This is a genomic window from Salipiger sp. ABF4_146, assembly GCF_056161345.1.
Genome location: NZ_JBSWYX010000001.1, coordinates 389,849 through 446,348 on the forward strand (window position 1 = coordinate 389,849; position 56,500 = coordinate 446,348).

Genomic DNA, 56,500 nt, shown 5'->3' on the forward strand with positions numbered 1-56,500 from the left:
AGCACCCGGCCATCGGCCGCCTTGATGGTTTCGACGCTGGTGCCGTCGTCATAGGCGACCACGGTGCGGGTCGAGCCGTCGTCATAGCGGTAGGTCTTCACATCGGAGCCCGGCTGGCGCAGCAGCACGTCGTCGTTGCGCAGCACCCGGTACTGGCCGTTCTCCTCGACCACAACACGGTCACCGGTGTTCTGCACCACCTGCGCGTCATCGCCGATCATCTGGCTCAGCGCGAAGGTGCCCAGCCCCAGCAGCGCCGCCTTTTCGAAGTTGCTGAGGCCGTCTTCATCGTCGTCCTCGCGATCGGCGCGCTCGTCGCGGCTTTGCTGCGCTGCGTCTTCGCGGGCCTGAAGGTCGGTGGCGAAGTCCTCATCCGAACTGCGCACGTCGGCATCGGTAAGGGTCTCCTCGGACATCTCGGCCTCGCTGCTGGCCGCGTCAGAGGCGGCGGCTGCTGCGGCGGCAGGCTGCTGCGTGTCCTGACGGGCCACCGCTTCGGCCTGTGCCTCGGCGCTCGGCTGTGTGGGCTCCTGCGGGGCGGACTGGGTGTCCTCGGCAGACTGGCGCGGCTGCGCATCGTCGCCCTGGGTCTGAGTGCTGCGCTCCTCCTGTTGCGCCGGTTCGGCGCCGCGGTCTTCTGCGCGGTCCTGCGACGCGATCTCGCCAGCCGTCTCGGCATCTGCGTTGGCTTCGGCTTGCGCTGCCGTGGCTGGCGCGTCGCTGCCCTGAGCGGGCTCGGACGCCGCCTGTCCTTCAGGCGCGGTCTCTACGGCACCATCCTGCTGAGCTTGCAGGTCTTTGGCCAGATCGTCCGCGGCAACGTCCTGCTGCTCTGCATTCGGTTGCGCGGTCGGTGCCGCTTCGGGCGCGGTTTGATCGGCGCGCGGCGCTTCCGGGCCTGCGTCCGCGTCCTGCTGAGCCGTAGGAGCTTCGGCGGTCTCGCCGCTTGCCGGCTGCTCGGGGGCCGTACCACCTGCCTCTGCGCGCTCCGGCGCCTGCTCTTCGGACGCGACCTTCGGTTCGGCGGCTTCAGCTGTGCTGGCCTCGCCATCGGAGACTCCGGGCTCCTGCGCTTGCTGGGTGTCGGCATCGGCTTTGGGCGCCACCTGCGCTTCGCCCGACGTGTTCGCCGGCGCCTGAGCATTTTCCTCCGGTTGCAGCTCCGCGCCCTCGGCCTTCTGGTCGCGGGCGTCCTTGCCCTTGGGTGTCTGCGCGTCCGCGGTCTCGCTGGTGTCCTCCGAATGCGCGCCCTCGGGCGCGGCGGCCTGCGTCTCGGCTCCAGCGTCGCGGGGTCCTTTGCCTTCGGCCTTCTGCGCCTTCACGTTCTCAGCGGCTTCCTCCTGTGCCGCCTCCCGCTTTTGCGGCCCGGCAGCTTTGCCAGCAGCTTTGCCCTCTGCCGCCGCCTGCGGCGCGCAGTTCGGTGCGTCGGGCGTCTCGGCACAATCGGCAGCGTTGCCTTGGCTCTGCGCGGCAACCGGCATCGCGAGGCTTGCCGCCAGCGCCAGCATGGTTGTCGATTTCAGAAGACCCTTGGTCATTTCCTCGTCCTTTCTCCTCTCCGCTTGCGCGGCATGAGGGGGCAACGTGGAGAAGGCCAAAAGGTTCGCGCAAAACGTCTAAATAATAATCACCTTTTGTGCGGAACACCTGGCCTAAGCGCGCAGCAGCGCCATCAACCGCGCCTTCTCGCCACTGTCGCCAGCGCTGGAAATCACCGCGCCAAGAGCTTCGAGGGAGGCGATGGAATGGCCCGCGCGAAAGCTGTCCACATGCGGCAGCATGGCCCGGATGCCGGCGGCTTTTGGCGCGAACCCATCCCAGCGCAGCAAGGGGTTGAGCCAGATCAGCCGCCGCGCCGAGAGATGCAGCCGCTGCATTTCCTTGGCCAAGACGCCGCTGTCATCACGGTCGAGCCCGTCGGTGATCAGCAGCACCACAGCCCCCTGCCCCAGAACGCGGCGGCTCCAGTCGCGGTTGAACGCGTGCAGGCATCCGCCGATGCGCGTGCCGCCCTCCCAGTCCTGCGCCTCGGCGCCCGCCGCGCGCAGCGCTGCGTCCACATCGCGGGTGGCCAGATGCCGGGTGATATTGGTCAGCCGGGTGCCGAAGGTGAAGGCATGCACCTTGGCCCAGCCCGCGCCCTTGCGGTTGGCGACCGCGTGCAGGAAATGCAGCACCATCCGCGAGTACTGGCTCATCGAGCCGGAGATATCGCACAGCACCACGAGGTTTGGCCATTTCTCACGCGGACGCTGATGCGCCAGCGCGCGCAACTCGCCGCCCTGCCGCAGCGCCGCGCGCAGGCTGCGCCGCCCGTCGATCCGCCGCCCCCGCGTCGCCGCGATGCCGCGGCGCGAGGGCAAGGGTTTCACCGGCAAGGTCAGCCGCGCCAGCATGCGTTTGGCCTCGGCGATCTCCTCGGTCGACATCTGCTCGAAATCCAGCGACTTCAGCCGCTCCTCGCGCGAGACGGTGAAGGACGCATCGACCTCGAACTTCGTCGCCTCCTCCTCCGCTGCCTCCTCGGGCAGATCAGGCAGCGCGTCGCCAAGGAGCGCCTGCGCGGCGCGCTTCTCGGCCGCCTGCGCTTGCGTCTCCTCCTGCACGCCGCGCACCGCGGGCAGCATCATCGACATCATGTGCTCGAGATAGCGCGGGTCGCGCCAGTAGAGGCGGAACACCTGCGCGAAGACCAGCCGCTGCTCGGGCCGCGAGACAAAACAGGCGTGCAAGGTCCAGTAGAAATCCATCCGGTCCGTGAAGCCCGCCGCCTCCACCGCGCGCACCGCATCCACCACCCGCCCCGGCCCCACCGGCAGTCCGGCGCGGCGCAGGGCGCGGGCGAAATGCAGGATGTTCTGCGCGAGGCGTGGGTGCTCGGGGAGCGTGAGGGGGATTTGCTCGGCCATCTACCGCGCACACCAGATGCAGGATCTTCGGGGGCTCTGGCCCCGGACACAGGCCAGCCGGGGGCTCTGCCCCGGTACACAGGCCAGCCGGGGGCGCTGCCCCCGGACACAGGTCAGCCGGGGGCGCTGCCCCCGGACCCCCGGGATATTTTCGTCTAGACGAAGCTTCATGCGGTCTCGAGGGAGGATTTTGCTTCGTCGAGCAGGCGTTTGGCCTCGGAGCCTTGGATCTTCATGATGTCGTCCTGATACTTCAGGATCGCGCCCAGCGTGTCCGAGATCACCTCGGGCGACAGATCGATCACGTCGAGCGCCAACAGGCATTTCGCCCAGTCGATGGTTTCCGCCACCCCCGGCTTTTTGAACAGATCCTCGGTACGCAGCGCCTGCACGAAAGCGACGATCTGCCGCGACAGCGCCTCGGCGACCTCGGGCGCGCGGGCGTGCAAGATCTCCAGTTCGCGGGGGAAATCGGGATAATCAACCCAGTGGTAGAGGCAGCGGCGTTTCAGCGCGTCATGCACCTCGCGGGTGCGATTGGAAGTGAGGATCACCGTTGGCGGCTCGGGCGCGGTGATCGTGCCAAGCTCGGGGATGGTGACCTGAAAATCGCTGAGCGCCTCAAGCAGGAAGGCCTCGAAGGGCTCGTCGGTGCGGTCGAGCTCGTCGATCAGCAGGATCGGCGCACCGTGCTCATCGGGGCGCATCGCCTGCAGAAGCGGGCGCTCGATCAGGAAGTCCGGGCCGAAAAGATCGCGTTGCAACTGGCCGCGGTCGGCCTCTCCGGCCGCCTCGGCGGCGCGGATGGCGATCATCTGGGCCGGGAAGTTCCACTCGTAGACCGCTGTGGCCGCATCCAGCCCCTCATAGCATTGCAGCCGGATCAACCGCCGCCCGGTGGCGAGGCTCAGCGCCTTGGCGATCTCGGTCTTGCCGACCCCCGCCTCGCCTTCGAGAAACAGCGGCCGCCCGAGGCGCAGCGCCAGAAACAGCACCGTGCCAAGCGCGCGCGGGCAGACATAGCCGGTGCCCGCCAGCATCTGCTGCACCGCATCGATCGAGCCGGGCAGCTCGGGGCCTTGGTGATCCATCATGTGCCTCCTCCTGTCACCTTGCTGCCCGTCCGGGCGCCGCCGGTCAAGAACTGTCAAGAACTCTGCGCGGCGCGGCGCGGGCCGCGCGTTGACGCAACTCGGGCAAGATGCAATGCTTCCGGGCAAGAACACGGGGGCGAAACCTCCGGATGGGAACGGGCAGCACCATGGTGACATCAGCGGCTAACGGGCTGCGCATCTGCGCGGTCACCTGCGTGAAGAACGAGGGGCCCTTCGTGCTGGAATGGCTGGCCTATCACCGGCTGATCGGCGTCACCGACTTTCTGGTCTACTCCAACGATTGCGACGACGGCACCGATGCGCTGCTGGATGCGCTGGCACCCGCCGGGGTGCAGCACCTGCCCAACCCGGCGCAGGGCCGCAACTACCAGATGGAAGCCCTTAAGGACGCCGCGCGCCAGCCCCGCGTCACCGCCGCCGACTGGGTCTGGGTGGCGGATGTGGACGAGTTCCCCAATATCCATGTGGGTGATCACAGCTTTGCCGCGCTGATCGCCGCCTGCGGCGCGCCGCAGGCGATCTCGCTGCATTTCCAGTTCTTCGCCAATGGCGGTGTCGAGGTCTTCGAAGATCATCCGGTGATCGGCCAGTTCACCCGGTCGCACACCCCCGATCTGTGGTGCGACCAGAGCGCCATCGAGGTGAAGACGCTGATGCGGCGAGACTTTCCGCTGCAGTACTTTGGCGCGCACCGGCCGTTCGCGCGCAAGGGGCACACGCCCGAGCGCTGGACCGATGGCGCCGGCCGTGCGGTGCCCCAGCCCTTCCTCACCGCCGCGCGCCCGCGCCGCATGCGCAGATTCCCCGCCGCCGGAGCGCGGCGCTTCGCCACGCTGAACCACTATGCGCTGCGCTCGATCGACAGCTATCTGGTGAAGACCGAGCGCGGCGACGTGAACCGCGACGGCCGGGTGTTCGACGAGACCTACTGGCAGGAGCGCAACGATCCGGCGTGGGAAGACCGCTCGATCCTGCGCATGCTGCCCGCGCTGGAGACCGAGATCGCAGAACTGCGCCGCCTGCCCGACGTCGCGCGGCTGCACGATGTGTCGGTGCAGGCGCATCGCGCCAAGGTCGGCATGCTGCGCGCCCGCCCCGACATCGCCGCCCGCGCCGCGCATCTTGCCGCACTGCCCGCCTTGCCCCCCGGTGAGGCCGAGCTGATCGCCGAACTGGGGCTTGCGGAGGCCGCGCGGTGATCGTCGTCAATCTCGGTCTGCCCAAGAGCGGCACCACCACGCTGGGCCTGGCGCTGGAACGCGCCGGCCTGCGCGTCGCAGACCACCGGCTCCGGCGCGGCAAATGTCCCGATCCGGCGCTGGCGGGCAGCTTCGTCGCGCGGCAGCTTTATGATGGCTACTTCGGCTCGGGCGATCCGCTGCAGCGGCTCGGCGGGCTCGACGCGCTGACCGAGATAAGCGTGCTCAACCACCGGCTCTGCCTCTGGCCGCAGACCGATTTCGGGTTGATCGAAGCGCTGCGCAGCCGCCACCCGGATCTGAAGTTCGTCGCCTCCATGCGCGACCCGCAGGCCATGGCCCATTCGATGCTGCGCTGGTCCGATCTTGGCAGCAATCGCCTACCGCGCGGCGCGATCCCCGGCCTGCCCGCGGGCTATGGCGAAACACGGCTGGAGCGGGCCCAATGGATCGCCGCGCATCACGCCTTCCTGCAGCGCATCTTCGCGGGCGACCCGCGGTTTCTGGCCTATGACATCGACGACCCGCAGGCTCCGGCGCGGATCTCGGCCCATCTCGGCGTTGATCTGCCTTGGTGGGGCAAGGCCAACGAGAACCTTGAAGGACGCCGCGGCGCGGCGGCGGGCAAGCCATGAGGATCTGCATTCACATCGGGCCCGAGGTGCAGACAACCGACCGGCTCCAGCGGGTTCTGGACGGCAAGCGCCGCCAGTTGGCCAAGCGCGGCGTGCTTTACGCGCGCAGTCCCGGCGCGCGCAACCACACGCGGCTTTACATGGCGGTGAGCGATCCAAAGACGGTGGACGCCCTGCGCTGGAGCCGCGGCTGCGCCGCGCCCGAGGCGCAGGCAATGCTGCGCGGACGGGTTGCGGAAGAGCTTCGCGCCGAGGTTGAGGCGGCGCAGCCCGATGTGCTGATCCTCTCGGCGCATCAGTTTGGCACGGCTTTGGTCAGCGCCACCGAACTCAAGCGGCTGCGCTCGCTGCTCACCCCGCTTAGCGAAGACATCCATATCGTCGCGCATGTGGATACGCCCGCCCGCATGCTCGCACGCAGCTATGCGGCGCAGCTGATGGAGGGGCGCGCCCGTGGGCTCGATCTGGAGCTTGGGCTGCTGCAGGCGCCCGACTGGTGGCAGGCGGCGCTGCGCACCCGCCCGCCGCGCGATCCGCGCGCCGGGCAGTTCCCCGAGGCGCAGGGCGCGGCGCATTGGCTTGATCTTGCGCGGCTGCAGCGTGGCTGGGAGACGGTCTTCGGCGCCGGCAAGGTGCATCTGCGCAGCCTCGATCCGGCGCAGCTTTACAGCGAGACGATCACCGAGGAACTGCGCGCCGCCTTCGGCATCGACGAGACCATCGGCCGGGCCGAGCCTGCCGCGCCTCCTGCCCCGCCCGCCGCCGCATGGCTGAGCCGCGTGCGGCGGATGAACGATGTGCTGTTGCGGCGGCTTGCCACCGATCCCGACCTTTTGCTGCCGCGCCCGCTCTGGCGGCGTCTGCTGACCGAGATCAAGGTCCCGGGCGCGCCGCTCGACCCGGCGGCGCTGCAGGCGGTGAACCAGCGCTTTGCCGACGACATCGCAGGTCTTTGCGCGCAGCACACCGGGCTGCGCCTTGGCCCGCTCGACACCGGAGGCGCCCCGGCGGCGTGGCAGGAGGCCGATCCGCTCTACGGGTTTCGTGCCACACAGTATCTCATGGCCTTCCGCTGGCGCATCGAGCGCGGATCGAAAGAGGCCAAGGCAGAGCAGACGGCAGCGCAGGCGGGCCTGAACGAGCTTGCCTCCTCCACGGCTGAGGGGCACCATCGATCTTGCGCGGACGAGCCCCCACGCCCCACGAATGCCGCCCCCGCCTTGCCGCCGCATGTGGCGCAGAAACTGGCCTCGCTGCAGGGCTCGCCATGGCTGCCGCATGACAATCATGGCACCATCAACGAAACCGCCACCGCTCCGGCCTATGCCGATACCCAGCGCCAACAGGATGCCGCCGCGCGGCGGGTTATCCTTGGTTGCATGAAGAACGAGGCGCCGTATGTCGTCGAGTGGATCGCCTATCACCGCGCCATCGGCATCGACGATTTCCTGATCTATTCCAACGATTGCGACGATGGCACCGATGCGATCCTCAACCGATTGCAGGCCATGGGCGTGCTGCAGCACCGCGACAACAGCGCGTGGTCGGGCAGTTCGCCGCAGCAGCACGCACTCGACGCGGCGCAGCATGAGCCGCTGGTGCGCGATGCCGCGTGGCTGCTGCACATCGACGTGGATGAGTTCATCAATATCCGCACCGGCAACGGCACGCTCGACGATCTCTTCGCCGCCGCGCCCGAGGCCAGCCATTTCGCGCTGACATGGCGACTGTTCGGCCATGGCGGGGTGAGGCGCTTGGACGACGCGCCGGTGATCTCGCAGTTCACCGACTGCGCGCCGCGCTACTGCCCCAAGCCGCACACCACTTGGGGGTTCAAGACGCTGATGCGCAACAACGGCGCCTACGCCAAACTGTCGTGCCACCGGCCCAACAAGCTGCGCGACGGTGCCGAAGGCACGGTCAGATGGGTCAATGGATCAGGCCGCGAGATGACCTCGGAGGTGCTGAAGAACGGCTGGCGCAATTCGCGCAAATCCATCGGCTACGATCTGGTGCAGCTCAACCACTACGCCCTGCGCTCGGCCGAGAGCTATCTGATCAAGCGCCAGCGTGGCCGGGCGCTGCATGTCGACCGGGCAATCGGGCTGAACTACTGGATCCGCATGGACTGGTCCGGGGCCCGCGACACGACGATCCAGCGCAACCTGCCACGCCTGCGGTCCGAGATGGACCGGCTGCTGGCCGATCCCGAACTGGCGCGCCTGCACCGCGCCGGGCAGGACTGGCACCGCGCCAAGGCCGCCGAACTGCGCGCCACGGCCGAGTTTGCCGAGCTTTACGATCAGGCGCTGGCGCTGCGCCTCACCCCCGCCGAGCGCGTCGCATGGGCGCTCTCGCTGGACATGGAGAGCTGAGCGATGGACGCCGCGAAACCGCCCCGCGACCCCTACCTCTATTCGCGCGGGCTGCGCATTCCCAAGCACCCACAGCTGACCACTGGCCGGGTGCGCGGCGCGATCAAGGCCGAGACGTACGAGCGCAAGGAATGCGACGCCGTGCGCCGCGTGGTGCACGAAGGCGACCGTGTCCTCGAACTGGGTGGCGGCATCGGCTACATGTCGACGTTGCTGTCGGTGCGCCGCAAGGTGGCCAGCGTGGTCAGTTACGAGGCCAACCCGGCGCTGATCCCCTACATCCGGCAAGTGCACGCGGCCAATGGCGTGACCAACGTCGACCTGCGCAATGCCCTGCTCTCGCCCACCGGCGGCGCTCCGGTGCCGTTTTACGTGCGGCGCAATTTTCTCGCCTCTTCGATGGACCGCGACAGCGACCCCGAGAGCATCGCCGAAACCGTGGAGGTACCGCAGCACAGCCTGCCGCAGGTGCTGACCGAGAGCCGCCCCGACGTGCTGGTTTGTGACATCGAAGGCGCCGAGGCCGACCTGCTGCCGGCGGGCGACTGGTCTTGCCTGCGCGTGGCGGTGATCGAGCTTCACCCGCAGTGGATCGGCCAGCGCGGCGTGCAGGCGGTGTTCGACGCCATGCAGCGCGCCGGACTGACCTATTTCCCCAAGGCGTCCGAGGCCAAAGTCGTCACTTTCCGGCGGGGCTGGTGATGGCGGCTGCGACGATCACCGCGCCAAGAGTCACCGCCCCAAGCATCACCGCCGTGATTTGCCTGCGCAACGAGGCGGCCTTCCTGCTCGACTGGCTGGCGCATCACTATGCCGCCGGGGTTGGCCATGTCGTGGCGCTTAGCAACGATTGTCAGGACGGCACCGATGCGATGCTCGACCGGCTGTCCGAGATCGCCCCGCTGACCCACATCCGCAATGACGGCCCCTACGACAAGGGCGGCATCCAGTTCACCGGGCTGAAGCTGGCCGACAAGGCCGCCGCCGTGCGGCAGGCCGATTGGCTGCTGCCGCTCGACGTGGATGAATTCGTCAACGTGCACACCGGCGACCACACGCTGCCCGCGCTCATCGCCGCGCTGCCCGAGGCGACGGCGATCCCGCTCACCTGGCGGCTGTTTGGCAATGCCGGGGTGGTCAGCTACCGCGACGTGCCGGTGCCCCAGCAATTCACCCGCGCCGCGCCGGTCCGAATGCTCTGGCCGTGGCGCTCGGCGATGTTCAAGACGCTCTACCGCAACGACGGCACCTACCGGGAGCTCGGCGTTCACCGCCCGCGCAGCCCCGACCCCGACAGGATCGACGCGGCCCGCTGGTTCGACGGCGAGGGGCGCGAACTTGACGAGCAGTTCCGCACCCGGCGCATCTTTTCGAACTACGGGCAGTCGAACTACCGTCTGGCGCAGCTCAACCACTACCCGCTGGGCGCGATGGAAAGCTACGTGCTGAAGGCCGATCGCGGGCGCGCGGTGCACAGCGATCACCTTCTGGGGCTGGACTATTGGGTCGAGCGCAACTTCAACACCGACGAGGACCTCTCGATTTCCGCCCTGGCGGAAGCGACCGCAGCGCGGCGCGCGGATCTGGCCGCCGATCCGCGGCTCGCCGAATTGCACGCCGCCGCGGTGCGCTGGCGGCAGAGCCGGTTTGCCGAGCTGATGGCGCAGGAGCCTTACCGCGCGCTGATGGGGCGGCTTCTGATGACCCCGCCGTCGCGCCCGCTGGGCCCCGACCTTGCCCGCCCGCTGATTGCCGCCGCCAGACGCGCGCGTCTCGGCGACGGGGCGTGAGCGCGAAATCACCCTTTTTCACAGCGACAAAGACACGCGGCGTGCTTGACGCGAAGGTCAATTTCTCTTGCCGCCGTAACACCGCCATATTACCCATAAAGCCACACAGTTCCGCCCCATTCCGCGATCAGGCTGACCTTGACACCGGGCACGTCCCGCCCGCGTCTCGTCACGGTCCCGCCGGTCCGGCAGGTCTCCCGAGGACGGGCGCGGAGGGTTTCAAAGTGAATGTTTTGCGGGACGGTGCCGGAAGCGACAGGACAATGGCAGATATCATGAAGGACAGCGCGGAACAGCCTCTCGATCGGCCCGCCTATGACGACGAGCTCGACCTGACGGACGTCGATCTTAGCGCCTACCAGCGCGGCGACTGGATAAACGCCATTTCCCAGATCGGCGAAGAGCACGGCTTTGCCGAACCGCTGGGCAAGCGGCACCACGCGGTCTTCGTCGAGGATGGCGACACGCTGCTAGTCACCTTCGAGAGCATGCCCGGCATTTCCGCATACAGCCAGACCGCCACGCCGCTGGGTTGGGAGATGCAGGCGATCGAGGGCTGGTCGAACCTGTCGGTGATCTGCACCGCCGACACGTGGTTCCGCGATCCCGAGATCACGCGCTTTTTCGATCAACTGCTCGACGACGGGTTCTTCGACGAGTTCGACAAGGTGATCTTCTACGGCGCCGGCCCCTGCGGCTATGCCGCCGCCGCCTTCTCTGTCGCCGCGCCGGGCGCGCGGGTGGTGCTGCTGCAGCCGCAGGCCACGCTTGATCCGCGCGTTGCCGAATGGGACGACCGCTTCCCCGAGATGCGCCGCGTCGATTTCACCTCGCGCTTTGGCTACGCCCCCGACATGCTGGATGCCGCTCAGGCGGGCTATGTGCTCTACGATCCGCAGCAGCGGATGGACGCCATGCACGCCGCGCTCTTCGAGCGCCGCAATGTGACCCGTTTCCGCCTGCCCTACATGGGCGACGCGCTGCAGGGCGATCTGCTGGACCTCGATCTGGTGCACCCGCTGCTTGCCGCCGCCGCCGAGGACAGGCTCGACACCGCCGAGATGGCGCGCCTGCTGCGCGCAAGGCGCACCCATGTGCCGTATCTGCGGCGCTTGCTGAACCGGCTTGATGCGGAAAACCGGCCTCTGCTGGCGGAATGGCTCTGCGCCAATGTCACCGCGCGGATGAACGCGCCGCGCTTCCGCCGCCGTCTCGAGGCGCTGCGGGCCGAGCCCGCCGCCCCCGAAACCTGATACGCCAAACCGGAGCCGCCGCCCCCGCCGGTGCCGCGCCCGGCCCACCAGATGGCGTTTTCCGGCATGCCCATGCGCATTGCCGGGCGCAGACTGGCGTCATGTCGCAGGAAACATCCCCGCCCCCAAGCCCGCCCTCAAGCCCGCAGCAGCCGCTCGTCGTCTTCACCCCGTCGGGCCGACGCGGGCGCGTGCCGCAAGGGACCGCCGTGCTCGACGCGGCGCGGCGGCTGGGGGTCGATCTTGACTCGGTCTGCGGCGGGCGTGGCATCTGCTCGAAATGCCAGGTGCGCCCGGCCTTCGGCCAGTTTGCCAAACACGGCATTACCTCCGAGCCCGGCGCACTGTCCGAGTGGAATGCCACCGAACAAAGATACGACGACAAGCGCGGACTGCCCGAAGGCCGCCGCCTTGGCTGTCAGGCCCGCATCCTACACGACGTGGTGATCGACGTGCCGCCCGAAAGCCAGCTGCACCGTCAGGTGGTCCGCAAGTCGGCCAGCGCCCGCGCCGTCGAGATGGACCCTTCGGTGCGCCTGCATTTCATCGAAGTAACGCCCGCCGACATGCACGCCCCCAGCGGCGACGCAGAACGGGTGGCCGAGGCTTTGCAGGCGCAGTGGCAGATCGCGGGTGCCCGCCCTGCGCTGACGGTGCTGGCACGGCTGCAGCAGGCGCTGCAGGAGGGCGAGAACAAGATCACCGTCGCCTTGCACCGCGCCCGCAGCGAGGAGCCGCCGCAGATCATCGCGGCATGGCCAGCTCTGCTCGAGGGCGATGTGTATGGGCTCGCCGTGGATCTCGGGTCGACCACGATCGCCGCGCATCTGGTCTCTTTGCGCAGCGGCGCAGTTGTCGCCTCGGCAGGCCGGATGAACCCGCAGATCCGATTTGGCGAGGATCTGATGTCGCGCGTGTCCTACGCGATGATGAACCCCGGCGGCGCCGCGCAGATGACCGCCGCCGTGCGCGAGGCACTGGCCGGGCTGATCGATGACCTCGCCACAGAGGCCGAGATCGGCACCGACCGCATCCTCGATCTGACGCTCGTCGGCAACCCGGTGATGCACCACCTGCTGCTCGGCCTCGACCCCACGCCGTTGGGGCAAGCGCCCTTTGCCCTCGCCACCTCTTCGGCGCTCGACCTCAAGGCCAGCGACCTCGGGCTCCAGACGCTCCCCGAGGCAGCGCAGGTCTATCTTCTCCCGCTGATCGCCGGGCATGTGGGCGCCGACGCCGCCGCCGTGGCGCTGGCCGAAGATCCCGGCGGCTCGGATGATCTGGTGCTGGTGGTCGATGTCGGCACCAATGCCGAGATCCTGCTGGGCGACCGGCGCCGCGTGCTCGCCTGCTCGTCGCCCACCGGCCCGGCCTTCGAAGGCGCGCAGATCAGCGCCGGGCAGCGCGCCGCCCCCGGCGCGATCGAGGCGGTGCGGATCGATCCGATCAGCAAAGAGCCACGCTTCCGGGTGATCGGCTGCCCGCTCTGGTCCGACGATCCGGGTTTTGCCGAGGCGACGGCCAGCACCGGCGTCACCGGTCTGTGCGGATCGGGCATTATCGAGGCGGTGGCCGAGATGCGCATGGCGGGGCTGCTCGATGCGCGCGGGCTCATCGGCTCTGCCGCGCAGACCGGTTCGGCGCGGATGATCCCCGAAGGCCGCACGCATGGCTACCTGATCCACGACGGCAGCGCCTCGGGCGGACCGCGCATCCTTGTCACGCAGGGCGACATCCGCGCCATCCAACTGGCCAAGGCGGCGCTCTACGCCGGGGCGCGGCTGCTGATGGATGAGATGGGCGTCGAGCGGGTCGACCGGGTGGTGATGGCCGGGGCCTTCGGCGCGCATATCTCGCCGCTGCATGCGCTGGTGCTGGGGATGATCCCCGATGTGCCGCCCGAGCGCGTCACCTCGGCGGGCAATGCCGCCGGCACCGGCGCGCGCATCGCGCTGTGCAGCCTGCAGGCCCGGCGCCGGATCGAGGCGCAGGTGCGGCAGATCACCAAGGTCGAAACCGCCGTCGAGCCACGCTTTCAGGAGCATTTCGTCGCCGCCAGCGCCATCCCCCACGCCGCCGCGCCCTTCCCCGAACTGCGCGGCGTGGCACCGCTGCCGGAGCCGCAGTTCAACACCGGCGAGGGCGGCGGGCGCCGTCGGCGCGGCCGCGGTCAGGCCTCCGAGACGATCTGATCCACCAGCGCGCGCAGATCACCGAAATACCCGCCCGAGCGCGCCGGGCGCATCGGGTCCGAGGTGATCGCGATCACCATCTCACGCTCGGGCACCACCACCAGCATCTGCCCGCCGTAGCCGCGCGCATAGGCCGCCTGCGCACCGTCAAAGCGCGTGAGGAACCAGCCATAGCCGTATTGATCGCCCGAGAACGGAGAGCGCGCGCGCGGCTGCCACGAGGTCTCCAGCCACTGCTGAGACACCACCTGCCGGCCTTCCCAGCGGCCCTGCTGGCGCACCATCTCGCCGATGCGCAGCAGACCGCGCGGGGTAAGCCCCATGTCGTTGCCCCCCAGATACCGTCCCTGCGGATCGCGTACCCATGGCGCGAAATCGATCCCCAGCGGCTCGCCAAGACCGCCGCGCGCAAGGCTCAGCAGGCTCTGCCCGGTGGCCTCGCTCAGCGCAGCGCCAAGCACGTGCCAGCCGCCGGTGGAATAGATGAACCGCCCGCCCGGCTGCGCTTGCGGATTGGGCTGCAGGGCGCTGTCGAGCCAATTGTCGCTGGCCACCCAGGCACCGTAAGACCCGCCAGAGGTGCGCACCAGCCCGCCGCGCATCGACAGCAGATCGCCGACGGTCAGATCATCGCGGCTGTCGCCGGTGGCACCGCGCCCCAGCAGCGGCAGGATGCGCGCGTCCACGCCCTCGATCTCACCGCCATCGATCGCGATGCCGGTAAGCAGCGCCACCAGCGTCTTTGATACCGACTTCACGTTGGCGATGCGGTTCAGGCCGGGCCCGCGGAACGCCTCTTCGAAGGCCGGCGCGCCGCCCTTCCAGACCAGCAGCGCGTGCAACTGGTCCAGTGCTTCGGCGCGGTCCGCCCACGGGCGGGATTGCGCTACGGCAGGCGCCGCCACGGACAGGCCGAGCGCGGCCGCAGAGGTGGTCAGGAAAGATCGGCGGGAGGGGCAAAACAACTGGCTCATGGCTCTAAGCTTGCGCGGCATGGCAACGACGGCAAGCCTACGGCACTTCACAGCCGCGTGGGGCGCAATTTCCGCAACGCGCTGCCTTGACGACGCCGCGCGCCGTCAGTAGATCAGCACAGCAGAGCGCGGGTATGGTGAAAAGGTATCACGCGAGCTTCCCAAGCTTAAGTTACGGGTTCGATTCCCGTTACCCGCTCCAGCCTCCCCCCACACAGCAAGCTGCCGCAAAGCAAGCCACTGCAAGACGGGCCCCAGCAAGACCGGGCCCCAGCAAAACAGGCCAGCGCAGTTCCCTGTCGGAAGATCAGACTTCGGCGGATCAGACCTCGGGCCGCAGCCGTGCCCGCAGCGTCGCAACGCCGCTGCGGACCTCGTCGCTGATGCCCCCCTCGCGGGGCGCGTCGCGCAGCGTGGTCAGCAGCGCCTCCGAAGGCCGCCCCCGCCGCGCCCAGACCTGCCGCCCCAGCACCCCCAGCGCCGTTTCGGGCAACCGGTCCGGCACCTCGCGCCCGGAAAGCGCCGCCCAGACCACCGACCAGCAGCGCGCCACGGTCCACGGGTTGTAGCCGCCGCCGCCCGAGACAATCATCCGCGGCGCCAAATCGCGCAGCGCCCGCACCGCGCGGATGTGCGAGACATTCGACAGGTCCAGCCGCGCCAGCGGATCTTCGAGCACCGCGTCGGCGCCGCACTGCAAGAAGATCGCGTCGGGGCGGAAATCTGCGACCGCGGGCAGGATCATCTCGTGCAGCACATGGGCGAACTCGGTGTCGTTGAAGCCGCGCGGCACCGGCAGATTGAAGGCGGCGCCGCCGGCCCGATCCTCTAGCGCGCCGGTGAACGGCCAGCGCCCTGCCTCATGCACCGAGATCACCCGCACGGACTCGGCGCCGTCGAAGGCGATCTCCACTCCGTCACCGTGGTGCGCGTCGATGTCAACATAGGCCACCCGCCGCATCCCCAGCCGCAGCAAATGGCGGATGGTCAGCACCGGCTCGTTGAGAAAGCAAAAGCCGCTGGCCCGATCCGCCAATGCGTGATGCGTGCCGCCGCCGGGGTTGAACACCGCGCCGCCCTCTGCCGCGACGATCTCCGCCGCCAGCAGCCCGCCGCCGACGGCGGTGGCCGGGCGGCGGTACATCTCTGGAAAGATCGGGTTCGACAGCGTGCCCAGCCCGTGGCGCAGACGGGTCTCTTCGGAAACCTCGCCCGCCGCCTCGGCGGCCTGCAGCGCGGCCACGTAGTCCGCCGCGTGGAAATCGCGCAGCGCCGCAGGCTTGGCGCGCGGCGACAGCCGCCAGTCCGAACTGGGCAGCCAACCCATGGCGCGGCACAGATCGATCACCGCCGGCACCCGCTCGATCGACAACGGGTGCAGAGCGCCGTAGCGCGAGCCGCGATAAATCTGAGATCCAACGAACACAGCCAAACGCCCCGTCCCCTCTTCTTCTCTTCACAAATACGCCGGGGGTGAGCCGCGCAGCGGCGAGGGGGCAGCGCCCCCTTCCGAAAGCCAACCGCCAGCCCTGCCTACCCCGCGATCGCCCGCAGCGCGCGGGCCCGCGCTGGCGGGACAGCCTCCGTCTCAACGCCGGTGAAGACATGCAGCGTGTTCATCTTGCGGTCCACCACCGCGTGGTCGCTGACCCAGCCGCCCATCCCCAGATAGGTGCGCAGCAGCGGCGGGATAAGCCGCAGGGCGCCGCGCGCCTCGGGATGTGCGGGCGGGAACGGCACCCGCTCCGCCGCCTTCGCGCCGATGCGCCAACGCTCCGGCGCGGTGTGGCGGGCACGCAGGACGCCAAAGGCGTCGGCGTAGCGCGCCGCATCGGTCCCCGCGAAGCTGGCGCAGCCGAAGAGCAGCCGCGCATTGCCCCGATCCACCAGAGCGGCGATCGCGCCCCACGCCAGCCGCAGCACATCGGGGTCGACCAGCCCGGGCCGCGTGCAGAAGCGTCCCAGTTCCAGCATCGGCCCGCCATAGCTCTCGAGCCGGGCAAGATCATAGTATTGCGCAGAATAGCTGTGTCCGATCTCGGCGCTGGTCTCGAGCCAGAGATACCGGAAACAGGCTTGCAACAACCCGCCGCGATCCTCGATCAGCGCGTGCGTGCAGCGGTTGTCGAAAGGATCGATATCCGGCCCGCCCTCCGGGCCGAAGAACGCGAGACCGCGCAGGGCCTGCGCCGCGGCGACATCCTCTGCCCCGCGGGCCAGCCGGACGGTCAGCCCACCGCGTGAGAGAAGAACGCCGCCCTCCCCGTGCGCAGCGTCTTGCGGGCGGGAGGACATGGCGCGCGCCTCACTGCTGGTCGAATTCGCCGAGGGAGAGCCCGCCGATATTGCCGAACAGCCTGCGGATGAAGCCCAGTTCGCCGTCGGTGGTGCGGGTGATCCGCCGCGTCAGCGGCACGACATTGCCATCCTCGAGGCCATAGCGGGCGATGTTGTTCACCACGCCCTGCCCGTCGAAGGTGATCGCCAGAACCTGACGGTCGACCACTTCGGGCTCGTGCCACGCGAAGCTGCGGACTTCCGATTCGATGTAATAGTAACCGCCCTGATCCAGAACGCCCGCGGCCGAAGGCACGCCGATCACGTCCTCTACCGTGGCGCGGGTGTCGATGCCGGGCACGATCTGCTGCAGCTCGTCTTCGCGCGGCACATAGCCATGTGTCTGATACTGTGCCGAACAGGCGGACAGTGCCAGCGCGGCCCCTGCGGCCAGAAACGCGAATCTCAACCGTGATACCATGGACGCAGTCCTGCCCCTTGCCTTGCCCTCGCGGGCCTTCTATCCCGCATTACACAACCGAGCCAAGCGCTTCAAGCAAAGGAAAGCCCAGCCTATGGACAGAGGCGGAAACCCCGCGCGGCTGCGCGTCTCGACGATGCGCCGCGACTCCCCCACAGACTTTGACTTCCGCCCCGAGGCGGAAGACCGCACCGCCATATCCGAGCAGCTTGGGCTGCTGGGTCTGCGCAAGGCGCGCCTTGCCGGGCGGCTGAGCCCCGAAGCCGGTGGCGCCTACCGGCTGACCGCGGAACTGGGCGCCACGGTGGTGCAGCCCTGCGTGGTCACCCTCGATCCGGTCACCACGCGGATCGACGAGCCGGTCAACCGCGTCTTCCGCCCCGCCGCGCAGATCGCCGAACCCGATCCGGGATCGGAGATCGAGGTGCCCGAGGAAGAAGAAGACGAACTGCCCGACGTGATCGACCTGAAGTCGATCCTGACCGAGGCGCTGAGCCTAGCGCTGCCACCCTACCCGCGCAGCGAGCGCGCCGAGCAGGCCGCCGAAACCTCGCCCGAAATCCTCGACGCCGCAGAGGCCGAGGAAGAGGATCGCGAATCCCGTCCGAACCCCTTTGCCGGGCTCGCCGGGCTGCGCGATCAGCTCTCGAAAGACGAAAAAGACGAGAACTAAGAGCTTCGGGTGCGAAATCTCTCTTGCGTCTTGGCAAGAAATACCTATTTTCGCGCCTTCATCGGAATTCCGGGTTGCCAGCCGCCATGTCTTGAGACTATGAGGCCGGACACGCCCGAACGTTATCGGGCACTCGTATAGCCCCCACACGCGAACAATCGAGGTTGAGACATGGCCGTCCAACAGAACAAAGTATCGAAATCGCGCCGCAACAACCGTCGCGCCCATGACGCGCTCGTCGCGGCCAACCCCAACGAGTGCAGCAACTGCGGCGAACTGAAGCGTCCGCACCATGTCTGCCCCTCCTGCGGTCACTATGCTGACCGTGAGGTCGTCGCCCTGGCCGACGAGATCGACCTGGACGAAGACGCGGCATAAATTGCTGAAAGGCCCGGTCGTCGCATGACATCCGCTATGGATAACCGTCAAGCGCGCGGGCCTCTGGTCCTTTCCATCGACGCCATGGGTGGCGATCGCGGGCCGGCAACCATCGTTGCCGGTCTTTCCGCCTTTGCGCGGAAGCATCGCGATGTACGCTTCCTGCTGCACGGACCCGAGGCAGAACTGCGCCCGCTGGTGGACAAGCACAAAGGCTTGCCCGCCCAGGTCGAGATCCGCGACGCCTCTGCCGTCGTGTCGATGGAAGACAAACCCAGCCACGTGATGCGCAACGGGCAGGACACCTCTATGTGGTCCACGCTCGACGCGGTGCGCAACCGCGAGGCCACCGTTGCCGTCTCTTGCGGCAACACCGGCGCGCTCATGCTGCTGTCGATGGTGCGGCTGCGCAAGCTGCCCGGGGTCAACCGCCCTGCCATCGCCGTGCTCTGGCCGTCGCTGAATCCGCAGGGGTTCAACGTCATGCTCGACGTGGGCGCGGACATCCGCGCCGATGCCGACGATCTGCTCAAATACGCGATGATGGGGGCCTCCTACGCGCGCAACGGTCTCTCTCTGACCCGCCCGCGCGTCGGCCTGCTGAACGTTGGCACCGAAGAGCATAAAGGCCGCGCCGAGCTGAAAGCCGCGCACGACCTGATCGCAGCAAACGCCGAGGCCGGAAGCTTCGATTACGTCGGCTTCGTCGAGGGCGGCGATATCCCCGGCAAGCGCTGCGACGTCATCGTCACCGACGGGTTCACCGGCAATATCGCGCTGAAGACCGGCGAAGGCACCGCCTCGCTGATCAACAAGCTGCTGCGCGAGGCCTTCACCTATTCGCCGCTGTCGCGTCTGGCCGCGCTGCTGGCGCTAAGTTCGCTGAAACGTCTGCAGGCCCGGGTCGATCCGCGCCGCAAGAACGGCGGCGTGTTCCTCGGGCTCAACGGCACGGTGGTGAAATCCCACGGCGCCGCAGATGCCACCGGGGTAGCCGCGGCGGTCGAACTGGCCTATGACCTCGCACAGTCGGGCTTTGGCGACAGGCTGGCGGCGCGGGTCGCCGCCTCTGCCGCAACCGCCGAGCCGACGGACGAGACAGAGACAAAAAAAAGCGGAACAGGCATATGAGCATACGGGCAAAGGTCGCGGGCGTCGGGCATTATCTGCCGGAGCGCATCGTCCCCAACTCGGAATTCGAGAAAACCCTCGACACCTCCGATGAATGGATCCGCAGCCGCTCGGGCATCGAACGCCGCCATTTCGCCGCCGAAGGCGAAACGACCTCGATCCTCGCCGCCCATGCCGCCGCCGCCGCGCTGAAAGATGCCGGCGTCGACGCCTCCGAGGTCGACGCGCTGATCGTCGCCACCTCGACCCCCGATCTCACCTTCCCCTCCGCCGCCACGATGGTGCAGGCCCGCATCGGCATGACCGGCGGGTTTGCCTTTGACGTGCAGGCGGTCTGCGCGGGCTTCGTCTATGCGCTGGCCAATGCCAACGCGCTGATCGTCGCGGGCACCGCCAAGCGCGTGCTGGTGATCGGGGCTGAGACCTTCTCGCGGATCATGGACTGGACCGACCGCTCGACCTGCGTGCTCTTCGGCGATGGCGCCGGCGCGCTGCTGCTCGAGGCCGACGCAGGCGACGGCACCTCTGCCGACCGCGGCGTGCTGTCGGTCGATCTGCATTCCGACGGCAACTTCCGCGATCTGCTCTACGTCGACGGCGGCGTCAGCACGCAGTCGATCGGCCACCTGCGCATGGAAGGGAAAGAAATCTTCCGCCACGCGGTCGAAAAGCTGGCCAAGACCGCCACCGCGGCGATGGAAAAGGCCGGGATCACCTCGGAAGAGGTGGACTGGGTGGTGCCGCATCAGGCCAATATCCGCATCATCAACGGCACCGCGAAAAAGCTCGGTCTGCCGATGGAGCAGGTGGTGGTCACCGTGCAGGACCACGGCAACACCTCTGCCGCTTCGATCCCGCTGGCGCTGTCGGTCGGCAAGGCCGAGGGCAAGATCAAACCCGGCGACGTGGTGGTCACCGAGGCGATCGGCGGCGGTCTCGCATGGGGCGCGGTGGTGCTGCGCTGGTAAGCAGACGCGCCCGCGGCGCCCTCTCGCCCCCATTCAGCCAAAAAACTCCGGCGAAATCCGGCCCTTGCAGGCCATGTGGCCACTGCGCAAGCTTGACTCGGAATCCGCCTGCCCCCTATGCTTGGCCGCAACCTTTGGAGGCTGCCACTATGAGTGACAAGACTTTGACCCGCATGGACCTCAGCGAAGCGGTGTTTCGCGAGGTCGGCCTGTCGCGCAACGAAAGCGCGGAACTGGTCGAATCCGTGCTGCAGCATATGTCCGACGCGCTGGTGCGCGGCGAACAGGTGAAAATCTCGTCTTTCGGCACCTTCTCGGTGCGGGACAAGGCGGCGCGCATTGGCCGCAATCCCAAGACCGGCGAAGAGGTGCCGATTCAGCCGCGCCGCGTGCTGACCTTCCGGCCCTCGCACCTGATGAAAGAGCGTGTGGCCGAGGGCAACAAGTCCTGAGCGCCGCGCCCTAGACCAACTTCAACCCTGCGTCCCCTCCGCCCCGAGCCTCAGCGCTTCTTCTGGGGGGCGCACATGAGGGGACCGACCACATGAGCAAGTCGCGCGACGCCTTCCGCACCATCAGCGAAGTCGCCGAACTGCTGGAGACCCCGGCGCATGTGCTGCGCTTCTGGGAAACCAAGTTCACCCAAGTGAAACCCGTCAAACGCGCCGGCGGCCGCCGCTATTATCGGCCGAACGACGTGGCGCTGCTGGCTGGCATTCGGCAGTTGCTGCACGACGATGGGCTGACCATCAAGGGCGTGCAGAAGGTGCTGCGCGAACAAGGCGTCAAACATGTGGCCGCCATCGCGCCGCCGCCCGGCCTGCTCGACGACGCCGACGAAGCGCCCGCCGCCGCGCCGCTGCCTCAGGATGCAGAGGCGCCCGCCGAGACTGCCACCGTGCTGCCCTTCGCGCAGCCGCAGGTGGCGCAGCCTCAGGCACCATCCGAAGACGCACCCGCCCCAGAGGTCGCGGATGCACCCGCCAGCGACACGGCAGAGCCCGTTGCGGCGCAGAGCCCTCAAGAGGCAGAGCCCTTTCCCGAATCCGAAGACCCCGCGCCGCAGCCTGCGGCACCCGAAAGACCATGGGCCCCCGATCCACAAGCCGCGCCCGCAACGGGTCACCTGGCCTCTGGCGATGACGCACTGCCGGACTTCCTCACGCATTCTCTGGAGGACCGTGCGGGCACACCCGAGGCGGATGCAGAGGACCCCGCCTCTGCGCCAGCAGCACAGCTCCCGGTGCCTGACGTCGCCCAGCCCGAGATTGCCCAACCCGAGATTGCCCAGCCCGAGATCACGCAGCCCGACATCGCCCTGCCCGAGATCGCCCAGCCCGACCAGCTTCCGCGTCCCGCGCCGGGCCCGCTGTCGGCGCTCGCAGCCCTGTCGCAGCTAAGCCCCGCGCAAGCCGCGTCGGCCCGTGCGCAGCTTGCCGCGTTGCGCGCCTTCGTCGCCGCGCGCGAGGGTCAGTCGGCGGTGTGACAAGATTGGTGAAAAAACTTGCGCATTAGGGGTTGTGCCTGCGCTCAGAACCAGTAAATACCGCCCCACAAGTCGGGCTATAGCGCAGCCTGGTAGCGCGTCCGTCTGGGGGACGGAAGGTCGCAGGTTCGAGTCCTGCTAGCCCGACCAAATCACCCTCATCGCCTTTTCTGACTTGTCCGCCCGCCGGGGTGAGAGAAGAGGCCCGAGACACCCCTCTCAGGATAAACGATGATTTCGGCCCGACGGGCCGTTTGCCCGATTTGTATGCGTCCAGCGGGTCTGCGGACACGCGCGGAGCATGCGGCCCAGCATGCATTTGCCGTTCCCCTCGCCCGCCCCGCTTGCTAAGCAAGTTCAACGCAATACGAGGGACGTGACGATGACAGGGGTGCTCGCCAGCCAGCAAATTTCGGCGCTCGTAGAGCGCGGGGCGATCCGCAGAGATGCGCCGCTTGTAGAAGGGCAAATCCAGCCTGCCAGCCTTGATCTGCGCCTCGGGCGCGAGGCAATCCGGGTGCGCGCTTCGTTTCTTGCCGGCGCGGGCCGGTCGCTCGACGCGCGGCTGCAGGAGTTCGAAATGCACCGCGTCGATCTCACCGAGGGCGCGGTTCTGGAAAAGGGCTGCGTCTACGTGGTGCCGCTCCTCGAACATCTTGATTTGCCGGAAGATTTGTCCGCCGTGGCCAACGCAAAAAGCTCGACCGGTCGCCTCGATCTGCTGACCCGCACGATCACCGATGGCGGCACCGAATTCGACCGCATCGCGGCGGGCTACAGCGGCCCGCTCTACGCCGAGATCTGCCCGCGGTCGTTCTCCGTGCTCGCGCGCACCGGCATGCGGCTGAACCAGATCCGCTTTCGTCGCGGGCAATCCTTGCTGACCGACGCCGAGCTGACCTCTTTGCACGCGTCGGAAACGCTGGTCAGCGGCGGCCCCGCGGTGATCGACGAAGGCCTTGGCTTTTCCGTCGATCTGCAGCCCGAAAGCAACGGGCTCGTCGGCTGGCGCGCCAAGCCGCACACCGGGGTGATCGATCTTGACCGCATTGGCCACTACGACCCGGCCGAGTTCTGGGACCCGCTGCAGGCCTCGCGCGGACAGCTTATCCTCGATCCCGATGCCTTCTACATTCTGGTCAGCCGCGAAGCTGTCCATATCCCGCCGCTCTATGCCGCCGAGATGGCGCCCTACCTTGCCATGGTCGGCGAATTCCGCGTGCACTACGCTGGCTTCTTCGATCCGGGCTTTGGTCATTCCGCTGCCGGCGGCAATGGGTCGCGCGGCGTGCTTGAAGTGCGCTGCCATGAGGCGCCCTTCGTGCTGGAGCATGGGCAGATCGTCGGACGGCTGGTCTACGAGCGCATGGACGAGACCCCACAGCATCTCTACGGTGCCGGGATCGCGTCGAACTATCAGGGTCAGGGCCTGAAGCTATCGAAACACTTTCGCAGCTGACGGGCACCAAGGCTGGCAGTGCCGGCGACACTGCTCTTCCAAGCACCACGGGACCTTCCCAGCACCACTGCACCTTCCCAGCACTGGCCCTACCGCCAACACCGCCCGTACCACCGACGCCAAGCCGGCCGATGGTTCGACCAGAGACATGCCCGCAGCCGCCGGAACACTCGGTCATGTTCAGGCCGCCTGACAGAGCACCACGCCCCGTTCCCCCTGTCGCTGCGCCTCTTTCAGCGCCTCATGAGCGCGGCGCAGGGCTGCGCCCAGATCACCATCGCCGCGCCGCGCCATGACCGCGGCCGCGCTGAGCGTAATCGGCAGAAGCTCCCGCTCCGGGTCGCGCAGTTCCGAGGCGCGCGCGCAAAGCTCTTGGGCCCGAACGCTCAGCGTGTCGAGCGTGCAATTGCGTACCAGCAGCAAGAGCCTCATGTCCTCGTCGCGGCACAGCAACTCGTCGGGCGCCAGTGCCCGCCCGAGCCTGCCTCCGACCAGCCGCAGGATGCGGTCCGCCGAAGCCGCGCCTAGGCGCTCCGACAGCGCCTCGATGCCCTCGACCTCAAAGATCACCAGCCCATGGCTGGTCAGCGGGCCGAAGGTCGCGCTGTATAGCTCGGCCGACGCGCGGGTCCTCATGCCGGTGGCCGGGTCGCGCATCGCGGCGCGATAGAGACGCCATTCGGTGAGACGAAGGCGCGATGCGCTGGCATCGTACTTTCCGCCCAGAAAGAGGATCGCCACCAGCATCACCAGTGTATCCACGAGGATCAGAACGACGCTCGACAGTTCGAGCCAGCCGTCGGGCACGAACCGCACGCTGACAGCCTGCACCGCCACAAGCACGAACCACGCCAGAAGAATGCCGCGCACCAAGCGCCCGGACGACGAGCCGCTTACCAACGGGCGAAGCAGCGCGCGGCGGGCGTGGCGCGCCACATTGGCCACCCCCAGCGCCAGAAGCAGCAGTGCGGTCGAGAGCGACATCTGCCCGAAGAGCAGCACCTGACCGTTGAGATAGCCAAGCGCGGCGACGAACGGCAGAAACAGTGTCATGAGCGTCAGGCTGAAGGACGACATCGGCAGGCGTCGATAGCACAGTTGCGCCCCCGCCAGCAGCACGAAAGACACGGCGGTATTGCCGCCCATTTCGCCAGCGCCAAACCTGATCCCAACGCGATAGCCCAGCCCCGTCAGGACGCACAGAAAGATCACCAGGATCCAGAGCAGCGTCTCGCGCGGGTCCGACCGGCGCAGCGGTCGCTGCAACAGGGTGGCGGCAAGCGCGCCGATGCCGGTCACCAGCGTCGGAAGCGACAGCGCGGCCTCGCCAGAGGGCGCGTAAAGCTCCGAAATACCGTAGATGTGCCCTTCCGCCGCGATCAGCAGCAGCGCACCTGCCAGAACGAGACAGACGGTTCGCGTCCAGGCCAAGGGTCGCAGACTGGGGTGGGTCGGTGGAAGAAACACGCCATCATGCGCCGTGAGAGACTGAAATTTTGCACTGTGATCCACTGGTCCGGCCTCCGGCATTCGCCCTTGCCCCGCCGATCTTGCGCGTGGCGCGGTTAAAATTGCCTTTAGACGTCCGCGCGCACCGACAGCGCACCGCTGCAATCTCGGTCCATTTGTAACAATCCGTCAGACGAGCCCCCGGAGCATCGCAAGGATCCGGACTTTTCAATGCAAAAAAGCAGAATAACTTTCGGCGCCCACGTTTGGTTCCAGACCCGGAACATCTTTGACCCCGCTCACCATAGCCTCTTTAATTCAACCACTTATGCACAATACCTAATCCCTTTTCGGAACATCGCACGCACTGCGGATGCTGACGCGACACGAGGGCGGAACGCAGCACGGCCCGCCGAGGTTTTTCTGCCTGTCGGCTCTCACCTTGCGGGGCCAGAGGCGCGATCAGTCCTCGAACAGTTCGGACTGGCCGGGCGCCTCTTCGTCGTCGTCGTCTGCGTCCTTCTGGCCCATCGGCACGCTGCCCGGCGGCGGGCGGTTGTCGAGCAGACCGGCGGCGCGGAGCTCTTTCAGCCCCGGCAGATCGCGGGCGTTTTCCAGTCCGAACTGGTCGAGGAAATCTTGGGTCACCACAAAGGTCACCGGGCGCCCCGGCGTCATCTTGCGGCGGCCAAAGCGGATCCACTCCATCTCGAGCAACTGGTCGATGGTCCCGCGCGAGACGCTGACACCGCGAATTTCCTCGATCTCGGCGCGGGTGACCGGCTGGTGATAGGCGATGATCGCCAGCGTCTCGATCGCCGCGCGCGAAAGCTTGCGGGTCTCGACTGTCTCCTTCTGCATCAGGAAGCCAAGGTCCGGCGCGGTACGGATCGCCCACGCATCGCCGACGCGCACCACATGCACGCCGCGCCCGTCGTAGCGCTTGCGCAGATGCGCCAGCGCCTCGGCCGGGTCGCAGCCGTGCGGCATGCGGTCTTCGAGTTCACGCACGGTCACCGGCTCGGCGGAGGCGAAGAGAATGGCCTCGACCATGCGCTCCTGCGCGCCCATGGGCGGCGCTTCGAACAGGCTGTCCTGATCCTCCTCGGCGGCCTGCGCCTCCGGGAAATCGTCGATATTGTCACTCACGCGGGGTCTCTCTCTTGCGCAGATGGATCGGCGAGAAGGTCTCGTCCTGCCGGATCTCCACATGGCCCTCTTTGGCCAGTTCCAGCGAGGCGGCGAAGGTGGCGGCGGTCGCCGAGCGCCAGCGCATGGGGTCTTCGGACCAGCCATCGGGCAACCAGCCGGAAATGTCGGTCCAATCGCCAGCAAAGCCCATCAGCCCACGCATCCGCTCAAGCGCCTGCTCCATGGTGAAAACATCGTGGCGGTCCATCACGAAGGGGCGAAACTCGTCGCGGGTGCGGATGCGGGCATAGGCCTGCATCAGATCGATCAGCGAGGCGGTGTATTTCACCTTGCGCACGCGCTGCATGTCCTCGGGAATGCCGCGGGCGAAGAAGTCGCGGCCCAGCCGGTCGCGCGCCATCAGCCGCGCCGCGACGTCGCGCATCGCCTGCAGTCGTTCAAGCTGAAATGCAAGGTGGGCGGCCAGTTCCTCGCCCGAGGGGCCCTCTTCGGTGGGATCGGGGGGCAGCAGCAGGCGCGATTTCAGAAAGGCGAGCCACGCCGCCATCACCAGATAGTCGGCGGCCAGTTCGATGCGCAGTTCCTTGGCCCGCTCGACGAAGGCGAGGTACTGCCGCGACAGTTCCAGCACCGAGATCTTGCGCAGATCGACCTTCTGGGTGCGCGACAGCGACAGCAACAGGTCGAGCGGCCCCTCGTAGCCCTCGACGTCGACGATCAGCGCCTCCGCCGCAAGGCGGTCGGCGACGCTCAGCGTCTCGAACTCCAGTTGCGAATTGTCCTGCATGCGATCAGCGGTGCCCGGCCAGCAAGGCTTCACGTTCGGCCCTGAGGGCGTCCATGTCAATCTCGGCGGGCACGGTGCGGGTGCGCAGCGCAGCTTCGGCGCGGGCCTGCGCCGCCTCGGTCATCATGCCCGCCTCGGTGACCGCCTCCTCCATCTCGGCGCGTTTGCCGTTGCAGTGCAGCACCACATCGCAGCCTGCGGCGATCGAGGCGGCGCTGCGCGCGCCGATGCTGCCCGAAAGCGCCTCCATCGACATATCGTCGGTCATCAGCAGCCCCTGAAAGCCGATGTTCTCGCGGATCAGCCTGATCATCGCGGGATCAACGGTGGCGGGCGCGGTGTTGAGCCCCTCGAACACCAGATGCGCGGTCATCGCCAGCGGCAGCTCGGCAAACGGGCGGAAGGCGGCGAAATCCACCGCCTCAAGCTCGGCGCGCGGCGCGTCGATGCGCGGCAAGTCCTTATGACTGTCGAGCTGCGCAAGCCCGTGGCCCGGCAGGTGTTTCATCACCGGCAGCACACCGCCGTCGATCATGCCCCTGACCGCCGCCTGCCCGATCTCGACCACCTGCTCGACGCTTTCGCCATAGCAACGGTTGCGCAGGAAGGCATGCGTCTGCGGCCGCGCCACGTCAAGCATCGGCGCGCAGTTGCCGTCGATCCCCAGACCGAGCAGTTCTGCGGCAATGATCCGGTAGCGCAATTCCATGGCGCGGGCGGCCTGCGCCCCGGCCAGCATCACCTCGTCAAGCGGAGGAAGGAACTCGGTGGCCAGCGGCGCGCGCAGGCGTTGCACACGGCCCCCCTCTTGGTCGATGAAAATCGGCGCGTGCCAGCCAATGGCGGCGCGCAGGTCATCGCAGAGCGCGCGGATCTGCGCCGCCTCCTCGAGATTTCGGGCAAAAAGGATGAACCCAAAGGGCCGCGCCTCGGCGAAGAAACGCGCCTCGTCCGCGCTCAGCACCGGGCCAAGCGGGGCGAGTATGGTCGCTCCGAAGCGGCTCACCGGGTGGTCACCGGAATGCAGTCGGCGTTTTCCGACACGAAGGCCGCGCAGAAGCGGCGCGCGTCCGCCAGATCGTCAAAGCCCGCAGCGCGCAGGCGGTAGAAGGTGCGCCCGCCGGAGCTTGCGCGTTCGATCACGCGATCCTTGCCATCCATGAACTCGCCGAAGCGGGCGCTGAACCGATCCCACTCCTGCCGCGCCACATCGGCACTGGCGTAAGCGCCAAGCTGCGCAAGGCGGGTGCCTGCGGGCAGCGTGTCGGGGCTGATCTCTTCGGGGCCAGTGGGTTCGGGCTCTTCGGGGGCCAATGCGACCGGCTGGTTGAGCAGATCGCCCGGACGGGTGGAGGGGCGCAGCGAGCGCACCAAAGCGCCTGCCGGCGCGGCGCCGGTGACGCTGGCGACCATTTCGCCCTCGCCCTCTTCGCCCTCAAGATCGCTGAGCGGCTTGGCGTTGGCGGCGATCTGGTCGGCAAGCGCCTGAATCGGATCGGCGTCCGGGTCGGTCTCGGCCAGACCCGCGCTGCCCGTGTCCTCGGAAAGCGCCGCCGGTTCGATGCGGTCGGCGCTGCGCCGGGCCTCGGCAAGTTGCGATTGCGGCACGTCCTCGTCCGAAAGGCCGATGCCCTGCGGTGCCAACAGCAGTCGGTCGGCGCCGCCCTCGGCGGTGCCGGTCCCGGCGACGGCGTTGACCGCAAGCCCTTGGTGATCGGCGCGCGATCCGCCCGGATCGTCGGGCGCCACGCGCATCGGCCCTTCCATGGCCTGCACCACCGGAATGCCGTTCACGTCGCGCATCAGAAGGTCATAGCCCCAGATGCCCACGCCGACGACCAGCGCAAGCGATACCGCAGCGCCAGCCCAGTTGGCCAGCGACGCGGCGCGGCGGCCGGACGGGGCCGGTGCCTCCGGCCCCTCGTAGGGGTAATCGGGGTAGTCCGCGGAGTAATCCGCCGGGTAGTCCGCCATGTCTGCCTCGGTCTGCCTGTCGGGCCGGCGAAGGGTGTCCCTGCCGGCCATCTTGCTCTGCCTTGTTGCCCCGAGGCGCCTTGTGTCAGCGCATCTGTTCTGCCGGGGTCACGCCCAAGATACCAAGACCGGCCGAAATGACAACCGCGACGGCCCGTGCCAGCGCGATTTTGCCTTGGCTGACAGTCGGATCGTCCTGCAGGAAGCGCAGGTCCGGCTCGTCGTGACCGCGGTTCCACAGGCCGTGCAGATCGGAGGCCAGTTCGTTGAGCCAGATGGCGACCTTATGCGGCTCGTGGCCCTTCGCGGCGATCTCGACGAGGCGCGGCCATTCGGCGACCTTCTTGGCCAGCGCCAGTTCGGCCTCATGCGTCATGCCCGACAGATCGACCTTGGCGAGCGTCGCATCGCTGACGTCGATCCCGGCCTCTTGCGCCTTGCGCAGCACCGAGCAGACGCGCGCGTGGGCGTATTGCACGTAGAACACCGGGTTCTCGCGGCTCTGCTCCACGGCCTTGGCAAAATCGAAGTCGAGCGAGGCGTCGTTCTTGCGCGTCAGCATGACAAAGCGGGTGACGTCGGGGCCGACTTCCTCGACCACGTCGCGCAGGGTGACAAAGGTCCCTGCCCGCTTGGACATCTTGAATTCTTCGCCGTTTTTGAACAGTTTGACCAGTTGGATCAGCTTGATGTCCAGCGGCACCTTGCCGCCCGACAGCGCCGAGACCGCCGCTTTCATCCGCTTGACGTAGCCGCCATGGTCGGCGCCGAAGACGTCGATCAGCATGTCGAAGCCGCGGCTCACCTTGTCGTAGTGATAGGCGATGTCGGGGGCGAAATAGGTCCAGCTGCCGTCCGACTTCATGATCGGGCGATCGACGTCATCGCCATGCTCGGTCGATTTGAACAGCGTCTGCTCGCGCGGCTCCCAATCCTCGGGCTTCTTGCCCTTCGGCGGCTCCAGCACGCCGCGGTAGATCAGGCCCTTTTCCTTCAGCGAGTCGATGGCGGCCTCGATCTTGCCGGTGCCGTAGAGCGACTTTTCCGAGAAGAAGTGGTCCATCTTCACGCCGAGCAGCGCCAGATCCTCGCGGATCATCGCCATCATCTCGTCGGTAGCAAAGTTGCGCACCTCTTCGAGCCATTCGGACTCGGGCTGGTCGACATATTTGTCACCCGCCTGCGCCTTCAGCTTTTCGCCGACGCCGATCAGATACTCGCCCGGGTAGGTGCCGGCTTCGAATTCAACGGTCCGGCCATGCGCTTCGAGGTAGCGCAGGTACACCGAGCGCGCCAGCACATCGACCTGCGCGCCGCCGTCGTTGATGTAATACTCGCGGGTGACGTCATAACCGGCGTAATCCAGCAGCGAGGCCAGCGCGTCGCCAAACACCGCGCCGCGCGTGTGGCCCACGTGCATCGGGCCGGTGGGGTTGGCCGAGACATATTCGACGTTGACCTTCAGCCGCTGCCCCATGTCCGAGCGGCCATAGTCGGTGCCAGCCTCGAGCACGGTCGCAGGCAGCGCCTGCCAGACCGTCGGGTCGAGGCGCAGGTTGAGAAACCCCGGCCCCGCAACCTCGGCGCTGGCGATGCGGCTGTCGGCGCCCAGCTTGACGGCGAGCGCCTCGGCGATGTCGCGGGGTTTTTGCTTGGCGGGCTTGGCCAGCACCATCGCGGCATTGGTCGCCATGTCGCCATGCGACGCGTCTCGCGGCGGCTCCACCGTCACGGCGGCGGTGGCCAGCCCCTCGGGCAGCGCGCCTTCGGACTGCAGCGCCTCGATTGCCTGAAGGACAAGCGCGCGAATGTCGGTGAAGAGGTTCATCTATCTGGTCTCCATACGGTCGGATGCTCCTCTACCATCTTGGCCCGCAGGGTCAAATGCAGAGAACGGAGGAATGGCCGGGAATGCGCCGGGTCGCCGCGCGGCGACCCGCCCTAGCACGCCTTCGCGCCCTTCAGCGTATCGTTGCCATTCTCGTCGCGGCGGTCGTCCTTGCGCTCCTCGCGCTTCGGCGCCAGCACCACCAGCCGCACGCCCACCGCCTCCTTCGGCGGATCGTCCGGGCCAAGCAGCCGGAAGGTGCCGTTGGGGCCAAGATCGGCCACGATATGGCCACGCGGGTTCTTCGCCCGCCAATCCTCCAGCGAAAACTCCTCGGTCAGCCGCGAGACGCGGAATTCCCAGCCGTCTGCAAGCCGTGCATTGCCTTCCCAATAGCTCTCGTCCGGGCCAAAGCGGCGTCCACCCAGCGTGGCGGGCAGCGCGTGGCGGGTCGAACTGTCGCGCTGCGGCTTGAGCTGGAAGATGTGCTCGCGCCCGAAATCCGGCGCGAGGTCGGTGGCGACCAGCGTGTTGTAGGCGTCATTGTCGGTGGCCGCGATCAGATGCTCGTAGCTCACCAGATCGAGCCGGTGCTCGGCGGCTTCTGACAGGATATCGCCAAAGAACGTGTCCAGCCCGGCCTTGCGGGCCTCGCGCAGATGCGCGTGGTTGGGGTCGGCGATCAGCACCGGCAACTCCAGTTTCTTCAGCGCCATCCCCAGCGCCACCGACCAGCGCGAGCCGCCGGTGATCAGCACACCGGGCGTTTCCGTGGCGGTTTGCCCCAGCAGCCGCGCCATGGGCGCCAGCGTAAAGCCGTGCAGCACCACGGTCGCCGCCACCAGCGCGAAGGCCAGCGCCGGAATGCGGCCCGCGTCCTCGATCCCCAGAGACACCAGCCGCTGCCCGAAGAGCCCGGCCACCGCCACCAGCACCACGCCACGCGGGCCGGTGAAGGCCACCAGCAGCCGCTCCGACCAAGGCAGATTGGTGCCGATAAGCGAGATCAGCACCGGGATCGGCCGCGCCAGCAGGATCACCGACAGCACGAAGGCCGCCGCCCGCCAGTCGAGCGAGAACAAAGTCTCGCGGCTCATGTTCGCGGCCAGCAGGATGAACACGCCCGACACCAGCAGGATCGTCGCGTGCTCCTTGAAGCGGCGCATCTCCTCGTAGCTGGCCAGCCCGGCGTTGGCGATCCACACGCCCATGAGCGTCACCGCCAGAAGGCCGCTTTCGTGCAGCACCGAGTCGGCCAGCGCAAAGACCACCAGCATCGACACAAACAGCACCGGCACCTTCATGTATTCGGGCACCTTGCCGCGCTTGAAGGCCTGCGACAGCCCCCAGCCGCCCAGAACGCCAAGCGCCGAGGCGGCAAGAATGCCCACCGCGATGTCGACCAGCGCATCGCTCACCGACACCGCGTCGGCCAGAACCGTGACCACCTCGAAGGCCAGCACCGCGGCCAGCGCGCCCACCGGGTCGTTGACGATCGCCTCCCATTGCAGCAGCGCCGAGGGCCGGTGCTTCAGCCGCGCCTGCCGCAGCAGCGGTGCGATCACCGTCGGGCCGGTGACGATCATGATGCCGCCGAACACCGCCGAGCTTTCCCAGCTGAGGCCCGCAACCCAGTGCAGCGCCGCCGCAGAGGCGGCCCAGCCCAAAGGCGCGCCGAGAAAGATCAGTCGCCGCACCCCAAGCCGCGCGTCGCGCAGGCCCTGAAAGTTCAGCGTCAGCCCGCCCTCGAAAAGAATGATCGCCACCGCGATGGCCAGCATCGGCTCCATCAGATCGCCGAAATCGCCGTGCGGGTCGAGGATGCCAAGCCCCGGCCCGATGGCGAGCCCGGCCAGCAGCATCACCACGATCGCCGGCAGTTTCATCCGCCATGCGAGCCACTGCGACCCCACGCCAAGCGCGCCCACAAGGGCGAAGCCAAGGATCGGGTCGATCCCGCCCGTTTCAGGTCCGGTCATACAAGGGCCCTTTCGTCTGTCCCGTCCCTCCCGCGCCCATGATCTGGTCCGCGGGGCGGGTCTGTCCAGAGCGCAGGCTATCACGGTGTTATGGCACGTCGTGCAGGATATCTTTGCCGGTCAGCTTGGCGTGCTGCTGCAGGGCAAACCGGTCGGTCATCCCGGCCACGTAGTCGGCCACCATGCGGGCCAGTTCGGTCTCGCCGGTGGGCTCGGTGGCGCGCCACCGCGCCGGCAACAGCAGCGGGTTGCCCATGTAGATCGGGAACAGCTCCATCACCGCCTTGGTCACCTTCTCGCGGATCACCATCACCGAGGGCGCGCGGTACATGCGGGTGAAGAGGAACTCGCGCACTTGCTTCAGCTCGCGGTACATCTCATCCGAGAAGGCCACGACCGGATGGCCAAGGCGGCGGATGTCGTCGCAGCTTTGCGGGTCTGCGGCTTCGATCCGCGCGCGACTGGTGTCGATCACGTCGCTGACCATATAGCCGAACACCCGGCGCAGCGCCTCGTGGCGGCGGCGGTAGGCATCGAGATGCGGATAAAGCCGGTCGACCTCGGCATAGGCGGGTTTGATCAGCGGCAGTTCGGCGATCTCTTCCTCGCTGAACAGCCCGGCGCGCAGCCCGTCCTGCAGATCGTGGTTGTTGTAGGCCACGTCGTCGGCGATCGCCGCCACCTGCGCCTCGCCGCTGGCATGGGTGCCCAGTTCCAGATCATGCTCGGCGTTGTATTCCGAAAGCGCCAGAGGCAGGGTTTCGCCCTGCTTCAGCGGCAGCAGCGGGCCATTGTGCTTGGCGATGCCCTCAAGCGTGTCCCACGTCAGGTTGAGCCCGTCAAACTCGGCGTAGTGGCACTCCAGCCGGGTGACGATGCGCAGGGTCTGGGCGTTGTGATCGAACCCGCCATAGGGCGCCATCAGCGCGTGCATCGCGTCTTCGCCGGTATGGCCGAACGGCGTGTGCCCAAGGTCATGCGCCAGCGCCACCGCCTCGGTCAGATCGGTGTTGAGCCCAAGCGCCCCGGCCATGGTGCGCGCCACCTGCGCCACCTCGATGGAATGGGTCAGCCGCGTGCGGTAGAAATCGCCCTCGTGCTCGACGAAAACCTGCGTCTTATGCTTGAGGCGGCGGAAGGCCGAGCTGTGGATGATGCGGTCGCGGTCGCGCTGAAAGCACGAGCGGAACGCGCTTTCCTCTTCCGCCACGCGGCGCGGTCTCGCCCCTTGGGGATCGCAGGAGTAGATTGCCATCTCATCGCCCTTTCAGCGCATCGTGTCGCGGCTCACGGTTCGGTGCTTGGCACGGTTGCGCCGGGTGGTTGCCGCTGCTCTTCAGGATCCCTATATTATGGACCGACCGGGAGATAAACCTTTGAGGCCGCCCATGAACCTGCCCCCGAAAGTGACTGACCGCGCCTATGAGCGCCTCGCCGAGATCGGCGCGAGCGCGCAGGGCAAGGCGCTGCGCATCGCCGTCGAAGGCGGCGGATGCTCGGGCTTTCAGTACGACATCCGCCTCGACGATGCCGCCGACGACGATCTGGTGCTGGAAAGCCAAGGCGAGCGCGTGGTGGTGGACAGCGTTTCGCTGCCCTTCCTGACCGATGCGGTGATCGACTTCTCCGAAGAGCTGATCGGCGCGCGCTTTACCATCGAGAACCCCAACGCCTCCAGCTCCTGCGGCTGCGGCACCAGTTTCTCGATGTGACACATTGCCCAGAGCCAAGGCTCTGTCGAACCAAAGAAAAAGCCACGGCGTCGCGCCGTGGCTTTTCTCATGTCCGCTTTGGCATCCGGCCCGCGGCCGCGGCGCTCATGGCTTGGCCGCCGCGCCCGCAAACCGCTCCAGCGCGGCCTCCATCTTTTCGATGTACGCAGCGTCATCGTCGATATCCAGCTCGCCAAAGCTGTCCTCCGGCTCCTCCCAGATGATCTGCGTCGCGCCATCATCGGCGGCGTAGATCAGCATTTTCAGCGGCAGGTGAAGCCCGGCGCGCATATCGTCCTGCATCGCCGGTGTGCCAAGCGCGGGATTGCCGAAAATCACCAACTGCGCGTCGGCAAGCTCCATGCCCGCCTCCTGCGCCCCCGCAGCGTGATCGATACGGGCAAAAACCGTCGCGCCCGCGGCCTCGACACTGGCTTCGAGACGGTCCGCAACCTCCGCCACCGAGCCCTCCGCCTGCAGGCGTTCGACATCCGCAAAAGCCGCCGCCGGCAAAAGCGCGGCAAGGCCGATAAACGTCGCAAGGGTCTGTCTCATCTTCTCCTCCGTCTCTCCTCCGTGACCTGCCTTTGCAGAACGTGTCCGCGCCGCTCCGGGTTCCGCACCGCGCCGCTGCGCCAGCCATGCAAAAAGGGCGCGCCCCGCAGGACCCGCCCTTTCTTCTCTTTCCAAATACGCAGTCCGCACCCTTGCCGCAGGCGCAGCGCCGGAGGGATGCCCGCCCCGCCCGGCCTTAGTCTTCGGTGACCGCGTCGTCCCCGTCGCCAGCGTTGAAATCCAGCCCGTGTGCCGCGCGGATCTTGTCTTCGATCTCGGTGGCGATCTGGGTGTTTTCCTTCAGGAAGTTCTTGGCGTTTTCGCGCCCCTGGCCAATGCGCTCGTCACCATAGGAATACCAGGCGCCGGATTTGTCGACCACGCCAGCCTTCACCCCGAGGTCCAGCAGCTCGCCGGTTTTCGAGATGCCCTCGCCGTACATGATGTCAAACTCGACCTGTTTGAACGGCGGCGCCACCTTGTTCTTCACCACTTTGACGCGGGTCGAGTTGCCGACCACCTCGTCGCGGTCCTTGATCGAGCCGATGCGGCGGATATCGAGACGCACCGAGCTGTAGAACTTCAGCGCGTTGCCGCCGGTGGTGGTTTCAGGGGAGCCGAACATCACGCCAATCTTCATCCGGATCTGGTTGATGAAGATCACCATGCAGTTGCTGCGCGCGATCGAGCCGGTGAGCTTGCGCATCGCCTGGCTCATCAGGCGGGCGTGCACGCCGACCGAGCTGTCGCCCATGTCGCCCTCAAGCTCGCTTTTGGGGGTCAGCGCGGCGACCGAGTCGACCACCACGAGGCTGACCGCGCCGGAGCGCACCAGCGTGTCGGTGATTTCCAGAGCCTGCTCGCCGGTGTCCGGCTGCGAGATCAGCAGCTCGTCAAGATCGACGCCCAGTTTCTTGGCGTATTGCGGGTCGAGCGCGTGCTCCGCGTCGACGAAGGCCGCGACGCCGCCTTTTTTCTGTTCCTCGGCCACCGCATGCAGGGTGAGCGTGGTCTTGCCCGAGCTTTCGGGGCCATAGATCTCGATGATCCGGCCCTTGGGCAGGCCGCCAATGCCGAGCGCGATGTCGAGCCCCAGCGAGCCGGTGGAGGTTGCCTCGATGTCGCGCAGGGCGTTTTCGCCGCCCAGCTTCATGATCGAGCCCTTGCCGAATTGCCGCTCGATCTGGGCCAGCGCCGAGTCGAGTGCTTTTTGCCTGTCCGCGTTGCGCTTGCTGTCCATAGTCAGAAGATCTGCCGTTGCCATGATTTCCGATCCTTATTTCACACCGCGTCCGGGGCGGCAATCGCTGCTTTTGTTCGCCTCTTGTTCTTATCCGTCGTTATGAGACCAAAAAGAGAACATTTCAAGCGAGAACTCACGTAAGTCTTGCGAAACACGGTTAAAGAGTAGTTTATCGACAAAAATGCAATGTTGGGGACGAGGATGCTGGTGTTCTGGAAGGCGCGGCTGGTGCTGCTGGCGGTGCCAAAGACGGGAACCTCCGCCTATGAGGCGGCGCTGGGGCCGCATGCGTCGATGGCGGTGCTCGATCCGCCGGAACTGAAACATGCGCCGGTCTACCGCTACAACCGTTTCTTTCGCCCGATGTTCGAAAAGATGGGCACGGCGCATATGGACCTGATGGCGGTGGTGCGCGAGCCGGTGTCCTGGCTGGGGTCGTGGTATCGCTATCGCCAGCGCGACTTTCTGATTGGCAAGCCGACCTCCACCCGCGACGTCAGCTTCGACGCTTTCGTTGACGCCTACACCCGCGGCGAGCGCCCGCCCTTCGCCAATGTCGGCAGCCAGGCGAAATTTGTCGAGCCGCGGCCCAATGGCACCAATGTGACGCATCTGTTCCGCTACGAGAACCAGGCGGCGATCACCGGTTTTCTCGAAGAGCGGCTGGGGCTGCAGCTTGATCTGCCGCGCGAGAATGTCTCGCCGCGCGCCGATCTGGCGCTTTCGTCCGAGATCGAGGCCAAGCTGCGCCGCAAATGCGCCGCCGATTTCGACCTGTGGGAGCGCGCGGGCTGAAGCGCCCGCTTCAGCCAAGCTGGCCCTGTACCGTTTCGGTCAGATCGGTGAGCGAGAAGGGTTTGGGCAAAAACACCGAGTTGGGCACCTCGATCCGGCTCTTGTCGAGCGCCTCCTCGGCGTAGCCCGATACGAAGACGACATGCGTGCCGGGCCAGTCGATCAGCGCCCGGCGCACCCAGCTTGGGCCGTCGAGCCCCGGCATCACCACGTCGGTGACAAAGACATCCACATGCAGCGACCGGTCGTCGAGAATGTCCAGCGCCTCTTCGGCGGTCTCGGCCTCGATCACCTCAAAGCCGCGCAGCCGCAGCGCCCGCGCCGCAAAGGCCCGGACCGGCGCCTCATCTTCGACCAACAGCACCACGCTGCCCTCGCGCGGCGCCGCAGGGCCGCGCGGCGCGGGCGGCAGCGGCTCCACCGCCGCCACCGGTTCATGCGCCGGGAACAGCAGGGTGAAGCAACTGCCCTCGCCGACCACGCTGTCGACGAAGATGAAACCGCCCGTCTGTTTTACGATACCGTAGACCGTCGACAAACCAAGCCCGGTGCCCTCTCCGGTGCGCTTGGTGGTGAAGAACGGCTCGAACACCTTTTGCAGCTTGTCCGGCGCGATGCCGACACCCTGATCGACGACCCGGACGCTGGCATAGGCTCCCGGCTCCACCCGCGCGCGGTTGCGCAGCAGCGGCTCTTGCAGCACGCAGCGTTTAGTCTCGATGATGATCTCGCCGCCCTCGGGCATGGCGTCGCGCGCGTTGACCACGAGGTTCATCATAACCTGTTCGAGCTGGCGCCGGTCGCCGCGGATCGGCGGCAGGATCGGATCGTGGCGCAGGGTCAGATTCACCCGCTCGCCAACCAGCCGGTTCAGCAGATGCGTCAAATCGGACAGCGTGTCGCGCAGATCAAGCTGTTCGGCGCTGAGCGTCTGCTTGCGCGAGAACGCCAGCAGCTGCCCGACCAGCGCCGCCGCGCGATTGGCGTTCTCGTTGATCTGCAGCAGATCGGCGTAATCGGCATCGCCCTGATCATGGCGCAGCAGCAGCAGGTCGCAATGGCCGGAAATCGCCGTAAGCAGGTTGTTGAAATCATGCGCCACGCCGCCCGCAAGCTGACCGATGGCCTGCATCTTCTGGCTTTGTACGAATTTTGCTTCCAGCGTCTTAAGCTCGGTCGCATCGTTGAGAACCGCCACAAGCTCGGCGCGTCCGCCCTCGGTGATGCGGTTGAGCGTGACCTGCACATAGGCTTCGCGCTCGGGGCTCTTGAGGCGCAGGAACTCTGATCGGTGCAAACCCCGGCCCGCGGCGGCGTCGAGCAGCCACTCACCGATCGACCGGCCAAGCCCTTCCATATGGTCGCCAAGCGCGGTGTTATCGGCGCTATCCACTTCCAGCATGCTGCAGGCCTCGGCGTTGGCATGAAGGACCTGCCCATCGGCGCGCAGCCGCAGCAGCGGCACCGGCAGGTCGTCCAACCCACCCCGCGCCGCGTGATCGCTTTGCTCGGGCAGGCTTTGCAGGGTGATTTCCTGACGCCCGACGCCGGCATCGGCGCAGCGCACTTCAAAACTGCGCGCCCCCTCGACCGTCTCCAGTTGCTCCACCTGCCCCGACCGCGGCGGCGTCTCGAACACCTCGTCAAGCCGCTTGATCCGGCGACCCAGAAGGCGGCGCGCCGCGGCGTTCATGTAAAGCACCGCACCGCTGCGCCCCACGGTCAGCATCGGCGTTTCCGGCCCCTCCGGGCCGGGCGCCGCGGCGGGCGAGGCAGGCTCGGCAAGCGGGCGCGGCGGCAAACGCTCGATGCGCCAAAGCGGCGTGGCGGCAGCGACGAGCGTGACCCGGTAGCGCCCGGCTGGAGAGACCACGTCCTCGCTCACGCCGCCATCGGTTTCGGCCCGCAGCATCAGCCGCTGCACCAGCGCCCCGGCATCGCTCAGCACGGGCGCAAGAACCGCCTCGATGCTGTCGCCAGCGCCCGCCCCCAGCCCGCTGCGCGCGGCGCGGTTGGCAACGCGCACCAGCCCATCGCGCCCGGCCAGCAAGACCGGCACCGGATCTCCCTCGATAACCCCGCGCAGCGCCGCCATGTCGCGTCCGGCGCGGCGCCGCTCCAACGCGCGCCGCACCGTCACCAGCCCGGCCAGCGCGCAGAACGCCCCGGACGCGGCGAAAAGCCCAAGTGTCGCCTCGGCCCCGGTCGTGCTCTCGGGCGATGGCATCAGCATACCCAGAGCGAAACAGCCCAGCCCCGCGCCGGCCAGCAGCAGCGCGGGTAAAATCTCCCGCCGCTGCCGCGCCGGAGCGCTTGTTTCATAGGCCGCTGATTGCGTCACGCTGTCCCCATCCTCTCGCAAGGTGTCGCGCAATCATCTGGCATGCCCAAGCCTAACCAAAGGTTAACTCTGCGCAGGCATTGCAGCAGTGGCCCGGACGTCACGCCGCGTTTTCGCGCGCATCAGCGGGGCCGCGGCTTGCTCAGGAGGTGCGCCGCAGCAGCGCGTGATAGAACCCGTCGCCGCCGTCGCGCGGCAGGTATTGGCGCCGTTCCGCGATATGCCACTCGGGGTGGCGCGCGACGAACGCCTCGACCTGCGCGTCATTCTCGGGCTTGAGCATCGAGCAGGTCGCATAGGCCAGTACCCCGTCCGGGCGCACCAGCGCCGCCGCGATGTCGAGGATCTCTGCCTGCACCGCCTGCAACTCGGCCAACCGCTCCGGCGTCAGCCGCCACTTGCCCTCGGGCGCGCGGCGCCATGCGCCGCTGCCCGAGCATGGCACATCGCAAAGCACCAGATCAAAGCTGCCCTTGGGCTTGGCCACCGGGCGCACGCGGGCGCCGGCGCGCTCGGCGCGGGCCGGCAGGTCCGACATGCGGCGTTTGTCGGCATCATGCGCCTCGATCTCGCCGCCGGTGCGTGCTGCCATGGCCAGCGCCTTGCCGCCACCGCCTGCGCAATAGTCCAGCACCCGCAGACCGGGCGCCAGCGGCAATGCCTCGACCACCGCCTGACTTGCCACGTCCTGCAGTTCGACCAGCCCGTCGTGGAACGCGCGGCCCTGCGCGATGCGGCGCGCGCCCTCAGTGACCTCCAGCGCGCCAGAGGCGAGCGGATGCGCCCGGGTCTCGACCCCTTCCGCCGCCAGCGCCGCCTGCGCCGCCGCCAGATCGCCGCGCAGGGTATTCACCCGCAGGAACACCGGCGCGCGCTCGCGCAGCGCCTCGGCGGCAGCAGGCGCCTCCGCGCCAAGGCTCTCTCGCAGCATCGCGTCGAGCCAGTCGGGCATATCGCGGGCCTCGGCACCGTCTGGCATACGCCCCGCAGCCGCTTCGGCCTCGCTCAACGGCGCGGGCGCATGGCCCTCGCCGGTAAACAGCGTCTCTGGCGCGACGCCCTGCTGGCGCAGCAGACCGATCAGCCGGGCACGCCCGCTCTCGCCACCGCCCTGCGCGGCGGTCGAGCGCCAGCGGCGCAGCGTGTCAAAGACATGATCGCGCACCGCCGCACGGTCTTTCGAGCCAGCGTAACGGGCGCCCCGCGCCCAGCCGAGCAGCGCCTGTTCCGCTGCCGCGCCAGCGGCGATCCGGTCCAGCACCTCGGCCGCCGCCTGCAGACGTGCCCCCGGGGTCATTGGCAGCCCCCGGCGCTACGTCCGACGCCCGCGTTCGCTTCTCTGCCGCTTTGCCGCATGACATGTGCCCTCACTCTGGCGCTATCCGTGGCCCCTGTGTCGGACCGTCAGCGCCCCTCTAACCGCCGGCAACGCAGCCCGTCCAGCGCTTTCCCGGCACCGCGTCCTGTGCGAGCGCCCGTCAGGGCCGCAGCAGTCGCGGCGCGGGCGCCTCGAAAGTCATCCGCCCCGCGCGCATCCCCCAAAGCGGCCGTCCGATCTCGGCCACGGTCGCGGCCCGGCTAGGTCCCGGCAACAACACGAGGTCCGCCGCGCCGCCCACCGCAATCTCCGGGTCATGGCCCAGAAGGCGAAACGCCGCCCCGCTCACCATGTCGAAACAGGCCGCCAGATCGGCCTCGCCGCCCAGTTGCGCCACATTGGCAAACAGATTGGCCATGCGCGGCAACGAGCAATCGCCGTAGGGCGTGAAGGGGTTAAGCACATTGTTCGTGGCCACCGTGCAGCACACGCCACCGGCATGGAACTGGTGCGCCGGAGCCACCCCGCGCGGCACCGCATGATCGTGCCCGCGTCCGGTGATGAACAGATCCGTCGCGGGCAGCACGGTCAGCGCGATGCCCGCCGCGCGCAGCAGCGCCACGCTCTGCGCCAGCGCGTCGGGCGGCAGCATCGACAGTTTGGTCACATGGCCGATCGTCACCCGCCCCTGCATGCCATGCGCGATGGTCTGCCGCGCCACCTCGTCGAGATGCCGCCAGCCCGGATCGAGATCAAAGTCGAGATGGAAATCGAGGTCGACGTCAAATTCCCGCGCCATCGCAAACAGCCGGGCGATCTGCCCATGCGGATCGCTATCGGTATAGGGACAGCCCCCCAGCAGATCGGCGCCCTCCGCCAGCGCCTCGCGCAGCAGCGCTTCGGTGCCCGGATAGTTCAGCAGCCCCTCTTGCGGAAACACGCAAATCTGCAGGTCGAGCGCCCAAGCGTAGTCTTGCGCCAGCTGCCGCACCGCATGAAACCCCGCCAGCCCGATCACCGGGTCGATCTCGACCTGCGTGCGGATCAGCGTGGTGCCCTGCCCGATCGCCCGCTCCAGCACCCGCGCGCCACGGGCGTAGACATCGTCTTGCGTGAAATCGCGCTTCGCCGCCGTGACCGCCTCCAGCGCGCCCTGAAGCGTGCCGCTACGGTTCACCGCGCGGTCGAGCAAACAGGCCTTGTCGAGATGCAAGTGGCTGTCGGCAAACCCGCGGAACACCAACCCTCCGGCCGCCTCACGCACCGGCGTGTCGCTGTCGATATGCGGCGCGATGGCGGCGATCTTGCCCCCGGCGAGGCCAATGTCGACCGGCTCCGCACCGTCCTGAAGCCGCGCCTGACGGATGACGAGATCGAGGGACATGGCTGCGGCCTTTCGTGCAAGTTGCGCCATGACCCGCATGGCTCAACGCCCTGATGACAAGGGATTTCCGGCAAGGCAAGCCTCTCCGCCGGTGATTGCTCGTACCAGCCTCCAACGCTGCGACCCGTGCACAAAAGAGGCGCTGCGCAGGATGCCCATCCCCGGCGGGGCCTAGACTTTTACGAAATCTTTAGCCCCAGTCTCGTCAAATGCCCCGGAGCCAACCGCGCCGCAGGTCCGCAAAATGCCGACGATCACCATCAACGAAACGACATTGACGACACTCGGCAAGCTGCAGGCACAGCGCCGCGCTGCCACACCGGAGGAGATCGTCGAACACCTCGTGAGGCAGGCAACCAACATCTGGCCTCAAGCGCCTGACGGCAAAGCGGCTGATGCCTCTCAGAGATCATTGCCGCTCGGCAAAGCCTCAGAAGACGCAGCGTCGCCCCCTAAGCTCAGCCACATGAAACCGGGGAGAGCAACGCTTGCTGACGTCCCCACCGAAAACCTGAAGTGGAACAAGCTGCTCCGCTTAGTGCTCACGGATATCGGGCGCCGGCGCCAGAGGTCTTCATTCCATAGATCGAAGGCCGACCCTGCATGAGCATTTAACCCGGACCACTCGATGGGGTCAGCTCACTGGAGGTCGCCTTCGTCGCTGACAACCCCGGAAAATAGCTATTCCACTGTCACATGCTCGGCCAAGCGGCGTCGGGCATGAAGACCTGGATCACCGTGCGCTGCCCCCTTCAAATGGCCAATCTCTGGCATCTAGGCGGTGTCGCCCCTTGTCTCTTTCCCCACAGGCGATCGGCTTCAACAGGCCGCAAAGCCAGAGATTGCGCGGGGCGGGCCTTTTGTCGATCTGCCCAAGTTCAGTGGCAACCGCCACGATTATGGCTTGAGAAAAAACGCTCCACCAATGCATTGGTGGAGCGTTCCTTCTTCAGCGTTTAAGGCACGCGCTGGCACCAGCCCTGCCCCTCTTCGACAGTCGCAACGCGATCAGGCGAGGTTCTGGCTAAAGAATGCCTCGAGCTTGTCGAAGGGGATGATGTCGACCTGGTCGTAGAGATCGACGTGATCGGCACCTTCGATGATCATCAGCTCCTTCGGCTCGGCAGCCGCGGCCACCGCGTCTTCGGAGAAGTAGCGCGAGTGCGCCTCGGAGCCGGCGATGACCAGCATCGGACGCGGGGAGATCTCGTCGATATAGGTCAGCAGCGGCATGTTCATGAAGGACAGCGGGTTGGTCACCGTCCAGCCGTCGTTCGAGTTCACTGACCGGGGGTGATAGCCACGCTCGGGGTCTTTGTAATAGGCATGATACATCTGGATCACCGGGTCATCGATCCCGTCGAGGCTGTCCGGCAGACCGCCCGCAAGTGCGGGGCTGTCAGAAGCAGCATCTTCCCAACGTTGGCGGCTCATCGCCTCAAGGCCCTCGGCGCGCTGTTCGTCGGTGAGGCTGTCGTAATAGCCCTTCGCCATCACGCGCGACATATCATACATCGAGGTCGTCGCGACGGCCTTCACCCGCTTGTCCGCAGCCACCGCGTTCAGCGCCATGCCGCCAAAGCCGCAGATGCCGATGATGCCGAGGCGTTCACGGTCGACCGCGTCATGCAGGCCGAGGAAGTCAATCGCGGCCATGAAGTCTTCGGTATTGATGTCCGGCGACGCGACCGAGCGCGGCTGGCCACCGCTTTCGCCCACGTAGGACGGATCGAAGGCCAGTGTCACGAAGCCACGCTCGGCCATGATCTGGGCGTAGAGACCGGCGGCCTGTTCCTTGACCGCGCCGAACGGCCCGGCCACGGCCAGCGCGGGCATCGCGCCATCGGGGCGTTCGGCGGGCATGTAGAGATCGCCGACCAGCGTGATGCCGTAGCGGTTGGTGAACTCGACCTTGGAATGCTCGACCGCATCGCTTTTGGGGAAGGTCTTGTCCCAGTCGCTGGTCTGCGCGCGCAGCGGGTTGCCAAAGGAGGCGGCGGCGACGGCGGCGGCGCTGACCCCGGCCATCTTCAGCAGGTTGCGGCGGCCTTCGTTGGGGGCGGCGGTTTCGGCGGAGGTCTGAGGTGTCTCGGTCATGCGTGATCCCTGTGATTGCTGTTGCTGCACCGAATGTGGGGCGTCGGAACTGCGCGATTAAGACCATAAATCCATATGCCGTAATGAGGGATTCTCATGAATGAGGCTGGGACCGAGGCGGCCCACTGACCCATATCGCACATCACTGCATGCAAGATTCCTGCATAATCGCGCGCGCGAGGACCCGCTAAGTAGAGACGAAAGACAGACAGACGGAGCAGACCTTGACGGATACCACCCTAGAGCAGACCGACAGTGCCCCCAGCGGCGCCTGGGGCGCGGTGCTGTCGATGTCGCTATGCGTGGCGATGCTGATCGCCTCGGAGTTCATGCCGGTCAGCCTGCTGACGCCGATGGCCGAAGGGCTTGGCGCGACGACCGGGCAGACCGGTCAGGCGATCTCGATCAGCGGCTTGTTCGCGGTGGCCACCAGCCTTGCGATCACGACGGTCGCGGGCCGGATCAACCGCAAGACGGTGCTGGTGGTGCTGACCGGGCTGATGCTGATCTCGCTGGTCGTGGTGGCGATGGCGCCCACCTTCGCGGTGCTGATGGCCGGCAGGGCGCTGCTGGGGGTCTGCGTCGGCGGGTTCTGGTCGCTGGCGACCTCGATCCTGATGCGGCTGGTGCCAGAGGTCGATGTGCCCCGCGCGCTTGGCCTGATGTATGGCGGACAGGCCATCGCGGCGGCCTTTGCCGCGCCTTTGGGCAGCTACCTTGGCGACATCGTCGGCTGGCGCGGCGTGTTCTGGGCGCTGACCCCGGTGGTGGCGCTGAACCTCGTCTGGCATCTGATCGCCCTGCCCTCTCTGCCGGTCGAGACGCGGGCCAGCTTCGGCACCTTCCTGACCCTGTTGCGCCGCCGCTATTTCCGGCGCGGGCTGGTGGCGATCACCTTCACCTGGGGCTCGGCCTTCACCATGTTCACCTATCTGCGGCCCTTCCTTGAACAGATCACGGGCGTGGGCGTCGATCTGCTGTCGGTGCTGCTGCTGGTGCTCGGGGCCGCAGGGTTCGTCGGTTCGTCCCTGTCAGGTCGCATGGTCGGTGGCCGGGTCGAACGAATGCTCTGCCTGCCCGCGCTGGTGATGGGCGGCTGCACGGCGGCGCTGCTGATCGCGGGCGGCTCGTTGATCGCGGCAGGCCTGCTGCTGGCGATCTGGGGCGCGATGAACACTGCCATGTCGGTGATCTGGATGAGTTGGATGTCCCGCAACGTCGATGACCTGCCCGAGGCGGCAGGCGGGCTGATGGTGGCGGTGATCCAGGCGTCGATCCTGCTGGGCGGCGTGATCGGAGGCTTCCTGCTGGACCTGATCTCGATCGAGGCCACCTTTGCCGGGAGCGTCCTGCTGGCCCTCGTCGCGCTTGCGATCACGGGAACGGGCCGTCACCTTCTGAAACCGAACACGGAGATCTGAGCCATGACGATCAAACCCAACCGTCGCGCCATCCTGGCCGGAGGGGCCGCCGCACTGATGATCCCCGCCATTGCCCGCGCGCAGTCGATGCGGATGCGGGTGAGCTTTGACGATCAGCAGGTGATCTATCGACTGGTCGACAACCCGACGGTACGCGACCTGATCTCGATGCTGCCGACCGAGCTGGAGATCCAGGATTTCTCCAACAATGAGAAGATCGTGCATCTGCCCCGCCGTCTCGACGAAGGCGGCTTCGAGCCGTTCAGCGACGAGACGCCGGGTGATCTGTGCTACTTCCTCGGCTGGGGCAACCTCGCGCTGTTCCATGGTGATTACACCTTCCGCGACGACCTGATCCGGCTGGGCCATATCGAAGGCGACGTGGCGCCCCTGCTGCACAAGGGCACCTATCCTGTCCGGATCGAGATGATCTGATCAGGGCCCATCGGTTCAGGGCAAAGGCACGCCGGTCATCTGAGCGAAACGCGCAAGCACCGCGTCCTGAAAATCGTGGTCTTCGACCTTCGGATCAGGGCGCTGCCTGCGCATGTGGTGCCAATAACCGCCCGCCTCTTCATCACCGGTGGCCAGCCAGCATTGGGTCACATGCGCCTGATCCAGCGGGTCGCTCGCCGATGCGCCGCCCATCCGCGTCGGCACCCAACCGGGATCGACCGTGTGGCAGGTGACCCCGTCCAGCCTGCGCGCGAACGCGGCGGACAGCGCCGTGACCAGCAGCTTGCTTTCGCCATAGGCGCTGCTGGAGGACCACGGGCGGCGCGTCCAGTCCATATCCTCCAGCACCTTGCCATGGCCCTGGTGCATCGAACTGCCGGTAAAGATCAGACGCGCGGGCCGCTCCACCAGCAGGCTGAGCATATAGGGCGCCAGCGCGTTGACCATCAGCACGCGCAACAGGCCGTCCGGCGTCTCATGGCGCTGCGCGTCGATGATGCCCGCGTTGTGGATGATCGCATCCATCCGGCCAATAGCATTCAGATCATCCGCCATGCGGCGCACCTCGGCACCATCCGCAAGATCCCCTGTCAGCACCTGAGCCTGATCCGCAAGCGCGCCAAAATCCTCCGCGCGCTTGGCGTTGCGCGCATGAAGGATCACCTCGTGCCCCTCCTCAAGCAGATGCTTAGCAGAATTCCGTCCCACGCCCGTGGTTGACCCCGTCACGAAAATTCTTGCCATCGCTTGCCTGCCTTTCTTGCCCATTGATCGAGAACTGGATGTAATCGCATTCGACCTATCGACAAATCACAAGAGGCAGCCCGTGCCCCGCGAAAACCTCAATGACCTTCGGGCCTTCATGGCCGTGGCGCAGGAAAGCAGCTTCACCCGCGCCGCCGCGCGTCTGGACGTGTCGCAATCCGCGCTGAGCCACACGATCCGCCAGCTTGAAGAGCGGCTCGGCCTGCGCCTGCTGACCCGCACCACGCGCGCCGTCTCGACTACCGAGGCCGGGCAGCGCCTTCTGGACGGGATCAGCCATCACATCGGCCAGATCGATGCCCAACTCGATGAAATCGGCGCCCTGCGCGAAACCCCCGCCGGCACGGTGCGCCTTGTCTCCTCCGAACTGGGCATCGCCCAAGTGCTCTGGCCAAAGCTGCAACCGCTGCTCCGCGCCAACCCCGATATCAAGGTGGAGATCACGCTGGACAACGGCTTCAACGACATCGTGGCCGAAGGCTTCGATGCCGGTGTGCGGCGGGGCGAACATCTGGCGAAGGACATGATCTCAGCCCGGATCGGTGAGCCCCTGCGCTACATTGTCGTCGCCACGCCGCAGGTCTTCGAGGCGCACCCGAAACCGCAGCATCCGCGCGATCTGGCGGAGCTGCCCTGCGTGAACTTCCACCTGCAATCGGCCAAGCGCAACTTCCCTTGGGAATTCCGCGAGGACGGGCATGATCTGCGGGTTAAGGTCGACGGCCAGTTGGCGTTCAACAACATCTTCCTGGTGCTCGACGCCGCGCTCGCCGGCTTCGGCTGCGCTTACATGTCGGCGGACCTTGCCGAACCGCATCTGAAGGCCGGTCGCCTGGTGCAAGTGCTGGACGACTACTGCCCGTTCTTCGACCCCTTCCATCTCTATTACCCGAACCGGCGCCAGCCATCGCCTGCGTTCCGCGCCGTTCTGGAGGCGCTGCGGCACAGGGGGTGACGCAGGCAGCTTCACGCGGGGCGTGATGCCGCCTTCAGCCCCGGCTGGACATCAAACATAAGCGAGATACCGGCCAGCCACGAGGACGCCGACCCAACTGGCGATTGAAACCGCCCCGGCGATCTTGGCGGGCCAGGGAGGAACCGCTGCCTGTTCCCAGTCATGGACGGATCGGTAGATGCCCAGATGAAAGATCAAGATGTTCACGCCAGAGATCGCGATAAGCCCCAGCTTCCAAGGCGCCGCCGCGCTAAAACCGACCGCGCGCGCGACGCCCGTGAACATCAACCCGCCACTGATCGCCGCCGCCGCGAAGCCGAACACACACAGCGGCAGCACGTTCCGGGTCACCATGGTCACTGGCACATGCCGACCGCCCAGCCCCATGAGACGCAGGTCGACGACGATGGCCCCGCCGACCAACAGGGCAATCCCCAGAATGTGGAGGCTTTCGAGCAGAGGGTAGGCTTGCGGTGCCATGCGGACCCAGACCGCAACTGGCGTGCGCTCCAGATCCGTAAGCGCGGCGACGACCCAGTCTGGCAAGGCTCAGTTCGCGGGTTCAGGTTGGCTGGGAAAGGCCGTCAGCTGCTGCCAGACGCCCTGACCGTCTTCCAGCCAGAACATCACGGGGCGCAGGTCATGCGCATCTTCGGCACCCAAATATCCCAGCACCTCGAGGGTTTCCCCCATTTCGATCGGCCGGTCGAGGCCCCAGCGGGACATCCAGCCGGGCCCTGCCAGGGTCAGGTGGATCTCTTGGTGTTCCCCCTCGTAGGGGCGAGCCGACGCCATCGTCGCCTCTCCCTCCGAGCGGTTGGCGCCCTGTGGCAGGGCACGCTCCCGGAACCCATCCGGCAGGTCTGTTTGGTCCACGGTGATCGTCACCTCGCTGTGCGGATTGCCCCAGCGAACATCTGTCACGGTGCCTTGGATGTAATAAGCGCGCGTGGTCTCGAAACTGCTCCACCCGTGATGGGCGGCCGCCGGAAGCGGCGTCAGAACCAAGGACTGCACCGCGACGGCCGCGGCAAGCGCAAGGGGTTTGAGGGATTTCATCATCAAGCTCTCCTGGTGTTTGTCGACTTACGGGCGTCACGGCGATGCTCTGGCACCAGCAACTCTGACCGTCTCGCATGGTGAACAGACTAACCGGAACGGTGCGCTGCACTATGCTGCGCAGGCCGTGAACGCTCATGACGAACGCTCATCAATCTGGCCGGAGAGCGCGCTTCTATCAGTCGTGGTGCCGGCCCGAGGCTCGGGCCGGCCAAGGGGCCAAGATCAAGCCTTCGACGCAGAGCGGTCGATCTGGTCCAGAACCTCGTGCAAGCCGACCGCATCGGCAAAGCTCGGCGCGGTGCGCGACCCGGATCGGATGTCGTTGGCCATGCGGGCATAGACCCCGGCCACGTTGCGCGCGCCGGGGAATTCGGGCTTGCCGTCATAGAGCGACGCATCGGGCATCTGCTCGGTCAGGTCCGTCTCGTCCCCACGCGCGCCCTTGATGGTCAGTTGCACCATCTGCGCGTGACCAAGACCGGCAGTGACCTGAATGTCACCCTCTGTGCCGTTGATTTCCCACAGGAAATTGGTACCGCGATTGGTGCCGCCACGGTAATGCAGCGACAGCGCCGCGCCGCTGGCCATCTGGCCCTGCACCATGACCTGATCGGGCGCGGTCTTGGGCCGTTCCTCGCCCGTGTCGGTGACCGTCACCGTATTATAGTTGAAGGTCTTGGTGGCGCTGAGCGGGCCGAAATCGCCCAGCACGTCGCGCACGGCGGCAAGGGTGTGGCCCATCGGAATGTCCTCCATGGTGCCGCCATTGGCCTTGTCGAACAGGTAGTAAAGCGCTGCCGAGGTCGTGTTCGCCCAGTTGCCGCCCGACCCGATGAGAGAGGTCGAGAGGACGCGCCCGACATAGCCATCGGCAATCAGGGTCTTCAGATGCTCCACCTCCAAAGCCGCACGCGCCTGCGTGCCGGCAACGGCGACAACGCCCTTCTCCTCGGCCAGCGCCGCGAGTTTGCGCGCCTCGTCCAGCCCGTTGCCAAGCGGCCATTCACAATAGACATGCTTGCCCGCGTTCAGGGCGAGGCTGACCAGTTCGAAATGGTAAGGCACCTTGACCGTGACGACGACGACATCGATCTGGTCCGAGGTGACGAGGTCGGCGGGCGTGTCGAAGGCTGTCAAACCATGCGCCTCGGCCGTGCGCTGACCGCTTTCGGGGGTGCTGTTGGCAACGCCGACGATCTCGAAATCATCGGTCAGTGTCTTCAGCGCCGGAAGATGCGCGCTGAAGGCCCAGTTGCTGTCAGGGTTGAGGCCGATGAACCCGACCTTGATGCGGTCTGCCATGATATGATCTCCGTGTCTTGCCTACGGGGCGCGCGCCCACGCAGGGTCTTTGGTGTCTGTTGTGACAGGGTGCGCCTGCCCGATCTGGACAGCCGTGGGAGGGCCGTGCCCCGAAAGGCCGCGCGCGCCATTTTGTGATAAGCACGCGCAACACCCTGTCTTGCGGAAAAAAGATATGCGTAGGATCTTCAGACACCATCATGCATTGTCTCGGAGACTTGCCTGATCCGATCAAACCGGCCGCACATTCCGGAGGCCCTAAGCAGGAGGCTCGATTGCCCGAGGACATCTCCGCACTGGCGGCGCGCGCTGCCGGGATCGTCGCGCAGCAGGACGCGGTCGACCTTCTCGACGGCGTGACCCTCTTGTCAGCCCGTTCGACCGACAGCCGCATGGCCATGTTCTATGAGCCGATGGCCGTGATCGTGCTGCAGGGCGCGATGGAGGTCACCATCGGGCAGGCCATTCTGGACTATGCGCCGGGCACCTGCTTTGTCGGCTCCATCGACCTGCCGGTGACGGGCCGCGTGACCCGGGCCAGCCGTGATGCGCCCTATCTCGCCATCCGTGTCGCCCTGCGGCGCGACGCCCTTGCGGACCTGCTGGCCGATGCGCCCCAGGTCGCGGCCGAACGGGGCAAATGCTATGCCTTCGGCCCGATCGCCGAGGGTCTTCCCGAGGTCTGCGCGCGCCTTCTTGCCCTGCACGATACCCCCGAGGACGCTGCGGTTCTGGGCCCGCTGATCCAGCGCGAGCTGCTTTATCGGCTGCTGCGCGGGCCGCAAGCCGCCGCCCTGCACCAGATCGTCGCCTCTGACCCCAAGCTGACGCAGGTGCGCCGGGCGCTGCACTGGATCCGCACCCATCTCGACGAAAGCGTTCCGGTGCAGGACATGGCCAATTGCGCCGGGATGAGCATCGCGTCCTTCCATCGCCATTTCCGCGCCGCAACCGGGATGAGCCCCCTGCAATACCAAAAGGCCCTGCGCCTTCAGGCCGCCCGACGCGCGATCCTGTCAGGCACGGAGATTGCCCGCGCGGCTTTTGCGGTCGGCTACGAAAGCCCCTCGCAGTTCAGCCGCGAATACGCCCGCATGTTTGGCTTGGCCCCTTCGAAGGATCTGAAACGCCTCATCGGACAGGACAGCGCGGCGGTCTGAGCCCCTCAGGCCGGGCCATCCGACGTGACGCCGGACAAGATCAGCCGAGCCGCCACGGGGAAGGATTTGAAGAAGGACTGGCCTTCGAACATGGGGCGCATGTTGAGGCAGCCCCTTTGCAGTGGTCCCCCCACGATGCGCGAAGTCCGGTAGGATTTCGGTGACCAGGAGGACTACGGAATGGCTGGAAAGCGAGAGAAGCCGGAAGACATTGTCACCAAGCTGCGCCAGTTCGAACGCCATACAGTTTTTCAAAAATGAAAATCCGTAACCCACACCAAGCCGACCCACTCAAAACGACAGAAACTGCGTCGCTTCATCGGCGGTCGCAGCATCACTGAAATCGGCCTCGTCCGGGATCCGGCCAAAGGCGATCTTGGCACCAACATAGCCGCCCGCGATCTCGTCTTGCACGCCCAGCGACAGCGCCTTGGCCCCGTGCGACTGGCGCAGGCTGTCCATCAGGTCGCTGACCTTTTCCCATTTCTGCCGCGTGGCATCATCCGCGCCCTCGTCCAGCGCCCCACCGAAAAGATCGCCGGTGATCTCTGCATCGGTCACCACGCCCTGCAGCGTCACGCTGACCATACGCGGCGAGAAACGAACGCTCTGGCGCGCCTCCGCCAGCCCCTTTGACAGACAGCGTGTGAAGGTGCGGTCGTCGCGCGCGGCTGGAAAACTATCGCGCCAGTGCCATTGGGCATCTTCGGCGCCCCTGCCCGTTCGAAAGCTCAGCACCAACTCGGTGGCCCGCAAGCCATCGCGGCGCAACCGCCGGGCCGCGCTGAGCAGCAATTGCCGGGCGCAGGCCTCGACCTGATCCGGGCTCCGCCCGTCGCGGGGCAGCACCCGTCCGTGACCATACATGCTTTTCTTGGTCTCCGGGCGCTCCGCATGGAGGCCATGAAGCTCGTTCCAGAACCGCTCGCCCTCGACATTCCCCCAGATCTTGCGCGCCTGCTTCGGGGCAAGGCGCCACAGACCGTCGATATCGCGCACCCCTGCCGCCGCCAGACGTGCTCCGATCCCTTTGGAGATGCCGGGCAAGTCGTTGAGCGGCAGGTGAGACAGGCAGCCCGGCAGCGCCTGCGCCTCGATCAACGCAAAGCCATCGGGCTTGTTCATCTCGGCGCCGACCTTGGCCAGCAGTTCGGTGGGCGCCATGCCGATGGAGCAGGTGAGTGCAGGACTGAACGCCTGAGCCAAAGCCACCTTGATGCGATCCGCCAGCGCCCTGCCCTGCGCGGCCTCGCTGGGCGACAGATGGCAGACAACCTCATCGATTGACCGGACAGCGGCCACCGGAAGGATGCTGCCGATGACGGTCAGGATGCGTTTGTGGAGCCGAACGTAGGCATCGTGGCGGGCAATCACCAAGATCATATCCGGGATCACCGCGCGGGCGTCACGAATTGAGGCGCCGGACTTCACACCGCGCGCCTTGGCCTCGCGACTGACGGCGATGCAGCTGGTATGCGGGCTATCCAGCGGCACGACGCCCAAAGGACGCCCGCGCAGGTCTGCGTTGAAATGCTGCTCGGCAGACGCGAAGAAGCTGTCAAAATCGAGATACAGGCGCTCGACCCTCGGTGCTGCACCGGTCTCGATTTCCCAAGGCTTCGACATCGCGGCTCCCTTTCAGCATCGAAGAATAGGTCAGCTTTCAGCACGCCCATTTCAAGGCCGACTCGATAGGGCTGAGGTTTCACTGCGCGGCAAAGTCACGACAGTGAAATCCGCATCGGCGTGCAAAGCCCGCGCCTGTCCAACGTTCGTCCCGGACGCTCACCATCCCACGCAGATAGACCAAATTATCATATGAGGAGGCGCTTCAAGGATTTATGCAAGCGGACCCGCCAGGGCCCGATTTTCAGCAAACGCCGCACTCATGCGTCGCAGGAACGCGCGCGTCTCTCTAAAGTGAACCATGAGAGATTTGACGAGGGCATCGACAATCAGGTCGACGCCCTCGCCCTGCATCAGTTCGACCCCAATGCTATCGCTTTTTGCATCAGCTGACTTACTGATGCAGTGTCTGGTTCAGGGTATGTTCCGTTCACTGGCCGTTCCATATCTCTACAGAAGGCCAGTTAGAGGATCATAACCCTTAAAAATCAGATACTTACCCGATGCGGTAGTTGGGGGATTCCCGGGTGATCTGAACATCGTGCACGTGGCTTTCGGAAAGCCCCGCGTTGGTGATGCGCACGAAATTGCAGTTCTTGCGCATCTCCTCGACCGTTGCGTTGCCCGTATAGCCCATGGCGGCGCGCAGCCCGCCGATCAACTGGTGAATCACCGCGCCAGCCGAGCCCTTGTAGGGCACCTGCCCCTCGATGCCCTCGGGCACCAGCTTGTCGCTCGCCGCGTCCTTCTGGAAGTAGCGGTCGGCCGAGCCGCGCGCCATGGCGCCAAGGCTGCCCATGCCGCGGTAGGCCTTGAACGAGCGGCCCTGATAGAGGATCACCTCGCCCGGGCTCTCGTCGGTGCCGGCGATCATGCTGCCGACCATGGCGCAGGAGGCGCCCGCGGCGATCGCCTTGGCGAAATCGCCCGAGAACTTGATGCCGCCGTCGGCGATCACCGGCACGTCGCCGGCGGCCTGCGAACAGTCCATCACCGCGGTCAGCTGCGGCACGCCAACACCCGCAACCATCCGGGTGGTGCAGATCGAGCCCGGCCCGATGCCCACTTTCACCGCATCGGCCCCGGCGTCGATCAGCGCTTTCGTTGCGTCTGCCGTGGCGACATTGCCGGCGATGACCTGCACGTGGTTCGACAGCGCCTTGGCGCGGGCAACCGCCTCGATCACCCCGGCGCTGTGCCCGTGCGCGGTGTCGATCACCACGATGTCGACCCCGGCGTCAACCAGCGCCTCGGTGCGCTCGAAGCCAGCCTCGCCGACGCCCGACGCCGCCGCGACCCGCAGACGGCCCAGGTCGTCCTTCGAGGCGGAGGGGTTGACCACGGCCTTCTCGGTGTCCTTGAGCGTCAGCAGGCCGGTGAGCTTGCCGCCTGCGTCGGTGACCAGCAGCTTCTCGATGCGTCGCGCACGCATCAGGCTGATCGCCTCTTCGCGGTCGGCGGGCTCTTGCAGGATCGCAAGGTTTTCCGAGGTCATCATCACCCGCACCGGCGTGTCGGGCTTCTGCGCGAAGCGCATGTCGCGGTTGGTGACGATGCCGACAACACGGTGGCTCTCATCGACCACCGGGAAGCCGGTGAACCCGTAGCGCTCGGTCAGCGCCTGCGCATCGGCCAGCGTCTGGTCGGGGGTCAGCGTCACCGGGTTGTAGACGATGCCACTCTCGAAACGCTTCACCCGGCGCACTTCCTGCGCCTGGCGTTCGACGTCGAGGTTTTTGTGGATCACCCCGATGCCACCGGCCTGCGCCATGGTGATCGCCATGCGCGCCTCTGTCACCGTGTCCATGGCGGACGAAAGCAGCGGGATATTGAGCGAGATGCTCTTGGTGACCTTGGTGCGCGTGTCGGCCGTGGACGGCAGAACGCTGGATGCTGCGGGAAGCAGCAGGACATCGTCGAAGGTGAAGGCCTCGCGAATCTCCATGGGGGCGGCTCCTTGGGAGGGTATCGGTTGGCACGTCCCTATTGCACGGATGTTGAGCGGGGAAAAGACCCCTCGCGATTTCGCGTGCTTGGAGGTGGGAGTTCGGGGGCGCTGCCCCCGCCCTGCGGGCTCCCCCGGGATATTTCCGTCTAGACGAAGAGCCAGAGCAGCGCTTCGACCAGCGCCAGCACCGCAAAGGGCAGCGACAGCACAAGCGCCAGCAGCAGCGCGGCGGCGCGGGTCGGGCGAACGCGGGGCGCGAGCGCCTTGGGACGGCGGTTGCTGCGGGCGGTATCCATCTGGCGATGTTAACCACATTGTGACTTTTCAGAGCGTTAATGGCAGCGATGGACACGCTCTGCCTGCCTCTGCCCCCGTCCTTGCCTCTGCCCCTGCCGCAATCGCCTCATCACGCCCGCGCCTGCGCGCTTCTCGGCATTGAGACGCGCAGCCGCAGAGGACCGCAGGCTGACCCCGGCTCCGGCACCGATACCGGCCCCATTTCCGGCCCCGCCTCGCTGCACTGGCAAACGCAAGTCCGGCATCTGACCGGTCTCGGCCGCGTCGAATTGATGTCGCGCGGACCGGTCGCGCGCCACGCCAGCGGCCAGCCCGTGGCGCTGGCGACATGGTTCGATGAGTGGCGCGCCACCCGGCCCCGCGCCGCCCTGCTGTTGAACGCCGATGGCCCTCCGCCGGAGGCGCTGCGCCGCGCCGGCTTCTGGCCCCTGCTCACCCCGGCAACCTTGGCGCTGCTGCCGCTCGGCCCCGAGCCAGACATGCGCGCCGCGATGACCCAGAAGTGGCGGAACCGGCTGCGGCGCGCGCAGGGCACCAAGCTGCGCGTCCGGCGGCTGCCGCTGCGCGCCGACCACTGGCTGCTTCCGGCGGAGGCGGCGCAGGCGCGCGCCCGGCGCTACCGCACCCTGCCGCCCGGCTTTCTCGCCGCCTATGCGGCCGCCAACCCCGGCGCGGCGCTGATCTGGGAGGCGCGGCTGGCCAGCGCCCCCGTCGCCGCGATCGCGGTGCTGCGCCACGGCACGATGGCCACGTGGACAACCGGCGTCTCACGCCCCGAGGGACGCCGGTGCAACGCCATGAACCTGCTGCTGTGGCAGGCCATGCGCTGGCTGGCGGCGCGGCATTCCATCTTGGACCTCGGCATGATCAACGACGACGACGCGCCGGGGCTCGCGCATTTCAAGCGCGGCACCGGCGCCCGCCTGCACCGGCTCGGCGGCACATGGCTGCACAGCCGCACATTGGCCCCGCTGGCCCGCCGCTTGCCGGCCACGCTCGCGGACTGAGCGCGCCCGCCGCCCCGCACCGCCGGAAAAACGCGCAAAGCGACGGCCCGCCTCCCCCGACAGCCCCCCACAATCGCCCTGCGAGCCCCAAACGCAAAAAGGGCCGGGCACCCTTCGGCGCCCAGCCCTTCTTCTCTTCACAAATACGCCGCCCGTCCGCTGCCGCTCGCGCGACCTGCGGCCCAAGGCGCCGCGCAGGTCTCACTCGGTCACGGTCACCGAGCTCATCACGTCGGGCTGGCCAGTGACCGCGCCGTTGCGGCCCTCGCCGCGCTTGATCGCGTCGACCACCTCCATGCCCGAGGTCACCTCACCCACCACCGTGTACTGGCCGTTGAGGTGCGGCGCCGGGGCGAACATGATGAAGAACTGCGAGTTCGCCGAGTTCGGGTTCTGCGAGCGCGCCATGCCAACCACGCCGCGCTCGAACGACCGGTCCGAAAACTCTGCCGGCAGATCGGGCATGTCCGAGCCGCCGGTGCCTGCCATGCGCAGGTCCTCGCCCAGCTTGCCGTATTGCACGTCGCCGGTCTGCGCCATGAAGCCGTCGATCACCCGGTGAAACACCACGCCATCATAGGCGCCGGAACTG

Annotated in this window: 51 protein-coding genes and 2 tRNA genes (2 of these 53 cut by a window edge); 24 read left to right on the forward strand and 29 right to left on the reverse strand. The window is 67.0% G+C overall.

The features are described from left to right. The 3 genes from ACXAJT_RS01885 to ACXAJT_RS01895 form a co-directional block, all read right to left on the reverse strand. Positions 1-1,538 carry the 5' portion of an OmpA family protein gene (locus ACXAJT_RS01885; protein WP_475232399.1) on the reverse strand. It extends 601 nt beyond the left edge of the window, so only the first 1,538 of its 2,139 coding nucleotides appear in the window; its start codon is at positions 1,536-1,538; its stop codon lies off the left edge, out of view. A gap of 114 nt (positions 1,539-1,652) precedes the next feature. Further along, on the reverse strand, positions 1,653-2,909 hold the full coding sequence (locus ACXAJT_RS01890; RefSeq protein ID WP_475232401.1) for a vWA domain-containing protein: 1,257 nt from the start codon (positions 2,907-2,909) through the stop codon (positions 1,653-1,655). A gap of 167 nt (positions 2,910-3,076) precedes the next feature. Beyond that, positions 3,077-4,003 carry an AAA family ATPase gene (locus tag ACXAJT_RS01895; RefSeq protein ID WP_475232404.1) on the reverse strand — a complete coding sequence of 309 codons (927 nt, stop codon included), beginning with the start codon at positions 4,001-4,003 and terminating at the stop codon, positions 3,077-3,079. A gap of 191 nt (positions 4,004-4,194) precedes the next feature. Between ACXAJT_RS01895 and ACXAJT_RS01900 the strand changes: the two genes are divergently transcribed. The 7 genes from ACXAJT_RS01900 (at position 4,195) to ACXAJT_RS01930 (ending at position 13,468) form a co-directional block, all read left to right on the forward strand. After that, positions 4,195-5,223, forward strand: coding sequence for a glycosyltransferase family 2 protein (locus ACXAJT_RS01900; RefSeq protein ID WP_475232763.1), 1,029 nt, complete (start codon positions 4,195-4,197; stop codon positions 5,221-5,223). Then, complete coding sequence (locus tag ACXAJT_RS01905) at positions 5,220-5,858, forward strand: sulfotransferase family protein (protein WP_475232406.1); 639 nt, start codon at positions 5,220-5,222, stop codon at positions 5,856-5,858. The genes ACXAJT_RS01900 and ACXAJT_RS01905 overlap by 4 nt, the downstream gene beginning before the upstream one ends. After that, positions 5,855-8,233, forward strand: a complete 2,379-nt coding sequence (locus tag ACXAJT_RS01910) for a glycosyltransferase family 2 protein (RefSeq protein WP_475232408.1) — start codon at positions 5,855-5,857, stop codon at positions 8,231-8,233. Before ACXAJT_RS01905 ends, ACXAJT_RS01910 begins: the two co-directional genes overlap by 4 nt. Before the next feature lie 3 nt (positions 8,234-8,236). Then, positions 8,237-8,935 (forward strand): FkbM family methyltransferase, encoded by a 699-nt coding sequence (locus ACXAJT_RS01915; protein ID WP_475232411.1) that lies wholly within the window; start codon positions 8,237-8,239, stop codon positions 8,933-8,935. Further along, on the forward strand, positions 8,935-10,023 hold the full coding sequence (locus ACXAJT_RS01920; protein ID WP_475232414.1) for a glycosyltransferase family 2 protein: 1,089 nt from the start codon (positions 8,935-8,937) through the stop codon (positions 10,021-10,023). Before ACXAJT_RS01915 ends, ACXAJT_RS01920 begins: the two co-directional genes overlap by 1 nt. 263 nt (positions 10,024-10,286) lie before the next feature. Next, positions 10,287-11,276, forward strand: coding sequence for a phosphoadenosine phosphosulfate reductase (locus ACXAJT_RS01925; protein ID WP_475232417.1), 990 nt, complete (start codon positions 10,287-10,289; stop codon positions 11,274-11,276). A gap of 101 nt (positions 11,277-11,377) precedes the next feature. Further along, complete coding sequence (locus ACXAJT_RS01930; RefSeq protein WP_475232419.1) at positions 11,378-13,468, forward strand: ASKHA domain-containing protein; 2,091 nt, start codon at positions 11,378-11,380, stop codon at positions 13,466-13,468. Here the strand turns inward: ACXAJT_RS01930 and ACXAJT_RS01935 are convergent. After that, complete coding sequence (locus tag ACXAJT_RS01935; RefSeq protein ID WP_475232421.1) at positions 13,447-14,442, reverse strand: serine hydrolase domain-containing protein; 996 nt, start codon at positions 14,440-14,442, stop codon at positions 13,447-13,449. The genes ACXAJT_RS01930 and ACXAJT_RS01935 overlap by 22 nt on opposite strands. 128 nt (positions 14,443-14,570) lie before the next feature. Between ACXAJT_RS01935 and ACXAJT_RS01940 the strand changes: the two genes are divergently transcribed. Further along, positions 14,571-14,644 (forward strand) — tRNA-Gly (locus ACXAJT_RS01940). Positions 14,645-14,764: 120 nt separating this feature from the next. Here ACXAJT_RS01940 and ACXAJT_RS01945 read toward each other — a convergent pair. From ACXAJT_RS01945 to ACXAJT_RS01955, 3 genes are all read right to left on the reverse strand, one after another. Further along, positions 14,765-15,874 (reverse strand): acetoin utilization protein AcuC, encoded by a 1,110-nt coding sequence (locus tag ACXAJT_RS01945; RefSeq protein WP_475232423.1) that lies wholly within the window; start codon positions 15,872-15,874, stop codon positions 14,765-14,767. A 101-nt stretch (positions 15,875-15,975) separates the two neighbouring features. Further along, positions 15,976-16,737: a GNAT family N-acetyltransferase gene (locus tag ACXAJT_RS01950; protein WP_475232426.1), complete on the reverse strand. Its 762-nt coding sequence runs from the start codon at positions 16,735-16,737 to the stop codon at positions 15,976-15,978. A gap of 10 nt (positions 16,738-16,747) precedes the next feature. Then, the gene (locus ACXAJT_RS01955) at positions 16,748-17,200 is read right to left on the reverse strand and encodes an outer membrane protein assembly factor BamE (protein WP_475232429.1); all 453 of its coding nucleotides are present in this window, start codon (positions 17,198-17,200) and stop codon (positions 16,748-16,750) included. Between the two features lie 94 nt (positions 17,201-17,294). Here ACXAJT_RS01955 and ACXAJT_RS01960 point away from each other — a divergent pair, with 94 nt between their 5' ends. The 8 genes from ACXAJT_RS01960 to ACXAJT_RS01995 all read left to right on the forward strand — a co-directional run bounded on the left by ACXAJT_RS01960 (position 17,295) and on the right by ACXAJT_RS01995 (position 23,295). After that, a complete protein-coding gene (locus ACXAJT_RS01960; protein WP_475232431.1) occupies positions 17,295-17,873 on the forward strand; it encodes a YceD family protein in 579 nt (192 codons plus the stop codon). A 171-nt stretch (positions 17,874-18,044) separates the two neighbouring features. Then, positions 18,045-18,251: a 50S ribosomal protein L32 gene (rpmF, locus tag ACXAJT_RS01965; protein ID WP_475232433.1), complete on the forward strand. Its 207-nt coding sequence runs from the start codon at positions 18,045-18,047 to the stop codon at positions 18,249-18,251. Between the two features lie 24 nt (positions 18,252-18,275). Further along, positions 18,276-19,382, forward strand: a complete 1,107-nt coding sequence (gene plsX, locus ACXAJT_RS01970) for a phosphate acyltransferase PlsX (RefSeq protein ID WP_475232435.1) — start codon at positions 18,276-18,278, stop codon at positions 19,380-19,382. Then, positions 19,379-20,350: a beta-ketoacyl-ACP synthase III gene (locus ACXAJT_RS01975; RefSeq protein ID WP_475232437.1), complete on the forward strand. Its 972-nt coding sequence runs from the start codon at positions 19,379-19,381 to the stop codon at positions 20,348-20,350. Before plsX ends, ACXAJT_RS01975 begins: the two co-directional genes overlap by 4 nt. A gap of 149 nt (positions 20,351-20,499) precedes the next feature. Beyond that, the gene (ihfA, locus tag ACXAJT_RS01980; RefSeq protein WP_066106404.1) at positions 20,500-20,802 is read left to right on the forward strand and encodes an integration host factor subunit alpha; all 303 of its coding nucleotides are present in this window, start codon (positions 20,500-20,502) and stop codon (positions 20,800-20,802) included. Between the two features lie 92 nt (positions 20,803-20,894). Beyond that, a complete protein-coding gene (locus ACXAJT_RS01985) occupies positions 20,895-21,836 on the forward strand; it encodes a MerR family transcriptional regulator (RefSeq protein WP_475232440.1) in 942 nt (313 codons plus the stop codon). Between the two features lie 73 nt (positions 21,837-21,909). Then, positions 21,910-21,986 (forward strand) — tRNA-Pro (locus ACXAJT_RS01990). Between the two features lie 232 nt (positions 21,987-22,218). Then, positions 22,219-23,295, forward strand: a complete 1,077-nt coding sequence (locus tag ACXAJT_RS01995; RefSeq protein WP_475232442.1) for a 2'-deoxycytidine 5'-triphosphate deaminase — start codon at positions 22,219-22,221, stop codon at positions 23,293-23,295. A 180-nt stretch (positions 23,296-23,475) separates the two neighbouring features. Here the strand turns inward: ACXAJT_RS01995 and ACXAJT_RS02000 are convergent, their stop codons facing one another. The 8 genes from ACXAJT_RS02000 to ACXAJT_RS02035 all read right to left on the reverse strand — a co-directional run bounded on the left by ACXAJT_RS02000 (position 23,476) and on the right by ACXAJT_RS02035 (position 33,719). Then, complete coding sequence (locus ACXAJT_RS02000) at positions 23,476-24,726, reverse strand: diguanylate cyclase domain-containing protein (RefSeq protein ID WP_475232444.1); 1,251 nt, start codon at positions 24,724-24,726, stop codon at positions 23,476-23,478. Between the two features lie 480 nt (positions 24,727-25,206). Further along, entirely contained in the window at positions 25,207-25,815 is a 609-nt protein-coding gene (scpB, locus tag ACXAJT_RS02005; RefSeq protein WP_475232765.1) for an SMC-Scp complex subunit ScpB, read from the reverse strand. 70 nt (positions 25,816-25,885) lie between these two features. Then, entirely contained in the window at positions 25,886-26,683 is a 798-nt protein-coding gene (locus ACXAJT_RS02010; protein WP_475232446.1) for a segregation and condensation protein A, read from the reverse strand. A 4-nt stretch (positions 26,684-26,687) separates the two neighbouring features. After that, on the reverse strand, positions 26,688-27,689 hold the full coding sequence (locus ACXAJT_RS02015) for a glycoside hydrolase family 3 N-terminal domain-containing protein (protein WP_475232448.1): 1,002 nt from the start codon (positions 27,687-27,689) through the stop codon (positions 26,688-26,690). Continuing rightward, positions 27,686-28,708: an SPOR domain-containing protein gene (locus tag ACXAJT_RS02020; RefSeq protein ID WP_475232451.1), complete on the reverse strand. Its 1,023-nt coding sequence runs from the start codon at positions 28,706-28,708 to the stop codon at positions 27,686-27,688. The genes ACXAJT_RS02015 and ACXAJT_RS02020 overlap by 4 nt, the downstream gene beginning before the upstream one ends. 34 nt (positions 28,709-28,742) lie before the next feature. Continuing rightward, positions 28,743-30,485: an arginine--tRNA ligase gene (argS, locus tag ACXAJT_RS02025; RefSeq protein WP_475232453.1), complete on the reverse strand. Its 1,743-nt coding sequence runs from the start codon at positions 30,483-30,485 to the stop codon at positions 28,743-28,745. A gap of 113 nt (positions 30,486-30,598) precedes the next feature. Beyond that, complete coding sequence (locus tag ACXAJT_RS02030; RefSeq protein WP_475232455.1) at positions 30,599-32,464, reverse strand: cation:proton antiporter; 1,866 nt, start codon at positions 32,462-32,464, stop codon at positions 30,599-30,601. Between the two features lie 88 nt (positions 32,465-32,552). Continuing rightward, complete coding sequence (locus ACXAJT_RS02035) at positions 32,553-33,719, reverse strand: deoxyguanosinetriphosphate triphosphohydrolase (RefSeq protein ID WP_475232457.1); 1,167 nt, start codon at positions 33,717-33,719, stop codon at positions 32,553-32,555. Between the two features lie 133 nt (positions 33,720-33,852). Between ACXAJT_RS02035 and ACXAJT_RS02040 the strand changes: the two genes are divergently transcribed. After that, a complete protein-coding gene (locus ACXAJT_RS02040; RefSeq protein WP_475232459.1) occupies positions 33,853-34,176 on the forward strand; it encodes a HesB/IscA family protein in 324 nt (107 codons plus the stop codon). A 105-nt stretch (positions 34,177-34,281) separates the two neighbouring features. Here ACXAJT_RS02040 and ACXAJT_RS02045 read toward each other — a convergent pair whose 3' ends face one another. Together ACXAJT_RS02045 and recA are read right to left on the reverse strand one after the other, a co-directional pair. Next, a complete protein-coding gene (locus tag ACXAJT_RS02045) occupies positions 34,282-34,731 on the reverse strand; it encodes a DUF302 domain-containing protein (protein ID WP_475232461.1) in 450 nt (149 codons plus the stop codon). A 196-nt stretch (positions 34,732-34,927) separates the two neighbouring features. Beyond that, positions 34,928-35,995, reverse strand: a complete 1,068-nt coding sequence (recA, locus tag ACXAJT_RS02050) for a recombinase RecA (protein ID WP_475232463.1) — start codon at positions 35,993-35,995, stop codon at positions 34,928-34,930. Between the two features lie 180 nt (positions 35,996-36,175). On the opposite strand from recA, the gene ACXAJT_RS02055 reads away from it, so the two are divergent. Continuing rightward, positions 36,176-36,769: a gamma-glutamyl kinase gene (locus ACXAJT_RS02055; protein ID WP_475232465.1), complete on the forward strand. Its 594-nt coding sequence runs from the start codon at positions 36,176-36,178 to the stop codon at positions 36,767-36,769. 10 nt (positions 36,770-36,779) lie between these two features. Here the strand turns inward: ACXAJT_RS02055 and ACXAJT_RS02060 are convergent, their stop codons facing one another. From ACXAJT_RS02060 to ACXAJT_RS02070, 3 genes are all read right to left on the reverse strand, one after another. Continuing rightward, on the reverse strand, positions 36,780-39,002 hold the full coding sequence (locus ACXAJT_RS02060; protein WP_475232767.1) for a hybrid sensor histidine kinase/response regulator: 2,223 nt from the start codon (positions 39,000-39,002) through the stop codon (positions 36,780-36,782). Between the two features lie 250 nt (positions 39,003-39,252). Beyond that, positions 39,253-40,407, reverse strand: a complete 1,155-nt coding sequence (locus ACXAJT_RS02065) for an RsmB/NOP family class I SAM-dependent RNA methyltransferase (protein ID WP_475232467.1) — start codon at positions 40,405-40,407, stop codon at positions 39,253-39,255. A gap of 181 nt (positions 40,408-40,588) precedes the next feature. After that, a complete protein-coding gene (locus ACXAJT_RS02070) occupies positions 40,589-41,812 on the reverse strand; it encodes an amidohydrolase family protein (protein WP_475232469.1) in 1,224 nt (407 codons plus the stop codon). Between the two features lie 244 nt (positions 41,813-42,056). Between ACXAJT_RS02070 and ACXAJT_RS02075 the strand changes: the two genes are divergently transcribed. Further along, positions 42,057-42,419 carry a hypothetical protein gene (locus ACXAJT_RS02075; protein WP_475232471.1) on the forward strand — a complete coding sequence of 121 codons (363 nt, stop codon included), beginning with the start codon at positions 42,057-42,059 and terminating at the stop codon, positions 42,417-42,419. 401 nt (positions 42,420-42,820) lie between these two features. On the opposite strand, the gene ACXAJT_RS02080 is transcribed toward ACXAJT_RS02075, so the two are convergent. Continuing rightward, entirely contained in the window at positions 42,821-43,909 is a 1,089-nt protein-coding gene (locus tag ACXAJT_RS02080; RefSeq protein WP_475232473.1) for an alpha/beta hydrolase, read from the reverse strand. Positions 43,910-44,133: 224 nt separating this feature from the next. Here ACXAJT_RS02080 and ACXAJT_RS02085 point away from each other — a divergent pair, with 224 nt between their 5' ends. Both ACXAJT_RS02085 and ACXAJT_RS02090 read left to right on the forward strand, forming a co-directional pair. Beyond that, the gene (locus ACXAJT_RS02085) at positions 44,134-45,330 is read left to right on the forward strand and encodes an MFS transporter (protein ID WP_475232475.1); all 1,197 of its coding nucleotides are present in this window, start codon (positions 44,134-44,136) and stop codon (positions 45,328-45,330) included. Positions 45,331-45,333: 3 nt separating this feature from the next. Continuing rightward, entirely contained in the window at positions 45,334-45,765 is a 432-nt protein-coding gene (locus tag ACXAJT_RS02090; RefSeq protein WP_475232477.1) for a cyclophilin-like fold protein, read from the forward strand. Positions 45,766-45,780: 15 nt separating this feature from the next. Here the strand turns inward: ACXAJT_RS02090 and ACXAJT_RS02095 are convergent, their stop codons facing one another. Further along, positions 45,781-46,554 (reverse strand): SDR family NAD(P)-dependent oxidoreductase, encoded by a 774-nt coding sequence (locus tag ACXAJT_RS02095; RefSeq protein WP_475232479.1) that lies wholly within the window; start codon positions 46,552-46,554, stop codon positions 45,781-45,783. Positions 46,555-46,612: 58 nt separating this feature from the next. Between ACXAJT_RS02095 and ACXAJT_RS02100 the strand changes: the two genes are divergently transcribed. Further along, entirely contained in the window at positions 46,613-47,506 is an 894-nt protein-coding gene (locus ACXAJT_RS02100) for a LysR family transcriptional regulator (RefSeq protein WP_475232482.1), read from the forward strand. A gap of 51 nt (positions 47,507-47,557) precedes the next feature. Here ACXAJT_RS02100 and ACXAJT_RS02105 read toward each other — a convergent pair whose 3' ends face one another. The 3 genes from ACXAJT_RS02105 to ACXAJT_RS02115 all read right to left on the reverse strand — a co-directional run bounded on the left by ACXAJT_RS02105 (position 47,558) and on the right by ACXAJT_RS02115 (position 49,870). After that, the gene (locus ACXAJT_RS02105) at positions 47,558-48,052 is read right to left on the reverse strand and encodes a DUF6644 family protein (protein WP_475232484.1); all 495 of its coding nucleotides are present in this window, start codon (positions 48,050-48,052) and stop codon (positions 47,558-47,560) included. Positions 48,053-48,055: 3 nt separating this feature from the next. Further along, a complete protein-coding gene (locus ACXAJT_RS02110; protein ID WP_475232486.1) occupies positions 48,056-48,568 on the reverse strand; it encodes a DUF6152 family protein in 513 nt (170 codons plus the stop codon). Positions 48,569-48,790: 222 nt separating this feature from the next. After that, the gene (locus ACXAJT_RS02115) at positions 48,791-49,870 is read right to left on the reverse strand and encodes a Gfo/Idh/MocA family protein (RefSeq protein ID WP_475232488.1); all 1,080 of its coding nucleotides are present in this window, start codon (positions 49,868-49,870) and stop codon (positions 48,791-48,793) included. A gap of 275 nt (positions 49,871-50,145) precedes the next feature. Here ACXAJT_RS02115 and ACXAJT_RS02120 point away from each other — a divergent pair, with 275 nt between their 5' ends. After that, positions 50,146-51,030 (forward strand): AraC family transcriptional regulator, encoded by an 885-nt coding sequence (locus tag ACXAJT_RS02120; protein WP_475232490.1) that lies wholly within the window; start codon positions 50,146-50,148, stop codon positions 51,028-51,030. Between the two features lie 291 nt (positions 51,031-51,321). Here ACXAJT_RS02120 and ACXAJT_RS02125 read toward each other — a convergent pair whose 3' ends face one another. The 3 genes from ACXAJT_RS02125 to ACXAJT_RS02135 all read right to left on the reverse strand — a co-directional run bounded on the left by ACXAJT_RS02125 (position 51,322) and on the right by ACXAJT_RS02135 (position 54,900). After that, positions 51,322-52,656, reverse strand: coding sequence for a Y-family DNA polymerase (locus ACXAJT_RS02125; protein ID WP_475232492.1), 1,335 nt, complete (start codon positions 52,654-52,656; stop codon positions 51,322-51,324). A gap of 496 nt (positions 52,657-53,152) precedes the next feature. After that, positions 53,153-54,601, reverse strand: a complete 1,449-nt coding sequence (gene guaB, locus ACXAJT_RS02130) for an IMP dehydrogenase (RefSeq protein ID WP_475232494.1) — start codon at positions 54,599-54,601, stop codon at positions 53,153-53,155. A gap of 149 nt (positions 54,602-54,750) precedes the next feature. Further along, a complete protein-coding gene (locus tag ACXAJT_RS02135) occupies positions 54,751-54,900 on the reverse strand; it encodes a hypothetical protein (protein ID WP_475232496.1) in 150 nt (49 codons plus the stop codon). Between the two features lie 39 nt (positions 54,901-54,939). Here ACXAJT_RS02135 and ACXAJT_RS02140 point away from each other — a divergent pair, with 39 nt between their 5' ends. Then, positions 54,940-55,908: a GNAT family N-acetyltransferase gene (locus tag ACXAJT_RS02140; RefSeq protein WP_475232498.1), complete on the forward strand. Its 969-nt coding sequence runs from the start codon at positions 54,940-54,942 to the stop codon at positions 55,906-55,908. A 201-nt stretch (positions 55,909-56,109) separates the two neighbouring features. Here ACXAJT_RS02140 and ACXAJT_RS02145 read toward each other — a convergent pair whose 3' ends face one another. Further along, positions 56,110-56,500, reverse strand: partial view of a peptidylprolyl isomerase gene (locus ACXAJT_RS02145; protein WP_475232500.1) — the 3' portion only. The gene runs 158 nt beyond the window's last position; 391 of the gene's 549 nt are visible here — the last part of the coding sequence; its start codon lies beyond the right edge, outside the window; it ends in the stop codon at positions 56,110-56,112.

Bases quoted from the DNA above. Each gene is read 5' to 3' on its own strand.
- ACXAJT_RS02040 (WP_475232459.1), top strand. From the start codon at position 33,853: ATGAACCTGCCCCCGAAAGTGACTGACCGCGCCTATGAGCGCCTCGCC.
- ACXAJT_RS02055 (WP_475232465.1), top strand. From the start codon at position 36,176: ATGCTGGTGTTCTGGAAGGCGCGGCTGGTGCTGCTGGCGGTGCCAAAG.
- ACXAJT_RS01995 (WP_475232442.1), top strand. From the start codon at position 22,219: ATGACAGGGGTGCTCGCCAGCCAGCAAATTTCGGCGCTCGTAGAGCGC.
- ACXAJT_RS02010 (WP_475232446.1), bottom strand. From the start codon at position 26,683: ATGCAGGACAATTCGCAACTGGAGTTCGAGACGCTGAGCGTCGCCGAC.
- ACXAJT_RS01950 (WP_475232426.1), bottom strand. From the start codon at position 16,737: ATGTCCTCCCGCCCGCAAGACGCTGCGCACGGGGAGGGCGGCGTTCTT.
- ACXAJT_RS01910 (WP_475232408.1), top strand. From the start codon at position 5,855: ATGAGGATCTGCATTCACATCGGGCCCGAGGTGCAGACAACCGACCGG.
- ACXAJT_RS01975 (WP_475232437.1), top strand. From the start codon at position 19,379: ATGAGCATACGGGCAAAGGTCGCGGGCGTCGGGCATTATCTGCCGGAG.
- plsX (WP_475232435.1), top strand. From the start codon at position 18,276: ATGACATCCGCTATGGATAACCGTCAAGCGCGCGGGCCTCTGGTCCTT.
- ACXAJT_RS01895 (WP_475232404.1), bottom strand. From the start codon at position 4,003: ATGATGGATCACCAAGGCCCCGAGCTGCCCGGCTCGATCGATGCGGTG.
- ACXAJT_RS01890 (WP_475232401.1), bottom strand. From the start codon at position 2,909: ATGGCCGAGCAAATCCCCCTCACGCTCCCCGAGCACCCACGCCTCGCG.
- ACXAJT_RS02065 (WP_475232467.1), bottom strand. From the start codon at position 40,407: ATGACCCCGGGGGCACGTCTGCAGGCGGCGGCCGAGGTGCTGGACCGG.
- ACXAJT_RS02140 (WP_475232498.1), top strand. From the start codon at position 54,940: ATGGCAGCGATGGACACGCTCTGCCTGCCTCTGCCCCCGTCCTTGCCT.
- ACXAJT_RS02045 (WP_475232461.1), bottom strand. From the start codon at position 34,731: ATGAGACAGACCCTTGCGACGTTTATCGGCCTTGCCGCGCTTTTGCCG.
- ACXAJT_RS01955 (WP_475232429.1), bottom strand. From the start codon at position 17,200: ATGGTATCACGGTTGAGATTCGCGTTTCTGGCCGCAGGGGCCGCGCTG.
- guaB (WP_475232494.1), bottom strand. From the start codon at position 54,601: ATGGAGATTCGCGAGGCCTTCACCTTCGACGATGTCCTGCTGCTTCCC.
- ihfA (WP_066106404.1), top strand. From the start codon at position 20,500: ATGAGTGACAAGACTTTGACCCGCATGGACCTCAGCGAAGCGGTGTTT.
- ACXAJT_RS02115 (WP_475232488.1), bottom strand. From the start codon at position 49,870: ATGGCAGACCGCATCAAGGTCGGGTTCATCGGCCTCAACCCTGACAGC.
- ACXAJT_RS02090 (WP_475232477.1), top strand. From the start codon at position 45,334: ATGACGATCAAACCCAACCGTCGCGCCATCCTGGCCGGAGGGGCCGCC.
- ACXAJT_RS02135 (WP_475232496.1), bottom strand. From the start codon at position 54,900: ATGGATACCGCCCGCAGCAACCGCCGTCCCAAGGCGCTCGCGCCCCGC.
- recA (WP_475232463.1), bottom strand. From the start codon at position 35,995: ATGGCAACGGCAGATCTTCTGACTATGGACAGCAAGCGCAACGCGGAC.
- ACXAJT_RS01985 (WP_475232440.1), top strand. From the start codon at position 20,895: ATGAGCAAGTCGCGCGACGCCTTCCGCACCATCAGCGAAGTCGCCGAA.
- ACXAJT_RS02020 (WP_475232451.1), bottom strand. From the start codon at position 28,708: ATGGCCGGCAGGGACACCCTTCGCCGGCCCGACAGGCAGACCGAGGCA.
- ACXAJT_RS02075 (WP_475232471.1), top strand. From the start codon at position 42,057: ATGCCGACGATCACCATCAACGAAACGACATTGACGACACTCGGCAAG.
- ACXAJT_RS01920 (WP_475232414.1), top strand. From the start codon at position 8,935: ATGGCGGCTGCGACGATCACCGCGCCAAGAGTCACCGCCCCAAGCATC.
- rpmF (WP_475232433.1), top strand. From the start codon at position 18,045: ATGGCCGTCCAACAGAACAAAGTATCGAAATCGCGCCGCAACAACCGT.
- ACXAJT_RS02070 (WP_475232469.1), bottom strand. From the start codon at position 41,812: ATGTCCCTCGATCTCGTCATCCGTCAGGCGCGGCTTCAGGACGGTGCG.
- argS (WP_475232453.1), bottom strand. From the start codon at position 30,485: ATGAACCTCTTCACCGACATTCGCGCGCTTGTCCTTCAGGCAATCGAG.
- ACXAJT_RS02060 (WP_475232767.1), bottom strand. From the start codon at position 39,002: ATGCTGATGCCATCGCCCGAGAGCACGACCGGGGCCGAGGCGACACTT.
- ACXAJT_RS01935 (WP_475232421.1), bottom strand. From the start codon at position 14,442: ATGAGCCAGTTGTTTTGCCCCTCCCGCCGATCTTTCCTGACCACCTCT.
- scpB (WP_475232765.1), bottom strand. From the start codon at position 25,815: ATGGGCGCGCAGGAGCGCATGGTCGAGGCCATTCTCTTCGCCTCCGCC.
- ACXAJT_RS02080 (WP_475232473.1), bottom strand. From the start codon at position 43,909: ATGACCGAGACACCTCAGACCTCCGCCGAAACCGCCGCCCCCAACGAA.
- ACXAJT_RS02030 (WP_475232455.1), bottom strand. From the start codon at position 32,464: ATGACCGGACCTGAAACGGGCGGGATCGACCCGATCCTTGGCTTCGCC.
- ACXAJT_RS02125 (WP_475232492.1), bottom strand. From the start codon at position 52,656: ATGTCGAAGCCTTGGGAAATCGAGACCGGTGCAGCACCGAGGGTCGAG.
- ACXAJT_RS01960 (WP_475232431.1), top strand. From the start codon at position 17,295: ATGGACAGAGGCGGAAACCCCGCGCGGCTGCGCGTCTCGACGATGCGC.
- ACXAJT_RS02095 (WP_475232479.1), bottom strand. From the start codon at position 46,554: ATGGGCAAGAAAGGCAGGCAAGCGATGGCAAGAATTTTCGTGACGGGG.
- ACXAJT_RS01930 (WP_475232419.1), top strand. From the start codon at position 11,378: ATGTCGCAGGAAACATCCCCGCCCCCAAGCCCGCCCTCAAGCCCGCAG.
- ACXAJT_RS02110 (WP_475232486.1), bottom strand. From the start codon at position 48,568: ATGATGAAATCCCTCAAACCCCTTGCGCTTGCCGCGGCCGTCGCGGTG.
- ACXAJT_RS02035 (WP_475232457.1), bottom strand. From the start codon at position 33,719: ATGGCAATCTACTCCTGCGATCCCCAAGGGGCGAGACCGCGCCGCGTG.
- ACXAJT_RS01915 (WP_475232411.1), top strand. From the start codon at position 8,237: ATGGACGCCGCGAAACCGCCCCGCGACCCCTACCTCTATTCGCGCGGG.
- ACXAJT_RS01925 (WP_475232417.1), top strand. From the start codon at position 10,287: ATGGCAGATATCATGAAGGACAGCGCGGAACAGCCTCTCGATCGGCCC.